The following is a 57,671-nucleotide window of genomic DNA, read 5'->3' as shown; positions in this document are numbered from 1 at the left end:
GATGCGCCAGAAGCGGGCGAAGAGATCTTCATCCAAGCGCAAGAAGATCAAACGGTTGGTGTGACGCTTCGTGAAGAACCTGCACTACGTTTAGACCAAGCGCCAGAAAACGGCATCATTGAAGCCAATCTTGATAATGAGTGGGTGGTTCTGGAAGTTGGGCAAGAAGTTCCTGCCGATACAGAAGTACGCTTTGTACCAAGTGAAGACGCTTTAGCTGAAGGCACGCATACCACACAAATTGGTACCTTCGACGATAACGCTAGCGTAGACGATTGGGGTACAGAAGTTGACCCTTACACTCGTGAGTTCTCGGATGGCGACCTAACCGTCACGGTTCAAAGTAACGACGATCCGCTTGGGGCGTGGAATGGTAATACCCACATTGGTCATGGTATCGGTGATACCGACCGTCAAGGCTTGAGTGGTGATGAAAAACTGACTATCTCGGTTGAAGGTCAAGACATCAATGAAATCAGCTTCCACCTAGATGGTTTGGGCGGTTGGTTCATGGAAGAGTCACGTCACTTTACTGAAGTCGAAATTCGCGCCTTCAATGAAGATGGCGACATGATTGACTCCATGACTTACCACAAAGAAGACCGCGGTACTTTCGAGACGGATTACACGTTAACCGTTGACCAACCAGTGTCTTACTTTGAACTCGGCACAGTTCAAGGAAATGGTACTTATGTTGTTCAAAATATGACCGTATCACAAACTTGTCATGATGAAGCCGTGTTCACATCGATTGGTGTAGACGGTTCAGAAATTACCGAAACGGTTGAGTTGAACATCCACGCGGGTGACAACGAAATTGAGCTAACGGCTGATCTTCCTAATATCACTATCGATACTGAAGGTTCTGCTCAATTTGCTTCTGTTGTGATTACAGAAGAACAGTTACTGGCACAAGCATCAGATATCGATGGCGATGATCTTGATATTCAAAATCTTGAGCTGGTGGGTGAAAACTCAGAGCATGCAACACTGACTGACAACGGTGATGGTACTTGGACGGTGACACCAGATGAAAACTTCTATGGTGAAATTGAGCTGGGTTACCAAGTTTCTGATGGTGAACTGACTGATGACAACATCATTAACATCAACTTTGAGTCGGTTAATGATGCGCCAATCGTTTCTGGTCCAATGGTTCTATCGACAGACGAAGACCAAGGTATTACGTTCGGTGCTGATGATTTACTGTCGAACACTACAGATGTAGAAGGCGATGCGCTGTCTATTTCTGACATCACTTACGGTGGTGATGACGGTGATTTAGTTGACAATGGTGATGGTACATTTACCTTCATGCCGAATGAAAACTTCAATGGTGAAATCGACATCGACTACAAGGTGTTTGATGGTACTGATGAAGTTGCAACGCATCTAGACCTAACGGTTGTACCAGTCAATGATGTGCCAGTTCCTGGCGAACCATTGCACACCCAAATGCTTGAAAATGGCTCTATGATCATCGAAGCGAAAGACCTATTGTCTGGCGCGACCGATGTTGATGGTGACATTCTTCATGTCGAAAACCTATTACTTGCAGACCAAACACAAGGTACGTTAACGGATAATGGTGATAATACCTTTACCTTCGAACCTGCAGAGGACTTCTACGGTGAAGTGAACCTGACCTTCGATATCAGTGACGGTCAAGCAAGCGCACCAAGTACTGCAAGAGTAGACGTTGAAATTGTCAACGAAGGCCCTGAAGTGAGCGGTCCAATTGAAGCCGCTGTTGATGAAGATGGTTCAATCACTATCACTCAAGAGGATCTGTTAGCGAATGCAACGGATGTTGATGGCGATAACCTTGAAGCGGTTAACTTTGCGACCAACGATCCAAATGCGGTTGTTGTAGAAAACCCAGACGGTAGCTTCACGATTACACCAAGTGCTGATTTCTTTGGTGAGATTGAATTTACTTACGATGTCACTGACGCGATCGAAACTGTTGCAGCTGACCTTAACCTAACCGTAAACCCAATCAATGATGCACCAGACGTTCCAGACATGTCTTTCACAACGGAAGATGGTCAAGCGATCACCATTACAGAAGCTGAACTATTAGCACAAGCGACAGATGTTGAAGGTGATGAGCTTTCCGTACTGAACGTGACAAGTGCGAGTGATACGGTAGATGTGACAGACAATGGTGATGGCACATACACATTAACGCCAGAGCAGGGCTTCTTCGGCAATGTTGACTTAACGTTTGATGTGAGTGACGGCACCGACGTGGTGGCTGCAAACATCGACCTAAAAGTTGAGTTCGTTAATGATGCGCCAGAAGCAACACCAATGGTTGCGGATGTCGACGAAGATGGTTCAATTCTCGTTACACAAGCGATGTTGCTGGAGAACGCGAGTGACCAAGATGGTGATGAACTGTTTGCGAGCGCGCTAGAAACCAACGATCTGAATGCAAGTATCGTAGACAATGGCGATGGTACTTACACAGTAACACCTTCGGAAAACTTCAATGGTGATATCGCATTCACGTATGAAGTAAGTGATGGTGAACTCAGTACCACCAATGACATGACATTGACCGTGAATCCGGTGAATGACATTCCAATTGTTGCTCCAGGCATGTACCACATCGAAGAGGATGGCAGCATCCTGTTCACTCAAGAAGATCTATTGAGCGGTGCGATTGATATTGATGGCGATGACCTCAGCGTTACTAGCATTAATTACTCTGGCGATGAAGGCACGGTAACCGATAACGGCGATGGCACGTTTAGCTTCGTTCCTGAAGAGCACTTTAGTGGTGACCTACAGTTCAGCTTTACGGTTACCGACGGCACTGACGAGGTAGAACAAGACCTTAACGTTCATATTGAAGCGGTCGCGGATGCGCCGGATCTTGTGATAACCGATGGCGACGGCGTTAACGTTGATGACCAAGCTATTTTGGTTGAGCCAGGCGGCATTGTTGAGCTTAATATTGCGGCGGCACTGGTAGACCAAGATCTATCAGAAACACTGACGGTAACGGTTGATGGTGTGCCAGAAGGTTCGGTTATTCAATACGATAACGAAGGCGTTCTGAATGACCAAGAGAACGGCATCACCAGTTACAACGACACAGAAATTACAGTAACGTTTGAAGGTGAAACGGCAGGTTACCAAAACGCAGCGGGTTACTACAAAGTCGATGAAGACGGTAATATCACGGGTGTTGAAGTTGTTTACGAAAACGCGTCACAAGTTGGTGGCGGCGGTGACCTTGTTCCAGGACAAGACCAGTTCAGCTTCCAAGTTGAAGAAGGTGAAAGTTTCAATCTGTTCTTGATTCCAAACGGACATCAGCACAATGACTTTGACGCGATGCAAGACGGTCAGTACGAGTTCCGTGCTGAGGATGGTTCACCTGCGAACATGGATACGGTTGATCCTCAACTTGTATTTGTTGCTGCCGATGGCACTGAAACCGTAGTTCAAGGGCAGAATGGCGATGCGATCTTCCATGGTGGTTCAAGCTCTCAGCTAAACCAAGATGGTATCGAGCATACTCGCACGACGGTTAATGAAGATGGCGAGCTCGTTTACGGATTTGAAGATTTGTATGGCGGCGGTGATGCTGACTATTCAGACTTCAATTTCACAATCGATGTGGGTGAAGTGAACAGCCAAATCTACAGTGGTGAAGTGACGGTTGGTCCTGATGGTACGGTGAACTTACCAACAACGGCTATCGAAAATGCTCTACAGATCCAGTTACCAGAAGACTTCAATGAGCAGCTTGAAGTTCATGTAACCGCAACTGCGACAGAGTTATCGAATGATGATTCTGAAACGGTTTCCCAAACCATTTACATTAACGCGACAGGCGCACACATTGAGCATGCACCTGAAGCACTTCCTGTTGCAGCAACAGTGGAAGAAGATGGTTCTATCATCATTACGCAAGAAGACTTGTTAGCTAATGCTCGTGATTTAGATGGCGACCAACTAACAGCGCTTAACTTAGCGACTGATGACGACAGCGTAACTATCACAGATAACGGGGATGGTACTTACACATTAACGCCAGATGCTGACTTCAATGGCGATGTTAGCTTTACGTTTGATGTGTCTGATGGCGATGATGTTGTCTCTACCAACCTAGAGCTAACAGTTTCACCAGTGAACGATGGTCCAGAAGCACAAGACCAAGCATTCACAGTCAATGAAGATGGTGTATTAACCTTCAATGACCAAGACCTATTAACAGGTGCGACGGACATTGAAGGGGACGACCTAAGCGTTGAAGGTGTGACTTACACTGGCGCAGATGGTGTTCTAACCGATAGTGGCGATGGTACATACAGCTTCGCGCCAAACGAAAACTTCAATGGAGATGTAAACTTCTCGTTCAATGTATCAGATGGTACCGATACGGTAACCGCTAACATTGATGTCAGCGTGACGCCAGAGAATGATCCTCCAGTGGCGGGTAGCACGTCTTACACGGTTCATGAAGACAACTCCATCACGATCAGTAACGAACAATTGCTAGCGAACTCTTCAGATATTGAAGGTGAAGTAGCGATTGATAGTGTTACCTATAGTGGCAGTGACGGTGTTCTAGAAATCAACGGTGACGGCACATATACCTTCTCTCCAAACGAGAACTTCAATGGCGAAGTTAGCCTTGATGTGGTTGTTGTGGATGAAGACGATGCAGCCGTATCGACGACTGCGGGCATTACGGTTCTAGAAGTGAACGATCCGCCAGTTGCTGGCCCAACGTCTTATACTATCGATGAAGACTCGGTACTGACCTTTAATGAGTCTCAAGTTCTGCTGAACGCCTCTGATATTGAAAGTGACGTACAACTTGTTGAGATCAACTACGACGGCCCAGACGGAATCTTCTCAATCAATGGTGACGGCACATGTAGCTTTGCACCGAATGAAAACTTCAACGGCCAAGTGCAGTTGGATGTGACCATTCAAGATGAAGACGGCGCTCAAGTTGATACTCATATTACGGTTGATGTCCTACCAATCAATGATGTTCCAGTATCAGGAGACTTGGCATACAGCGTAGAGGAAGATGGTTCGATTACCTTGAGCCAAGAGCAACTTCTTTCTCAAGCTAGCGATGTAGACGGAGACGACCTTACTGCTTCTAACTTAATTGTTGATGGAGACGCGACAGTTGTTGCTAATGATGATGGTAGCTTTACCATTACGCCAGATGCGAACTTCAATGGCGACATTGATCTCACGTTCGACATTAGCGACGGTACCGATACGCTGGTTGCGACGGCTGACCTCACCGTTAATCCAGTTAATGACCTTCCACAACCACAAGATCAAACGTTCAGCATTGGCGAAGACGGCATCTTGAACTTCACAGATGAAGACTTGCTAACAGGTGCTACCGATATCGATGGGGATGACCTATCGGTTGAAGGTGTGACTTACACTGGCGCCGACGGTGTTCTTACTGACAATGGCGACGGAAGCTACAGCTTTGCGCCAAACGAGAACTTCAATGGTGATGTGAACTTCAGTTTTGATGTGTCAGATGGCACGGATACGGTTCAAGCCAACATTGATGTCAGCGTGACACCAGAGAACGATCCGCCTGTTGCGGGGAGCACGTCTTACACAGTTCATGAAGACAACTCAATCACAATTAGCGACGAACAGTTACTCGCTAACTCTTCAGACATTGAAGGTGAAGTGGCAGTCGATAGCGTGACTTACACTGGCGCTGATGGTGTCTTTGAAGACAACGGTGACGGTACTTACACCTTCTCACCAAACGAAAACTTCAACGGTGAAGTTAGCCTGGATGTTGTCGTTACCGATGAGGAAGGGGCAACCGAAGCGACCACCGCGGGTATTACTGTTCTTGAGGTGAACGATCCACCAATCGCAGGCTCAACCAGCTACTCAGTCAACGAAGACGAAGTTATCACCATTAGTTCAGAGCAACTGTTGGCGAATGCTTCTGATATTGAAGGTGAAGTGGCGATTGATAGCGTTAACTACACAGGCTCCGACGGTATCTTTACCGACAATGGTGATGGCACATTTAGCTTCGCACCAAACGCGAACTTCGATGGTGATGTAAGCCTGGATGTTGTCGTTACTGATGAAGATGGTGCAACTGTAGCGACCAACGCAAGCATTGATGTTCTGCCTGTTAACGATGCTCCGGTATCGGGCGACTTGGCGTACAGCGTGGACGAAGATGGTTCAATTACCTTGAGCCAAGAGCAATTACTTGCTCAAGCGAGCGATGTTGACGGCGATGACTTAACAGCGGCTAACCTAACCGTTGGTGGTGATGCGACCGTCACTGCAAACGATGACGGTAGCTTTACTATCACACCAGATGCGAACTTCAATGGCGACATTGATTTGAACTTCGATATTACCGATGGTGATGCGACGCTTCAAGCAACGGCTGACCTAACGGTTAACCCAGTCAACGATCTGCCAACAGTCGGTGAGCCACAGTTTGTGACTCAAGAAGACACCAGCTTTACCTTCACTGAAGAACAGCTTCTGCAAAACGCAGGCGATATTGATGGCGACAACCTGTCGGTCGAAAATGTCGCTTCTGATAGCGGTACTTTGGTTGATAACGGCGACGGTACTTACACATTTGCTCCGAATGAAAACTTCGATGGCAATGTAAATGTGACCTTCGATGTGAATGACGGCACAGCGATAGTACCAGCAGAAGCGACGATTGATGTTCAATCTGTGGTTGATATGCCAGAGCTGTCGATTGCGTCTGACTTGGTGATTGCTTCAGACAACTTCGAGTCTGGCTCAAACGGCTGGAATACAGGCACTGAAAGCTCACAAGGCTTCGAATCAGGTGACATGCTAGGTCGTATTGGTGGTACTGGTAGCGATGAAGCAGTCAGCAAAACTTACGACATTCCAAGTGATGTGAGCGAAGTTAATATCTCGTTTAGCTTCTACGAAATCGACTCTTGGGATGGTGAGTTGTTCCAAATCTTTGTTGGTGGCGAAGAGCTAACTACATTAGATAATTCAGCGTTCCAAACTCAAGATGGCACAACAACGCTTTACGACTCAGAAGGTAATGAAGTCGGCGAAGTGATTCACGGCGCATCGCAAGGTGAGGGCTTCAGTGGTTGGAATGACCAAGCACACCAAATCAACCTAACGGTACCCGTCGAAGACGGCCAACTTGAACTTGGCTTCGGTTCAACCCTGAATCAAAGCGTCAATGACGAGTCGTTTGGTATCGACAACATCGAAATCTCAGTGTCAGACGCGGATTACCAAATCATTGGTACTGAAGACACGCCAGTACCGCTGGATATTGATGCTGCATTAACGGATACCGATGGTTCAGAAAATCTCGCTATCTTGATTGAAGATGTACCGGAAGGAAGTTCGCTTTCTGCAGGTACCGATAACGGTGATGGCACATGGTCATTGCAACCAGGCGAGCTAGAAGGGCTAGAGTTTATCCCTTCAGGTGACTTCAATGGTGATGTGGTTCTAACCGTGAATGCGACATCGACTGATGTTGATACGGGCACCACCGCAACGGCAACACAAGATGTGACGATTCACATCTCGCCAGCGAATGATGCTCCAGAAGTTGATGGTGATATCAGTGCCGTTACGGCCGAAGACAATAGTATCACGCTAACTCAAGAGCAGTTGCTAGAGCACGCTGTCGATATTGATGGTGATGACCTATCCGCAATCAATCTAACCACTAATGACGAAAATGCGACCGTTGAAATGAACGACGATGGCAGCTTCACCATTACTCCGAGTGAAAACTTCAACGGTAATATTGAATTTAGTTACGATGTCACCGATGGGGAAGAGATGGTCGCTGCTGGCCTAGACTTGACGGTAACACCAGTCAATGACGCGCCAGAGCCACAAGACCAAGCATTCACTATTGGTGAAGATGGCGTTCTTAACTTCACTGACGCTGACCTGTTAACAGGTGCAACGGATGTTGAAGGTGATGACCTGACGGTAGAAGGTGTGACATACACGGGTGCTGATGGCGTTCTTACTGATAATGGCGACGGAAGCTACAGCTTTGCGCCAAACGAGAACTTCAATGGTGATGTGAGCTTCAGCTTTGATGTGTCAGATGGCACAGATATGGTTCAAGCCAACATTGATGTGAGTGTGACGCCAGAGAACGATCCACCAGTGGCGGGTAGCACGTCTTACACCGTTCATGAAGACAACTCAATCACGATCAGTAATGAACAGCTATTAGCTAACTCTTCGGATATCGAAGGTGAGGTTGCCGTCGACAGTGTGACTTACTCTGGCACAGACGGTGTGTTTGAAGACAACGGTGACGGCACGTATACCTTCTCACCAAACGAGAACTTCAATGGCGAAGTAAGCTTAGCGGTTGTTGTGACCGATGAAGAAGGGGCAACAGAAGCGACCACAGCGGGAATCACCGTACTTGAGGTGAACGATCCGCCAATCGCAGGCTCAACCAGCTACTCAGTCAACGAAGATGAAGTTATCACTATCAGTGCCGAGCAACTGTTGGCGAACGCTTCTGATATTGAAGGCGAAGTGGCGATTGATAGCGTTAACTACACCGGTTCAGACGGTATCTTTACTGATAATGGTGACGGTACGTTCAGCTTCGCACCGAACGCTAACTTCGACGGTGATGTCAGCCTTGATGTAGTGGTGACTGATGAGGACGGTGCAACGACAGCCACAACGGCAAGCATTGATGTTCTGCCAATTAATGATCCACCAGTATCTGGCGACTTGGCGTACGGCATTGATGAAGATGGCTCGATTACTCTGACTCAAGAGCAATTGCTATCTCAAGCATCGGATGTCGATGGTGATGACCTAACGGCAAGCAACCTAAGTGCAGGTGATAACGCGACTGTTGTTGATAATGGCGACGGTACCTTTACGGTGACACCAGATGCTGACTTCAACGGCAACATCGACCTAAGCTTTGACATCTCTGATGGTACCGAATCGATTGTGGCGAACGCCGATCTAACGGTTAACCCAATCAATGACCTACCAACCAGCGATGATGTTTATGCCAACGTTGATGAAGACAACACCATCACTATCACGCAGGAGCAGTTACTTGCGAATGCCGCTGATATTGAGGGCGATGACCTTGTCGCTTCCGACTTAACCTTAGTGGGTGACGATGCATCGATTGTCGATAACGGCGATGGCACGTTCTCAATCACTCCAAGCGAGAACTTCAATGGCTACATCGATGTTGCCTACAGCATCAGCGATGGCGACACACCAATTGCCGCTAACTTAGGCTTAACCGTTGACCCAGTTAACGACGCGCCAATTGTTTCTGCCGATGTGGCGATTACCATTGAAGAAGATGGTTCATACACAATCACTCAAGAAGAGCTCCTACAATTCGCAACTGACATCGAAGACGATGACATGACTGCAATTATCGGAGAGCCGGGTGATGAAACAACCGTAACCGGTACCGTGTTGGATGCTGAAACCAGTAACCCAGTGTCTGGTGCAGAGGTCACCCTGACCGACAGCGCTGGCAATAGCTACACCACAGTAACGGATGATTCAGGAAACTACTCTGTTACAGGTTCAGTCGTTGACCAAGGCACGGTCACCATTGAACAAGAAGGCTCAATCACCAGTAGCTTCATTGTCCCTGCGGGAGAGGATGTGAATGGTGGTGTGACCGCAATATCTGAAGTGCTTGAAGAAACAGATATGCGTATCGTTGTGACCTGGGGTGAAAGCCCACGTGATATGGATAACCACCTATGGCTCTACGATACAGAGAATGGTAACGAGCTAGACCATATCTACTACCGCGACATGAGCCATGATCTTGGTGAAGGTAACGTTGTTCAACAAGATGTTGATGACACGAATGGCGGTGGTCCTGAAACCATCACTATTCCGAACTACCAAGATGCGGACATGCACTATTCAGTACACAACTACACCGACAGAAGTTGGGATGTGGATGGTGTCGAAGATGTGCAAGTTCAGGTGTTTGTAGGCGATACATTGGTGGGAACATTTACCCCAGACTTACCTGACAATCCAACGGGTGAGCACTGGCACGTATTTGATATCGTGAACGGCGTTGTGGTTCCAAGCCAAGATGTGGGCAGTGAAAATGCGTTTGATTTACCAACAGCAGAAGAAGCGCTTGCTAATGAAAACGGCATTGATATCTCTGAATTGCTAACCGGCGATGGAGGTGATGACTCTGGTGATACGGATGGTAACGAACCAAGTGTGGGTGACATTTCTATCGATAACGCGCTAATCACTGATAACGGTGATGGTACTTACACCATTACGCCGGAAGAGAACTTCAACGGTGAATTCTCCATTAGCTACAACGTGGATGATGGTAACGGTGGGGTGACTCCAGCGGAACTAGATGTGACCGTAACAGCAGTCAACGATCTTTCTGTTATTTACGATCATGACTACACCATTAATGAAGATGGCTCGTTAACCTTCACTGATGATCAGTTATTGGCTGGTGCAACGGATATCGATGGTGATGACCTTTCTGTTGAATCGGTTAACTACGAAGGCACCGACGGTGTGTTCACGGATAACGGCGATGGCACTTATACCTTCGCTCCAAACGAGAACTTCAATGGTAGCGTCGACCTTACTTACGATGTCAGCGATGGCACTGATGTGGTATCGGCAAACATTGATGTTCAGGTTGTTCCAATCAATGACGTACCTGTCGCAGGCACAACATCTTACAGCGTTGAAGAAGATGGCAGTATTACTCTAAGCGATGCACAACTTCTGGCGAACAGCTCAGACGTTGAAGGGGATGTCTTTGTTAGCGATGTTAGCTACAGCGGCACAGACGGTGTGTTCACGGATAATGGTGATGGCACTTACACCTTCTCGCCGAACGAAAACTTTAACGGCGACATCAGCCTTGATGTGTCTGTTATGGATGAGGATGGCGCAACGGCTGAAACAACGGCAGGCATCGACGTTATTGCCGTCAACGACCTACCAGTTGCAGGTTCAACGACCTACAGTGTCGATGAAGATAATGTGATTATTATCTCTGATGCTCAGCTTCTTGCGAACAGTTCAGACATTGAAGGTGATGTATCCGTTAGTGACGTTTCTTACTCGGGTGCAGACGGTATCTTTACTGATAATGGTGACGGTACTTACAGCTTCGCACCAAACGAAAACTTCAACGGAAATGTCAGCCTAAATGTGACTGTTGCCGATGAAGACGGTGCAACCGCTCAAACGACGGCGGGTATTGACGTTATCGCAGTCAACGACGCTCCAGTCTCTGGCGACTTGGCTTACTCCGTGGATGAAGATGGTTCAATCACTCTAAGCCAAGAGCAATTGCTGGCTCAAGCTTCAGATGTGGATGGCGATGACCTTACCGCAGCTAACTTAACGGCAGGTGACAACGCAACAGTAACGGCAAACGATGATGGTTCATTTACCATCACACCAGATGCTAATTTCAATGGCGACATTGACCTAAGCTTCGACTTGTCTGACGGTACTGAAACGGTTGTTGCAACGGCAGACCTTACAGTTAATCCGGTAAATGATGTTGCGGTTGTTGAGGATGTGGCTTACACCATTGAAGAAGACGGTTCACTAACCTTTACGGATGAGCAGCTGCTAGCGGGCGCTTCTGATATCGATGGTGATGAGCTTTCAGTTGCTGATGTGTCTTACACAGGCGCAGAGGGTGTGTTCACCGACAATGGTGATGGTACTTACACTTTCGCTCCAAATGAAAACTTCAACGGCGAAGTCGATTTAAGCTTCTCAGTAAGCGATGGCACGGCTACCACTGACGCCAATATCGATATCACAGTTACCGACGTTAACGATGCACCAGTAGCGGGCGCAACGTCTTACCAAATGAACGAAGATGGCACTATCACATTGAGTCCTGAGCAGTTAATTGCGAACAGCTCAGATGTAGATGGTGAAGTATCACTTGATAGTGTGAGCTATTCAGGTGCAGACGGTATCTTGGTTCAAAACGAAGATGGTTCAGTTACCTTCGCTCCAAATGAAAACTTTAACGGTGACATCAGTCTTGATGTGACGGTTATTGATGACGATGGCGCAACGGCTGAAACTACCGCTGGTATTGAAGTGATTGCTGTCAACGATGCACCAGTAGCCGGAAACGTGGCTTACTCGGTTGATGAAGATGGTTCAATTACGTTATCTCAAGAACAGTTGTTGGCGAACGCTACCGATGTTGATGGTGATGCACTGACCGCAAGCAACCTATTCGCAGGTGACAATGCAACCGTCACAGCAAACGAAGATGGTTCATTTACTATCATGCCGGATGCTGATTTCAACGGTGACATTGACTTGAGCTTCGATGTGTCAGATGGCCTTGAAACGGTACAAGCTGGCGTCGACCTAACGGTTAACCCAGTCAATGACTTACCAACAGCAGAAGACCAAAGCTTCACTGTTGAGGAAGATGGAACACTAATCTTCACGGATGCAGACCTACTGGCAGGTGCTGCAGACATTGACGGCGATGACTTGTCTATCACGGATGTGTCTTACACGGGCGCAGAAGGTGTGTTCACAGATAACGGTGATGGCACTTACAGTTTTGCTCCTAACGAGAACTTCAATGGCGATGTAAACCTTGGCTTCACAGTGTCTGATGGCACTGAGAGAGTCGATGCCAATATTGATGTGACCGTAACGGACATTAATGACGCACCAGTGGCGGGTTCAACGTCTTACCAAATGAACGAAGATGGCACGATTACCATTAGCCCTGAGCAGTTGATTGCGAACAGCTCAGATGTTGATGGTGAAGTGTCGCTTGAAAGCGTGACTTACACTGGCTCTGACGGCGAATTGGTTCAAAACGATGATGGTTCTATGACCTTCACGCCGAGTGAGAACTTTAACGGTGATATCAGCCTAGATGTGGTTGTAACCGACGATGATGGTGCAACAGCGACAACAACGGCGGGTATTGAAGTTCTGGCTGTGAATGATGGACCTGAGTCGGAGGATGTGAAACTAACCACAGCCGAAGACAGCACCATTCTTATCACACAAGACATGTTGTTAGCTCAAGCTACCGACATTGATAACACCGCAGACGAGCTGTCAGCATCTGGTCTACAAATCGACCCTAGCTTGGGCGAGTTGCTAGACAACGAAGATGGTACTTGGTCATTCACGCCAAACGAAAACTTCAATGGCGATGTGCCAATGACGTTTAACGTTAGCGATGGCCAAGAGACAATCTCAGTCGACGGCAACATCGATGTCACGCCAGTGAATGACGCCCCTGAAGCGCCGACCATTGAGATGCAAGGCGAAGAAGATGTGGTTATGGTCATTGACCCGGCTTACATTGCGGATCAAGTGACGGATCTAGATGGTGACGAGATCAGCATCGAAAGCATCACGGTTCGTGCTCCAGCCAATGCGACCTTAACTCAGCAGCCAGACGGCATGTATCACTTAGTGACTACTCAAGACTTCAATGGCTTGGTAGAGCTGGGTTATCAAGCAACTGATGGTGAAGAAGTAGTTGATGGCTCGCTGAATGTGGATGTGATTCCAGTTAACGACGCTCCATTCAATGTCGGTAACGCAATGATGACCACAGACGAAGATGGCGCGTTCACCTTTGATGCTGGCGACTTGATGAACTTGTTCGGTGACATTGATACGGCTGACCTTGTGGTTTCACGCATTATCACCGCCGACGGTGAAGATGGTGGAGAAGTCACAGACAACGGCGATGGTACTTGGACATTCACACCAACGGGCGACTTTGCAGGCGTTTCAGACCTACAAGTTGTCGTGAGTGACGGTGAGTTTGAAACAGTTCTCGATGTTCCTGTATACGTTCGTCCTGTTGCGGATGGCGCGGTGATTACCACTGACCATGACGGTCCTCTAGTTTTCGGTGAAGATGAAACGGGTCACTTAGGACTGAACGTTGGTCTAGTCGATGATTCAGAAACGCTAAGTAACCTAGTGATGACAGGTTTCCCTGTTGGATTCGAAGTAACCGATGGTGTGAATACCGTGATGATCACTGAGCCGGGTCAATACATCGACCTGTTCGACTGGGATATTTCAAATATTCAAATGACGCCTCCTGAAGACTTCCATGGTGAGTTCTTCGTAACTGTAAGTGCAACAACGGTCGATTACGGAGATGAGCCAGAAGCGTTCGAAGATGGCATCGATTCTGGTGACTTCGAAACGGTAGCGGGTGATTCCATTATCCTTACCGCGGACGACCTAATTGGTTTGGCTGAGAATGTGGATGCAGACAGCGACGATGAAGTGAAGCTGGTTCATCTAGCAGACCGCAGCCAAGGTGAGATTGTCGATAATGGCGATGGCACTTGGACGTTCACACCGGCACCGGGCTTTACTGGCGAAGCAGACATTGCTTACGTGGTCGATAAAGATGGCGTGCTTCATGATGAGCAGACTGGCGTGGTCGTGAAAGAGGGCGATTCACAAGAGAATGCAGCACCAGAAGTGAACAGCATCACAACCACAGAAATCGCAGCGGACGCAACCTTGTCGTTCACGGATCAAGATATGCTAGCGAACCTGAGCGATGCAGAAGGCGATAGCTTGAGTATTGAGTCAGTGAGCTTGATGGAAGGTCAGGGCGTGATAGAGAGCGATAACCAAGGTAACTATCAATTCACACCTGCTGAAGATTACACCGGAGATGTACAAGTTGGATTTATAGCGACCGATGGCGAAAACCGCATCGAAAGCTTCTTCAACGTGGATATCCAAGGTGGCGATGAAACAGCCGCGAGTGAAGGTTATGCCTTAGCGGATGATGGTTCACTAACTATCACAGAGTCTCAGCTGGTGGATGAGTTGGGCGTTAGCGATACTGCACAAGTTGTTGATGTTGCAGACGCGAACGATGCAGGCTTCTTCGCTGAATCTGGTGAGGGTGAATGGACATACTGGCCAAACGAAGACTTCGACGGCAACTTAGCGATGAATGTCGACGTTAACGATGGTGGTGAAGTATCAAGCCATAGCTTAAGCATCCAAGTAGCCGATGACTCAGCACAGAGTGATGAACCACAAGTACAAGCCGCTCAAGCTACTGAAGAGCAGCAAGTGGACGTCGCACAACAAGCTGATGACCAAGCTCAAGACAGTGAAACAGAAGCCGAAGACAGCGTTGCTGACGTGACAGCGGCTCCGGGCGATACCATCTCTATCTCGATTCCAGATGAGGTGAGTGGTAACGAATCGGTTGATTACGCTGAAATGTCTGGCTTACCTGAAGGCTCTATAGTGAGTAACGCACTGGACAATGGTGATGGTAGCTTCACAATCAGCGGCAACTTAGAGCAGTCGGTATCGGTTGAACTTCCTGAGGGTTACGAAGGTACTAGCGAGATCCAATTCCAAGGTTACGACGAATTGGGTAGCTCAATAGACGGTGCAAGTGGCTCTGTTGAAGTTGAGGTTGATGATCAATACACCATGCAAGGTACTACTCAAGAGCAGCAACCAGACATGGCCGGTATGGAATCTGGTGGCAGCGATTGGACAAGTGCGGGTGGTCAAGACGAAGGTGTTGACTTCACGGACGACTCTGGAAGCTTCGATTCAGACTCTCAAACTGGAACCGATCAAGGCAACGACTTCGATCAAAGCTCGATCTAACCAAAAAGGTTGGGTTCGTTTGAGCCCACACACAGATAGGGCAGCGTAATGTTTCCCTCATCAAAGCCATGCAGAGCGAGCTTTGCATGGCTTTTTTATTTGTGCGGTCTTACTCGTTACTTGCTATGACAAATTGCTGTTAAAAACTGGGCATTAAAACTTGTGAACCAATAAAAATGTCCTTAATTATTAGAAGAGTCAGTTAAAAGGAGGGACGACATGTATCGATATGTCAGTTCACCACAAGCATCCAAATACATCGTGCCACCACCTCAGCATCGAGAGTTGTCGAGTGTTGATGTACCTGAGTCTGAGTTGGAGATGCGAGAAATTCTAAACAATTGGTTTGCCGATGGTTTAGCACCGATTATCCAAAGTGAAGATGATTATATTTCTTATAGCGATCAAGTTCGATTTGAGAAACTCAGCCGCACGGTTGGGATGTTGTTGAGGAATAAAGATTATTACTTCGCAGCCAAGCGTATCTTGTCTGTGTGGGAACAAGACTGCCTTGAAACTACCTATGTCAACTACCTCATTCTACGTAGCGAACGTACTACTTCGTTGAGACAGTAAATACGCCTCTGCAACTCCCTAAGTCTGTTAACCAGTAAAATAGACTCTAGTGTGAATATTTCTTCCCGTTCTAGCCTTTCAAGAGAGCTAACAAAAAGGGCAAGCTTGAAAGCTTACCCTTATGATTGTTCTTTAAATGTCTAATCTAGCTATTCAGCGTTCTAGCCGATCAGATTTGTTTGCTTGTTTGCTGATCTTCACAGTGGCTATATTACTTAGACCCAACCATCGAATTTAAGTCGCTTTTGAATTCTCTCGACTGCTTCTTTCTGCATCTGTCTAACTCGCTCATTCGACACATTCACATCCAACATTTGTCCAACCTCGGATAACGTTTTTACTTTGTTATCGAAGAAGCCGAAACGGTGGATGAGTACTTTCTGTAATTTCGGTGGCAGTGTGTTGATGATTTGTTCAAGCGCGTGTGTGAATGATTGGTCTTCACAATCTTGTTGAGGGTCGGGGATGTATTCGCTTTCGCATTGTTCTAACACGAGCGGAGCATGGCTGATGCCTACGGTTGTTGTTACGTCAATAAAGCCGCTTAATGCGACCAGTTGATCGACACGTTCAGCTTTTACGCCTGAGCCGTTCGATAGCTCTGAGATTGAGATCTCTTTACTCATCTTTTTGCTGACATCGAGCTTCTTTGAGGCAAGGCTATTAATCTCTTTACAGACATGAGCAGGTAAGCGGACAGTACGTCCTTTGTTCATTAAAGCGGCTTCAATGTTTTCGCGAATCCACCACACGGCATAGGTTGAAAAACGATAACCTGGTTCTGGATCGTATTTATCAATAGCCTTGATCAGACCGATATTACCTTCTTCGATAAGGTCGAGCAGCGTGAAGTTGTTGCCTTTACGCTTTAGGTAACTTTTCGCGATTTTTACAACAAGTCGCAGGTTCGATTCGATCATTACGTCGCGCGCTTGTTTATCTCCCGCACGATTCAATTTCGCGTAATAAAGTTCATCTTCACGCGACAATAGATCAATGCCCACAATATCCTTTAGATAGTGAGCATAAGGTTCTGCGTTGGTAGAAAATGATTCTTTAATGGGTGTGTCATCCGTGAGCCCCTGAAACGCAGCAAAACTGTCATTGTTCATTTCCTTGTCCTTATCTAGCCGACTGAACGTTTAATTTTATTATTATGCCACCAAGTGATTAACGCTTGGTTTCATTAGAGTGTAGATGACACTTTCTCCTTTACCAATAAACAAAATGCAATTTCATATGTTTTTGTCACAAAAATATCTACAAATATTTAACTAAGTTGCATCTTATTGAGAGCAGCGTTATTTCAACTAAAACATGAAGATGCATGGTTTATAAAGCATGTGTTATACATCGGCACATGTAGATAAATTGAGTGAATTTATAGATGTGAGGCAGCTATATAATTGGTAGGGGAAATGAGCCGAAAATGGCAAGAGTCGAGGTTCCATGTTTCCAAAGTCCCTCAGCTCTCAGACCTGTTCTGTGGATATTGACCGCTGCACTAAGCCTAAAAAGCGATGAGTGAAAGCTCAATGCATAGACTAGTAAGTGGCAAGTACTTCGTCGATTTGCTGATTGATGATCTTCATCTCGCTGTAGATAACGGAAAGATCGTCGTCTTGTGGCGCAATTTTATTAAGTGTGTTTTGTTCGACTCTTTCTAAGGCCACAGTAGCAGTTTCTTCGCCAAAGCTGGCTAAGATGCCTTTCAAAGTATGCACAGTGAAATGAAGTTTGCCCCAATCTTGTTGTTTTACTAATTCTTCTATCTCTTCGAGTGAATTGCCATGGTCTTCTTGGTAAGTCGATAGCACAGCGTAAATCACTTCTCTGTCATTATCTAAGTAGGCATTTAAAGCATCAAAGTCTAGCATGTGGACTCCTGTCGGCTGTATGTTGAAAATGGGCTAGGCGGCTTAGTGGAAAAACCATACCGTGATGAATCACTAATCCATTGGTTCCATTTCGGAGGAAGTTCTAATTGTAAGATTTCTTCTAAATAGTCGTCGCTAAGTTTCTCATCTATATGAGCTTTATGGACGGCATATATATAGTCAAGTTTAGCGGCAACTGAATATGGATAACTGTGAATATAGTCCTTTAATTCCTGAATCGACCCAAAGTTTTCAATGTTTATACAAGTTGAAGGGTCGACATTTTTGGACTCAAGTTTGTGACTTACTGCCTCTCCACGAGATTTTAGACATTCCACTGCTAAGTGATAAAGAGAGTACTCACCAAAGTGAACGAGCAGTGGTATTAATTGAGCCAATAAGTAAGTGGGTTGTCTGTGGAAATTGTTTGCTAACAGTGTGGAAGCTCTAATCACTTTTTTGTGGGCAACCTGAGGGCTATTTTCGATGAGCAATACGCTGCTCTGAAATAGGGCAAGGCTAGCCAGAACTTGCTGCTGTTGTTTTACTGGAAGTTTCAGGTTCACCAACTCTGTGAATTGGTTGGCGTGCTCAAGCAAAATATGTTTGTACTTTAGTTGCGTCTCGCGCTGGTAAGTCGCTTTTAACGAATTAAAGTGCGCACCAATGGAGTGGATGACATCTATGTCAGCAGCTGAAATGTGGGTCGCATACATCTCACCTAACTTTATGATCATATGTGTGTTATCTGCGTTCTCAGCTAAGTCGATCGCCCTGATTGCACGATGGCTGATACTTGGTGTCATCTCAAATGCACGAATCGCCAATTTAAGAGCAGGCAACAGCATCTTATGCTTTTCATAGATACAGCTTAAGCAATCAATAACGTTTAATGAGAGTGGCTGCGTTATCAGAAAATTGTGAAGCTTATCTATGGCTAGATTTGGTTTACCTAAGCTGTCAAGAATCAGAGCCTCAGCCACCAATTTTGTTGGGTGCATATTGGTTTTTGAGTTATTAATGACGCTAGAGAGTAACTGCCATTTCTTACATGCAATTAAATGTTCAATCAACGTTGCTTCGAACTGAACGCTAGTGCCGTTAGGGGAGATCGCCAAAGCTTGAGCTAATCTCTCTTGACTGGTTATAGGATATAAATCATTCAGCAGGGTGAGCTTCTTCGAAACGGACACGGCACTTTGGATTTTTTTACCCAACATCTGAGTATGAATCGGTTTAGAAACGAAATGGTGAGCTTCACCTGAAAGGGCGGTTAATACCGTTTCTTGACGCATATCTCCTGAGATAAGAATAGTGGCCACTGTATGATCGATGAGCCTGTTTCGATACAGGATCCCCAACAGCTCAAACCCCGTGAAGGATTGCTCTAAGTGGTAATCAATGAGGAGTACATGAAAAGAGTGCGTCTCGACCGCTTTAATAGCTTGTCGATAATCGGTCGCAATAAAGATGCAGTCATGTGAAATACCTAAGCTCGAGAGTTGCTGCTTTATAAGTATCGTTGCACTCTTAGAGTCGTCGACAATTAAAACCCGTAGGTCTGGTGGTAAGGTCAAATCCATTTTCCTCAATACCAAATGTTATTTTTAATTTAGGTGTCAGGTTGCACATTGTCAAGGTGCCGATATCACATACAAACACTCAATAAACTATTGGTAATTAAAGATTATTCGACAAGATTTATGAAACTCATTCTACGGTCAGTGTTTTGATCGAAATTTTGTGTGGTTATGCAGGTTTTACACGTAAAAAAGAGGTAAGCCGTTAAGCTTACCTCTGTGTTTTGTTGTTCAAGTTTTCTTTGATATCCAACTATGAGAATTACTCTTTAAGTAACGCCTCGCAGCGTATCTAGCTCTAATCGCGCATATTCAGAATCAATACAGCGGCTAACGCTAAGAATACCGTCATCATCAAGAACACATCGTTATAGGCCATGATAGCGGCGTCACGTTGCATTGTTCCTAACAGGCTAGCTTGCGCTTGTTGCATCGCTGTCGCGGCATCACTGCCTGATTGGATAAAGAACGCTTGCTGATCTTTGAGTGTTTGCCAACCAAGTTGACTCACTGAAGGCAGCGACTCTTTGATATGTGCAAGATGCTCGCGGGTTTTGTTATCCAGTAGCGTAGCGATAATCGCTATGCTGAAAGCACCACCTAGGTTGCGCATTACGTTGGTTAAAGTCGAAGCATCCGGTGTGTCGATTTTGCTGATGTTCTTCATGGCAACCAAAGACAACGGAACCATAATAAACGGGCTGCCAATAGCGCGCAGAAGCATAGATAAAATCAACTGCTGACCACCAAAATCAATTGTCATGTGGGTGTTCACGTAACAGCTGAAACCAAACATCGCGAAGCCAAAGGTCACCAAGTATTTAGGCTTAATGATTTGAGTCAGTTTGGGCACGATTGGGAATATCAGAAGTTGTGGGAAACCCATCCACATCAGAACTTCACCGATCTCCATCGCGTTGTATTGCTGGATTTGCGTTAAATACAGCGGTAATACATAGATAGATCCGAGCAACGCCATACCTAAAATCAGATAGGCGATACAAGACATCGCAAACTGCGCATCCCGCAATAGCCGCAAGTTCACCAGTGGCTTCTTGTGTTGCAACTCGTTTATCACGAAGTAAACCAAACTCACCGCAGACACGATACTCAAGCCAACGATAAAGCTCGAGCTAAACCACTCCTCACGGTTGCCTTCTTCTAACACAACTTCCAAACAACCCAAACCTAACGCCATGGTCGCAATACCGAACCAGTCGGCTTTTTTCAGCGTACCAAGGTCGAACTTTTCATCGTCCAGGCCATAGCGGATCATGGTGATCACAAGCAGAGCGGGCGGAATATTGATGTAAAAGATGTAGTGCCACGAGAAGTTCTCGGTCAACCAACCACCAAATGTTGGGCCAATAGACGGAGCAAACGTCGCTGTAACACCAAACAGCGCCATGCCGACAGCGCGTTTGTTGACAGGCAATAGTTGAATGACCAAGGAGAACGCGAGTGGGATTAATGCACCACCACTAAAACCTTGCATCGCACGGAACACGATCATCGAGGTCATGTTCCACGAGAAAGAACACAGCAGAGATGAAATGGTAAAGATTGCCGTGGTCCACGTGAGAAAACGACGCTTACCGAGCGCTTTTGAAAGCCAACCACTGAGCGGAATAGCGATCATCTCCGCAACTAGGTATGACGTCGAGATCCATGAGCTTTCATCCAAGGTTGCAGACAAGGCACCTTGAATATCTTTAAGAGACGAGTTGGTGATCTGGAATGGTGATTTTCACAGGGACACGTTGAACAATTTTGGTGAAGTTACCGGTTGCATTCTCAGGTGGCAGCAGCGCGAACTTAGCGCCAGTAGCAGGGGAGAAGCTGTCTACCACGCCTTCAAGTGGCTGGCCTGGAAAGGCGTCTAACTCGACTTCGACTGTTTGACCTTTGTGAATACCGCTAAGTTGTGTCTCTTTGAAGTTTGCTTCAATCCACACTTGGTTGTTAGGCACTAGACTCATAAGCGGAGCACCAGCTTGAATCAATAAACCTTCACGCACACTGCGTTTACCAATGACGCCGTCTGTAGGTGCGTAGACTTTGGTGTAATCAAGGTTGAGCTGTGCTTGATCTTGTTGTGCCTGTGCTTCTGTTACTGAGGCTTTGGCTTGCTCAATTTCGCTCGCAATAACGATCAGTTGGTCATTGGTAGCGACAAGGTTGGCTTTCGCTTCTTCTAAGTCAGCAAGTGTCACTTTTTGTTGAGCAACCATGCTATCGACTTCATCTTGAGAAGCGTAATTGCGTTTCAACAAGCTACGAGAGCGCTGTACTTGTTGGATGGCACGTTCATATTCTGCTTCTGCGGAATCGACGCCACTTTCTGCTTGGTTAATTTTGCTACGTTGTAACGTCTGTTGAGCGATTAAGTTCTTTACGTCGGATTGTACGACGGATAAATGGGCATTAGCTTGAGCAAGGGCTGCTTGGTAATCACGGTCATCAATTTGAACCAATAAGTCGCCTTCTCTCACCGATTGGTTATCACTCACGTAAGACTTAACAATATAGCCAGACACTTTAGGGCTAATATTGGTGATGTCGCCTTGCAGGTAGGCGTTATCGGTCGATTCAAAATACTGACCATAGCCATACCAATATCCCGCGCCAGCTAAACCCAATGACAGCATGATCGCAGTAGCAATAAGCGGTGCTTTTTTACGTTTTTTTGTGCTTACTGATTGCGAAGCGTTGTTGTTTTCTGTCATTTCTATTTTCTCATTTTGCTTTTATTTAGATGTAACGAATTGTAAATGAAAGTCATTGATTGATAAGATAGGAAAAAAGGGAAACACTGTTGCAAAAATCTTACTAATAGCGAGTTTGGGGAGGTCGGATGGACTTAAATGCGGTCACTGTTTTTACACAAGTGGTTGATTGTGGGAGTTTTACACACGCAGCTGAAGCGTTGAACATGACGAAGTCGACCGTCAGCCGAAAGCTAGACGAGCTAGAACAGCACCTAGGTGTGAGGTTGATCACTCGTTCGACACGAAGTTTGGTCTTAACGCCAGAGGGGGATCGCTTTTATCAATCGAGCATGCAGATGCAAGAGATCATGAACCAAGCCGAGTTAGAGGTCTCTGCCAATCAGGATTTAATTCGAGGGCCGCTTAATGTGGTTTTTCCTGTTGAGTTAGGGCATCAAGTGTTGGCGAAATACATTCATAGCTTCCTAAAAGAGCACCCCAATGTGACGTTGAATTTGGAACTGACCAATAGAGAAGTCGATATTATTGGAGAAGGAGTCGACCTTTACGCACAGATTGGAGAGTTGGAAGACTCAAGTTTGGTCTCACGTTACCTAACAACTTCTGGACGCGTTTTAGTTGCTAGCCCTGAGTATTTAGATCAATGCGGTGAAATTAAAACGCCAAAGGATCTCAAAGCACCATTCCGAATGATTGAAACAGTGAACAAAGCAGCACGTTTACCTAAGTGGCACTTACAGTTAGAAGGTGGTGAGTCTGTTTTGATCGATCTGCCGTGTCAGTTGCGCGTGAATACCATCACAGCATGTCTAACGGCTTGTGTCGATGGGCTTGGCTTGGCGGTGCTTCCTGAGTTCATTTGTCGTGAGTACTTCAAGACAGGGAAACTGATTCGTTTGTTACCTGAATATGAGATGCCAAAAGTTTCAGTAAGTCTGGTGTATGCGGACAGGCAGCTAATGCCGAAGCGTAAGAAGGCCTTTATCAACTATTTACTGACGGCGTTCAAAAGTTGAGAGCTCTTACCGTTGACCCATTGGATAACATAAAAACAGCCTCTGCCTAAAACGTACCGATTAACCATAATCAAAGGCGGTGAGATAGTAACAATTGAAATATACCAGCAGGCACTAAAAGCTTTGCAATCACGGCTTATGACCCTGATGCTCCGACAGAAAGTGGCTTCTGGCACTGGGTCGCGTTTGATATTCCAGCAACAGTGAGCGAGCTACCTCGCGGTGTCGATATCTCTAAAGTGGGTGGCAAAGAAGGCCGAATCGATTATGGAACGGTAGGTTTCGGTGGCGCTTGTCCTCCAGAAAAAGATGGTATGCACCGTTATCAATTCACGGTTTGGGCATTACCAACGGACAAACTTAACCTAGACGAAAATACGCCGTCGGCAGTGGTTGGATTCACGTTGAACAGCATGGCTTTAGACAAAGCAAAACTGACGGCAACTTATACACGTTAATAGCTTATGTACGTTAAAAGCTTATACACGTACATAATAAGCAAATAAGCAAATAAGCAAATAAGCAAATGAGATGAATCATCAATATCAAGTGACGATCTTTCGTGCAGAGCAGTTACAAAAACTGCGTAATGTGAGGATTCTATCCCCTAGTATTATTCAGATCATTACAGGCAGCAAACGCCTGTTTTGGAAAGACTCAGCGGCAGAACTCTCGCATTCTGAGCTGCTGTTGTGTGAGGCATCAGCGTCATTGAGTTTTGAGAACATGCCCCACAAAGGACGTTTTAGTCAGCGCTTTAAAGGAAAATTTGGTTTATCGCCTAGTGAATACATCAAGACAGTGGTCAGCAATTAAGTCATAAGACGCATCGAGCAAAGTAAGCCTAGTTAATTATAGGTCATTGAATAATTAAATGAATACCGTTTTAATAGGCTCAAAACCAAATGTTTGTAAGAGCGCAGATTGCTGTGTACCAGAGATGATGGCGCTATACCAGAGAAGGTCACCCATGACTGAATTGAACCCCAAAAGTGAATTAAATATAGACAAGCTCACCAACGATTTCCCATTGTTAAAACAACTGATAGCGTTAGAAGAAGTGAGTTGGTTTAACCCAAACATCACGACGTTAGAACAGGGTTTACCTTATGTGGGCTTAAGCGAAGAGGACATTCAAGATGCAAGCCTGCGATTACAAAGGTTTGCCCCTTATCTGGCGAAGGCATTCCCTGAAACACAAGTGACCGATGGCATCATCGAGTCTGAGCTTGTTGACATTCCATCTATGAAATCAGTATTGCAAGCGCATTATCAGCAGCCAATAAAAGGGCGTTTGATGATGAAGAAAGACAGCCATTTACCGATTTCAGGTTCAATCAAAGCGCGCGGTGGTATCTATGAAGTACTAACGCATGCCGAGAAGCTTGCGATTGAAGCGGGGTTACTGTGTGAGAGCGATGACTACAGTAAGTTGCTCGAACCTGAATTTCGTGACTTCTTTAAACAATACAGTATTGCAGTAGGCTCAACGGGTAACTTAGGCATGTCGATTGGCATAATGAGTGCCAAGTTAGGCTTTACAGTGTCGGTTCACATGTCTGCTGATGCGAGAGCGTGGAAGAAAAACAAACTGCGTGAGCATGATGTCAATGTGGTCGAATATGAGCAAGATTATGGCGTTGCAGTAGAACAAGGTCGCAAAGAAGCAGAACAAGATTCACGATGCTTTTTCATTGATGATGAAAACTCGCAAACTCTATTTCTTGGTTATTCTGTAGCTGGAGAAAGGCTCAAACAGCAATTTGATCAGCAGCAGATTGTCGTCGACAAAGAGCACCCATTATTCGTTTACTTGCCATGTGGAGTCGGTGGCGGCCCCGGTGGTGTGGCATTTGGCCTAAAGATGGCTTTTGGTGACCATGTACACTGTATTTTTGCTGAACCGACCCATTCACCTTGCATGTTGCTCGGTGTCCATACGGGGTTGCATGATGACATTGCAGTTCAAGACCTAGGTATCGATAACCTCACCGCTGCAGATGGGCTTGCAGTTGGCCGTGCTTCTGGTTTTGTTGGTCGAGCTATGGAACGTTTACTTGATGGCTATTACACGTTAACCGACAAACGTATGTATCAATTGTTAGGTGAACTGAACCAAGTGGAGGGTATTCAATTGGAGCCTTCAGCACTTGCGGGTATGCCGGGCGTGATTAATGTTGAACAGAATAGAGAATACCTTGCTCGTCTAGATATTGATGAGTCGGTGCTAGCCAATGCCACACATCTTGTATGGGCGACTGGCGGAGGCATGGTGCCAGAGCAAGAAATGGCAGCCTATTTAGCAAAGTCATCGGTGTAAATTGGATAGAAAGACGGATGATTGATGAGTTGAAACGAAGCAATAAGTTACGCAGATCGTTACCCCAAATACATATTTTATAAATCAGGCTTCTTAAATATTCTAACTATCAGTTAGGTTGAGTGGCATTCAACTTGATAGGGATAGAGTGATGCAAGCGGATAAAACGATTCAACCTGATAAAGAAGTAGAAACACAACTGCCAACTACACTAAACCCAAATACACCAGAAAAACTATTACAACGCCTAGATGCGATTGGGGAATCTTTGAAAGCTTCTGGTAAGGCGCATGCCTTATTGGGACTCGGTTCTGTTAGCATTGAAACGGAGCGATTGGATCAGTATTCAGACGTTGATTTCTTCGCGATAGTACAAACGGGGCACAAGCAATACTTCTTAGACAGCTTACATTGGTTATCTGATATTCTTCCAGTCGACTATTGCCTAGCTAATAGTGATGGCTGTGATACGTCGAGCGATGGGAGTGTGAAATGACGGTCATTTTGTATCTAATAATTGGCTGATTCTTTTGTAGAGAAAGTCAATTGATTTGAATGGTGATTGTAATTGATTTATAAAATCGTTTTTATGAGTGGTGCTGAGGTTTAGTTGGCTAATCACTGGATGTCGTCAACCAATTAAATTACAATCGAACATCGTTTTATTAATTCGAGCTTTATCGTCATGGTGCGAAACCTAGTCACATTCATCGTTAGTCTGTTTTTCTTAACCGCTTGCTCTACAACGAGTAATAAGCAGATCGACGAAAAGACATTGAGCAACGAAGATACTCTGTCGAACACTATCGAAGAAGAGACGAATATAAACGTTATTGCTGAGTCTGCTGATGAGACAAGTGCTGATTTAGTTAAAGATACTAGTGCCAACGCTAAAGCTGAATCTGTATCAGAAGCTTCTGAAGGCTCTGAAGTACATTCATCTCAAGTAACCGCTAAACAAGTGACTGCAGATATAGTCGAGACCGATAATGAGAAAGGACTTGGAAGTTACCTATTGCTCAACAACGAGCCGACTAAGAAAGTCATAAAATCGCTCAAGGGAGTAACAGATACTTTGAACGTTTTGACCTTTGGAATATTTGCCACAGGCCATGGTTGAGCGAATAGCTCGAACGAAGAACATCGAATCAGTAAACAAGGCGAGCCAAACGGTTCGTCTTTTTTATATCTGAAACTTACTATTAGTTCTGGTTGTAGTTCTGGTTATAGCTGTTGTTCGCTTGTTTGTCGGCTTGAGTCAAGAGACAGTCAGCAAAGTAGGTATTTGTTCGTTCTGGAATGGACTCGCCGTATTTACCGTGTTTGACTTGTTATATGCATCGAGTGTTTTAATGATCCTCCCAAAGTAAGCAACGAAATCTAATCTTACAAAGACAGTGTCTGATATTCACTTAAGGGCATAGTAGTATGTTTGCGATGAAATCCGGTATTTAGTTTTGTTATCAATATTCTAGGGAAGAGATATGAAGAATAAGAGTGTATTTTTAAGCGTCGCGATGGCCATGTTTGCGGCTCAAGCGAACGCATCTGACGCGAACCATGAATCTGTAGCAGACAGTGTTATCGCCGAACAAAGAGCGAACCTGTCTGAAAACACACAAGGCAAAGGTTTCGGCCCGCAAGCCCCACGTGATTTGGGTTCTTTGCAGGGAACTAACGCTCGTCTGTTTTCTGATGCACCAGATTCAACAGCCATGAACTTATGTAATATTCACTTCCATAAGAACGCTGAGCACAAAGGTGGTGAGTTTACCCAATACGCTGGTAATGGTGATGGAAAGGGCTTCCAAAGTGGCTTTAAGTACACTGGTAAGTTGAGTACGGCTGAGCTGATACCATTTGAGGGCAAGGTTTGTCCAAGCGATCATGGCTCTTTGCATTCGGGCGACACCATCGAAGTGCATTACGTGTACTCAACCGCTCAAGTTGAACCGGGTGAAACACTGGGCGCTTGTTTTAACGATGCGATTACCAACCCACAATTACGTGTAGAAACCCAAGTTTATGTATTAGTAAATGATGACAAAGCACTCGATTTCGAAGCATTGGCTAAGCACTCTAAAGTGGATGGTTTGCACCAAGCAACCAATATTCCACAAGATACTGGCTCAGCGATTCAATACGCAGGTTCTACAACAGGCCCTGGTTATAATGAACAAGGTTCGCCCTTCCAAGTAACATGGAACGTTCGTCCACAAGTGGCGAAAGTGGATATCGCTACGGTTGGTAACTGGTGTGAAGGAAACGATTTTAACGAAGACCATGCACATGGTGTAAGAAATATAGTCGTAAACCCAGAGTTGTTGTCACCAATAGCGAACTAATCTTGTTACGTTGATTGGTAGTCAATATTTTCAAAGGCGAGCCATTAGGTTCGCCTTTTGGTTTCTTAATGAAAAAGACGTTGGGCTTAGAACTAGGACTAGGCGAAGGTCTTGTGGGGAAATTACGTGTGACACTTATTCAAAACATGAGTTGTGTGAATCGTTCTTAGTTAAAAATGACTGTCAGTCAAACACGCTCTTAGACAAAAACGTTCTTTACCCGAATCGGAGCTCCGTGATACGTTCGAAACTTATAATGTTGAATGATATTTGAGGGACGGCAGATGTCACTAGAAGGCGCACTAACATTTTTTATTGCCATGTTTATATTTGGTATTACTCCGGGACCTGGCGTATTTGCGATTTTAGCTCGTGCTATGGTACATGGATGGCGCAAGTGCATCACGCTTTCGTTAGGTATGATTTGCAGTGACCTTATCTATCTTACGCTTGCCTGTTTTGGCCTAGCGACGATTGCTGAGAACTGGTCATTGGCTTTTGAGGTGATTCGCTACCTTGGTGCGGCGTATTTAATTTATCTTGGGTACAAGATGTTTAAGAGCCTACCTGAAGTGCAAGGCTCAGCGGAACTCGCTGCGAAGCAAAGTCAGAAATCAGAACTCGCAAGTTTCGCACAAGGCTTTTTGATTTCAGCATCAAACCCTAAAGTGATTCTATTTTATATTTCGTTCTTGCCGACTTTCATTGACCTGACGGTTTTACGCTCACAAGATATCGTCTTGGTTTCCGTTTTAGCATTTGTTGCTTTGATGTCCGGTGTCATGCTGATTGCGATGGGGGCTGGCAGAATGCCAAGTTTACTTAAAACGCCACGCGCACATAAAAGACTAAATCAAAGTGCTGGTGGAATAATGATTGCGGCTGGATCATATTTGGCGATAAACAGATAAATACAGTTCAATTTAAATAGAAAAAGCGCCTTATTGCCTTGTGGCAGTAACGCGCTTTTTTGTATTTACTTTCCGGTGCGGTATTCGCTTACTAGAGCAGTATTAGCGAATTACTGCGCTAATTGAAGGCAGTAAATCGCGCTTCTTAATCACGTATCGTAAGCGAATTAACATCAGCGTCGCTGAAACGCTCAAGCCCGTTAGAATACCAATCCAAAAGCCTTCTTCACCCATTGCAGGAACAATGTGGCCCGTTAAGCCCAACACCATGCCCAGTGGTAATGCTAAGCCCCAGTATGAAGCTATGGCTAAGATCATTGGGATCTTGGTATCTTTATAACCACGTAATGCACCGTTAGCAGACGTTTGTAATGCATCGCTGAACTGGTACATCGCAGTAAAGGTCAACAATACTGCTGCCGTTGCACTTATCGCAGGATCGGTGGTGTAAAGCCTGATGATCCACTCTGGGAACAACAGGAACATCGCAACCGAAAGCAAGGAAATTAACGCTGCAACTAAAATACCGACTTTACTGCGCTCAATTGCGCCTAGTTCGTCTTTCTCACCCAAAGCGTGACCAACACGAATCGTAATACCAAACGAAATACTCATCGGAATCACGTAAGTCAGGCTCGAAATGTTAAGTGCAATTTGCGCGGCTGCCACGTTCTCTGCACCAATACGACCAATCATCAACGCGATAACCGCAAAGATACTGCCGCACACCGCGATGTTCATGCCGATAGGTAAACCTAATCTTAGAAGGTGAAGCATCTCTTTTGCTTTTGGCTTTGCATCTGAAAAGTTGATGATGGTTTTGTAGTGGTGATGACCTTTAATGTAGGAATACAGCATTCCTGACATTAACCAATACACCAAGCTAGTCGCCCAGCCACAACCCACAGCCCCCATTTCAGGGAAGCCAAACTTGCCGTAGATAAGCACGTAGTTGACCGGAATATTCACCAACAAACCAACCACCGAAATGATCATCGGTACTTTGGTGTTGTTCATACCCTCACAAAAGCCATTCAAGGTGTAAAACAGGGCAATACCCGGCACACCGAAGGCTAGGGCAAACGCATAGTCGCTACCAATTGGAATGATCTCAGAGGCAACCCCAATCCACTCTAAGATCGGTTTCGCACTCACCAAATAAGCGATAAGCAGCACACTCGCGATTAATGCCAACCAAACCATCTGGAAAAATTCAACAGAGATACTTTGGAAGTCCCGTGCGCCGCGGTGGTAAGCAACGATAGGCGTTAACGCCATAATCACACCACGCAGTAGCAGTAACACAGGAATCCAAAGGCTAGTACCCAGTGCAATAGCGGCGAGATCGGCAGGGCTTACTTGGCCAGCCATTGTCGTATCGACAAATCCCATCGCTTGGGTCGCTATTTGAGTCAAAATGATAGGAACCGAAAGATGCATAAGCGCACCCGATTCACGAGTAAAAGGACGAAGTTTCGTTAGCATGGAAGTTCACAACATCAATATAAATACACGAATGATGGCAGGATGGCCGGTGTGCATTTTAGGATGTGCCCCGTTGGGCGGGCGACAATATAAACACCTTACCGTATAGGGTCAAGCATTGGATTTATAGGGGCTAATTTGCTCTGGAAGAACGCTAGATTTGCATGGTGTTAGATACTGTTTCTATGTACATAACCTGATGATTTTAATGTGAATCATGCTAGATAGAAAGTTTCTATATTTGCTTGTTGAATTTCAATGCGCACATCATAAGTCACTGTTATAGATGAACTAAATTTAGTACAATTGATGGCATAAGAAACTGATAGAAAAATTCTATATTTAAATGCAGAATTTTTCTGTCTAAGAACTGTTAGGGCTCTAAGGAGTAATATTTATGTTTGGAAAGATCTTCATCGACTCTTCAGGTTATGAGTACGGAGTAATTCGGAAAACGATATCGACTACGCCCAAAGAATTATCAGATGTAACTGCAATTGCGGAGGATGAATGCGGTAACTACTTCATACTTAATACTCAGGGGATCTTTTTTTGGGATCATGAAACATCGGCTAGAACCTTTCTTAGCGCCTCTCTACAGGAGTTTGAGGAGAATTGTGTTGAACCCAGATGTATTGATTTATCCGAAGGTCAGGTGATTTCTAGCTGGATAGATCCAGATTTTGCAAAATTACATGGCGTGAACCTCAAGCCCTAACAAGCGCTTCAAGTTGATTCGCAACGCATGGCATTTTTGGTTTAAATCAGTTTTGTGTTTACGGTGCAATGCAGACAGTTCGGCTTCATTGCTCACAACTTAAGCGAGCGTTAGCTGTTTTCTGAGGAGTTGAATATCTATGACAAAATTTGAAATAGCAATTTCTACATTGCTAATTGGTTTCATGCTTGGTCAAGCGGTAGATTTCATAAAGTATCGCTGGGGTATCTATCGTAAGAAAAAGGGTATCTCAGATGAAGTTCTGGATATTCATGATGAGTTAAAATTCAAGGCTAAGAGAATTGAAGAAATTCTCAATGATCTAAATAGCGTAGCTTTAAGCGGCACAGTTACACCATCTTCTATATCGCACGTTATTTTTGACCATCACTATGCTGATGTTGCGCCATTTTACACCCGCAAAGAAAGAGCTGAACTCGCATCGATTTATAAATGTGTCGAGAATTTCAACAAAGAATTAGCAAGTGGTGAGCGTAAAGATATCTCAAGTAGTAATAACTCGTTTATCTCCCTGTATGCTCAGTGCCGTATGGGAATTGGCTCTATTGAACATTATCAGCGCTATAAAGGTGAAAAAAGCTTAAACGATAACAAAGAAGAGTTGGACAGAATTCGGTTATCTATACAGGCACTTGCAGATAAGTACCATATTTAAAAACACAGCTAACAAATAAGGATTAAGGTGTTGCGTAGCCAACACTAAATCCCGAGTGTTGAACAAGCCCGAAGCCACTTTATTAAGTAAATTGTACGATTGTATTTGAAGGGCACATCGCTTTGAGGATTTTCTCAAGGCGAGCGAGGTCAAGATAAGGTTGCGATAGCAATCTTATCAACCAGTTAGCTATTTTCGTTTCTTTCTTCGTCACATCCCCTCTGTTTTTGTCAATGCCTTCTCCTTATTATCAAATGCCTTTCGGCTAGGTGTTTTAACTGTCAATTCAGTGAGATAGTCACCTTGTTCCAATGATATAATTAGCATCAGTCTTTTATATAGGTAAGCACTGCGATGACAACGAAAAATAGTATATTTCCACCTAACTCTATGGCGCATGACTCCCCAAATAGAACGCAACCGTTAGGTATAGAAGATGCTCGTTATCAAGAGGCTACCAAAGACAGTTTCTTTCCTAAGTGGTCGATAGCCTATGATGCAGAAGCAAGAAGTGGTAAAGGCGTGACGCCAGCAATTACAGATGCGGCAGTGACTCGTCAAAATGCGATAGCAGCGGAAACTGAAGCGGCCAACCCTCAAACGGCGAATACTAATTCATTAGCATCTAGTGATGCGACCTCTAATGTAATGAAAACGGTATCTGAGTTGTTTAGCTCAAGCTCTAAAAAATGCTTCGCCTCAAGTATTATGCCTGATGTTGATAAAACGCAACCTATCCCATTAAGAGAATACGGTGAAGTTGCGGTGTTAACATCAGGGAAAAGCACGGACTTTAAGAAGCGATTTTCCAAAATGACACCAGAGCAAGAGTTGAAAATTTTGTCTGGTACTAGCTTGGTGGATATGGCATTAAGCGACTTAGGTGCTTGGCGAATAACTCATAATAATGATGAGGTTCTTCCTGCCTGGTGTTTATTATTTTGTGCATCAGGCATGAAAGCCGAGCATTTGATTAACCGTGAAGAATTTAACCAATTATCGGATGTAAATACAGAGCTTAAATTACGACTTCAAAATGATGAAAGTGGTAAAGAAGATTTAATCGCTTTTCACCGTGACGGTGAAAAGCTTCCTGTTATTCAAGCAGAGCCAAATCCAGAGGGTGGAAGCAAGGCTTTTAAAGCAACGCTCCCAAGTGGTGTTGTCATTGAATGGAATGGTGTAAGTAAACAAGGCCCACTATTCCATAATGGGGCAGAGCGTAGATTTGGAAGTCTTCGACAAGAAAAAGTACTCCCAATTGACGGTAAGACTCAAGATATCGAGGGTGTTTCGGATGATGCTGTTGAAGAGGTTATAATTGCCTTTCCAAAGCAAAAGTTCCTTGAGCCTTTGTATTTAGTGCTACCTAAATTCAAAGAAGAATCAAAAGTTACAATCAACCCTAAAAATATGTACTGGCCTCCGTATAACCCGTTAGCAAAAGAAGGGGAGAAAGAGCTGAATGTTGAGTATGTTGAACCAATTAATAGTTTTGGGTTAATGTCACCAGAGGAAGGGCATGAACTCCTACAAAATTTGTATGATGATATGGGCGGTAGAGATACCGTTGGTGATTTTAAGGATTATTATGGTTTAGGTAATGGTGTTTATGATTCGTATAAAGTTGCATCAGGACTTGGTAGTTTAGGTGTTGTAGCGTATACAAAAAATATTAACGGTAAAGATTGGGTCATCATTAAAAATTTCCGCCGTTACGAACAAACCTTAATGAAAGGTAATAAATGGGGAGCGAATAACCCAAGGGTTATTCAGGTAGGGTTAGGTTTAAATGATTTAAAAGGTGCTGTTAGGTATATTAGATTTAATATTGGAGTTGAAATTATTGTTTCTGTAGGAATAAATGCTGCGGATTATATATTGAATGACGAGGCTACATTAGCTGAGTTTGTTGGTAACTCATCTGGAGATATGGTTAAAGGACTTGTATCTATGGGGGGGGGAGCAATAGCTGTTACTATGTTGCCAGCAACAGCGACCGTTTTATTATCGGGAACAATATTTGCGGCAGTATCATTCTTAGTTGGTCAAGGGCTTAATGTTGTTGATGAAAATAATGGTTATTCAAAAGATATAAGTAAAGCTGTTGATAGGTTAATGAAATGATTATATTTAAAATTATATTTTGGATATCGTTCTCAGTTGTAGGCGCATGGTTTTCATCAGATGCTTTTTTTGTTGCTTTTGGCGAGCCAGAAAAAGTGGTTACAATTGTAGGTATTTTGAATTTGTGGGGAAGTGTTACTTGTGCATTTTTAGGCGTTTATGTTGCATATTATTTTATAATGGAGCTACTAAAATCCCCAGTGTCACATAAACGGTTTAATATAATAGGCGGGAGTTTAGCTATAATCATTGCTCCATTATTAACCCTTGGTGTGTATTCAAAAAGTTTATCTAATGTTTCTAGTTATGTAGAATGTGATAGTTTACGAGAAGTATCAAGTCGTTACTCTAGTCGAACATATGCAGTATCTGATGAAGTATGCTTGAAAGTGGTTGTTGATGAAAAACAATAAATTTTAGGCGCATATAACAGATAAGGATTAAGGTGTTGCGCAGCCAACACTAAATCCCAAGTGTTGAACAAGCCCGAAGCCACTTTATTAAGTAAATTGTACGATTGTATTTGAAGGGCACATCGCTTTGAGGCTTTTCTCAAGGCGAGCGAGGTCAAGATAAGGTTGCGATAGCAATCTTATCAACCAGTTAGCTATTTTCTCTTTCTTTCGTCGTCACATCTCCTCTGTTTTCGTTGATGCCATTCTCCTTATTATCAATGCCTTTCGGCTACATGGGTCGGCTCACTCCAACGCACGCACAGCTAGCATTCATAGTTCGTGCGTGAGTGTTCTTGCCCAATAATGTGCACCACCACACGCTTCAGCGCCTATACGCATGAGTAGCATATTTGCTATGTAGTCAGCAATTTAGAGCGGGTTACTGACTTATGAAGTTAGACTTTACCATTTTGGTCTACGGCATGAAGGCTAAAGTGGTTTTTAGCTAGGTCGATACCGCAGAAATAAGAATAATCAGACATGGTGCCTCCGGTGCAATTAAGTATCACATAAGGGGGCAGAACCTCGGGAGGGGGGAATTCATGTCATTCATTATTTGCTTGGAGGCTAGCAGTTAACTAGCCTAAATTCGCTCTTACATCAGAAATGGTAATAAAGAGTTTATTTTCTGCATCCTGAAACGCTTGGAATCCATATCGCTCGTAGAAGTCTTTTGCACCATCTTTGGCGTCAACAATAACCACAGGGAATGCGACGCTATCACTGGCTGCTAGTAGCTTTCTGAGTGCATCAATAAGCAGCCACTCGCCAAAGCCTTTACCTTTGTAGCGCTCATCAACAGCTAGTCGAGCAATTAGACCACCAGAGGTAGATGATTGGTGTTTTTTCTGTAGCTTGTCGGGTAAGGCCTTCAAATCGATTGGTGTCATTGTTAGTGTATAAAAGCCAATGATATGCGAGCTATCGTTATCATCTTCTAAAACGAAAGTTCTTGTGTTGTCTTTCTTTGCTTGTTGACTCGCCATTACTTTCAGATAGTTATTAAGAGCTTCAATACCGCAGTTGAACCGATTTCTATCATGTTTTGCTTTTTCTAGAAGTACCGTGTTCATCATTGAGTTTTGTTCTCGTAACGTTCAGAAGCCGTTTTCAATTTTGAGTTGATTATTGCAGGGCGGTCTAAAGCGTCCATAAGTAAGCTGGCATCAGCTTGGCTAAGTTTAAGTGTTTGCTCACGTTCAATCACTTGTTTGGCTTTTTCGATAGCAGCACTTAGAACAAATGAGTTAATACTAGACATGCCAGCAATTGCTGCCGCTTTTGTCAGTAAATGTTGTGTATCGACATCAACTCTAGCAGTGATACGGGGTAAATTAGTCGCCATAATGTAATTTCCTTTTGTGTCAAAATGTCACATGTATATTATGGTCTTCAAATGAGTAGTAATCAATAATTGTGTCACTTTGGCACGCAAACTAACAAACAAGGATTGAGGTGTTGCGCAGCCAACACTAAATCCCGAGTGTTGAACAAGTCCGAAGCCACTTTATTAAGTAAATTGTACAGTTGGGTTTGAAGGGCACATCGCTTTGAGGCTTTTCTCAAAGCGAGCGAAGCCAAGATAAGGTTGCGATAGCAATCTTATCAACCAGTTAGCTGTTTTTGCTACACGCTTCAACGCCTATACGCATGAGTAGCATATTTGCTATTTTGGTCAGCAGTTTAGAGTGGGTTACTGACTTATGAAGTAAGACTTTACCATTTTGGTCTACGGCATGAAGACTAAAGTGGTTTTTAGCTAGGTCGATACCGCAGAAATAAGAATAATCAGACATGGTGCCTCCGATGCATTTAAGTACCACGTAAGTGTGGGACATCCTCAGGAGGGGGGGAGTTCATGTCATTCATTATGTGAATACATGGAGTAAAGTTCAATTAATAATCTAGAATCAAGGGCGGCCAACTATCGCGTAGTACTCGTTTAATGCCTTTAGGTAAGCTCTTAACTCTTCAGGGGAATTGAAGGTTTCTGGTCGCTCCGGTGGGGCCAGGTATGTAGAGAACGAGCTTGATTGAACTTCGCTTTTACTTGAGCTTAGTTCATAAATATTAGCCTTAAATAGCTCTAGGCTTAGAGAGTTGGGGTTCACTATAGCAATCGTTGGTATCTTAAGTGCCGAATGAGCTGCTTCTGTATAGTCCTGTTGTGAGTAGCAGTCATTACAGTAAATGACTTTTATGTTGTTAGTCGATTTGGCTAATGAGTTTGTGGTAAATAAAGATAAAGCTATTAAGCCTAAAATAGGGAAAGAGAGTTTCATATCAGTTCCTTTGTTAATGAATATTAGTTTCTCCATGTATTCAAAGTTACCCTAACACAGATATGAAACGGAGTGTAGTGTTTTAAGTTGGTGGGATTCATAAGTTACTCCTGTGAACGACCATCAGGGTGATGGTGTTACAAGAGTATGGCTTGCACTCGTTTTACTCTGCCGCGCAGCGGCTTCGTTCAACAAATTGCTCAAATGGACTTCTAACGCTCGGCAGTTTTGGTTCCAAATGGTTTTGTGTTTTAAGGTGCGTTGCTTTAAGTTAAGTGTTCGTTATCAGCCATTTAGCAAGGCGTTAGCTGTGTCTCACGTTAAGTAATCAGGATAAATATGAATAATCTTCTTATAGATGAACTGCTTCGTTCATATGGAATCTACTGCTCTAATAAAGAAGCTGATGATTTTGAAGAATATCAGCTTCTTGGAGCGGTAAAGTACGCCAAATCTGTAGCTTACAAGTTAAAAGACCTAGATTTATTAGGTCTTGCCTCAAAAATTGAAATAGAGTTGCAAGAGCGAATTAAAACTGAAAATGAATACTACCTATCTTTTGATGAGGCTCCGAGTGAGTTTCCGCATCTGGAAGATGGGCGAGAGTTTTGTAAGGACCTGTTCTATGTACAAAATCGCTATAGAGTTGATATGAAACCGTACCGAAGATTACTCATTGTTCACGAGGAAATATTTATGTCTACGGGGCTATATGACTCTTTAGTTAAGTACCTCGATGAAGACACAGTTCTTCACAAGATCTACAATCAGGTAAAACACAAAGTCATGTATTACCAAGGAGTCACACTGCCTGAAATTAGTAAGGTTGATGCACTATTTAATGAAGCTTTCGAGGATATTTGTCGAAAGGCTGATAAACACCTTGAACGCCAATTGAATAAAGCTGTCGCTGCAAACAGCTAACAAATAAGGATTAAGGTGTTGCGCAGCCAACACTAAATCCCAAGTGTTGAACAGGCCCGAAGCCACTTTATTAAGTAAATTGTACAGTTGGGTTTGAAGGGCACATCGCTTTGAGGCTTTTCTCAAAGCGAGCGAGGCCAAGATAAGGTTGCGATAGCAATCTTATCAACCAGTTAGCTGTTTTTCGTTTCTTTCGTCGTCATATCTCCTCCGTTTTCGTCAATGCCATTCTCCTTATTATCAAATGCCTTTCGGCTAGGTGGGTCGGCTCACTCCAACGCACGCCATCTCATGTGCACAGCAAGGGCAGATTCGTATCGCTTTGGTTCTTATCGGTGCTGGTACTGGCGGCATCCTATAGACCAAGTTCAACAGTAACAGTTGAATGCGGGCTCTTAAGGCGTGTGCTTGACCACGTAAAAACCCGTAGTCTCGTACTCGCTGCAACCCTTTGGGGAGCACGTGCTGCAAAATGAGCAGCAAGAACTTGAGAGTCGGTAAAGTGCGCGTTCGCCATGCGTTGGTCTGGCTCTCTTTATAGCGGAACGTGACCGTATCATCGGTGATATAGATGATGTCTTCATCAGGTAACACACCATTTAAGCAACACATAAGTGTGGCAGAACCTCGGTAGGCGGGGTCCATGTCATTCGCTATATTTTTCATTGAAAGTTGCGTCATAGTGCGCAACACGCTACACTTTTCTTATGATTAAATCATTTAAGCACAAAGGTCTCAAAAAGTTTTTTGAGACTGGCAGTAAAGCGGGCATTCAAGCGAAACATGATCGCAAGTTGAGAATGCAATTAGCCGCGATAGATACTGCAACCATTATTGATGATGTTGATTTGCCGGGCTTCAAACTTCATCCTCTGAAAGGGGATAGAGATGGAATTTGGTCAATTACAGTAAATGGTAACTGGCGTGTTACTTTCGAATTTATCGATGGTAATGCTTACATTTTAAATTACGAGGATGACCATTAATGGCTATGTACAATCCCCCACATCCAGGTGAGTTTATCTATGACGTTTATATGGAACCATTCGGCTATAGTTGTCGTTTTGTGGCTAAACAACTTGATGTTGCTGCTTCAACTCTGAATCGAGTGATAAAAGGGAAGAGTTCAATTTCACCCGAAATGGCATTACGTCTTTCAAAATCACTAGGTCGTACGCCTGAAAGTTGGCTAACAATGCAAGATAATTACGATCTATGGCAAGCAAAACAAAACGTGAATTTAACTAAGGTGCACACGATCAATTTTGCTATGACGTAGTAAAATATAACAAACAAGGATTAAGGTGTTGCTCAGCCAACATTAAATCCCGAGTGTTGAACAAGCCCGAAGCCACTTTATTAAGTAAATTGTACGATCGGATTTGAAGGGCACATCGCCTTGAGGTTTTATCAAGGTGAACTGCTAAGGTTTGGCATTTAAAGTTCCTATTGGGTTTTGTGTCTAAAGTGTGTGGCTTTAGGGTGAGTGTGCGTTATCCGCCACTTAGTCAGGTTTTATAGCTCATGAACTCCCTCGAAACTCTAGCTAGAAGATTTGATGTTTCTTTAATCAGCTTGTTTTATATCGGCTTAGTTTAATTTTACGAGGCAATTATGAAGTCTAGACAATGTCCCAAGTGTCGGAAAAATGTGGCATGTAGCTGGTTTTTCTTTAGTTCTCATTGGACTAAGTACCGTTGTATTGGATGTGGTTCGCTGATGAAATGGAGTCGGAGGCGAACTTATCTAGGAGCTGTTTCCGGTGGTTTCGCTGGTCCGTTTGTCATTTCTACACAATCTATTATCCCATCTACTTTTCTTAGAATCTCAATCGCGATTGTTTTTGCAATAGTTTTAGCCATTTTTGTGAATAAGCAGATTGAGTACGTCGACGAAACTGAGTCATAACAAACGACTATGGCGTCAATGGCTATTTAGGCGCTATTCCTTTTTTATAGACCATCACTTTTTAGCTTTAAAGCTAAAGCCCTATAAGTTTCCTACTGCCACAACGCCAGCAGAAACACAAAAAGACCAATCCCAAGCGTTACCTTTAGAAGCAAGCCCAAAGGGGCACCACCTTTTGGCGCTTTGTTGCAACATCCCATAATTGTTTCCTCATTCATCGTTGGATTCATTTCACCTTAAACCTTTCCCTTACGGTAAGGTCAATGTTTTATTAGTCATATAATCTGGAATCCGAAAAACAAAAAGCGAACCGTTTGGTTCGCCTTTTGTTATGTTTTTCTGCTTAGCGCCGCGAGGAATTAATCTTCGTAGTTATCGATGCTTGGGCAAGAACAGATTAGGTTACGGTCACCGTATACGTTGTCTACACGGTTAATTGTTGGCCAGTACTTCGAGTTCTTCGTTGCTTTCGATGGGAAGCAAGCCAGTTCGCGAGAGTAAGGGCGATCCCATTCTGCGCCTGAAAGGTCGACTTGTGTGTGCGGTGCGTTCACTAGAGGGTTGTTGTCTAGTGGCCATTCACCCGCTTTCACTGCTGCAATTTCGTGACGGATTGCGATCATCGCTTCACAGAAACGGTCTAGCTCTTCTAAATCTTCAGATTCAGTTGGCTCTACCATGAGTGTGCCAGCAACTGGGAAAGACATAGTAGGCGCGTGGAAACCGAAGTCCATTAGACGCTTAGCAATATCTTCTTCGCTGATACCTGTGTCTTCTTTAAGTGGACGAATATCGATAATACATTCGTGCGCTACGCGGCCGTTAGTGCCACGGTAAAGAACAGGGTAGTGAGGGCGTAGTTTTTCCATCACGTAGTTTGCGTTCAGAATTGCTACTTTCGTTGCGTCTGTTAGGCCAGGTTCGCCCATCATTGCAATGTAAGCCCAAGAGATAGGTAGAATTGAAGCACTACCTAAATCTGCCGCTGATACCGCGTAGTCAGAACCTTGTACACCGTTTTCGATGTGACCTGGTAGGAAAGGTGCTAGGTGCGATTTAACGCCGATAGGACCCATACCCGGACCGCCACCACCGTGTGGGATACAGAATGTTTTGTGTAGGTTTAAGTGAGATACGTCTGAACCGATGAAGCCAGGTGAAGTTAGACCTACTTGAGCGTTCATGTTCGCGCCGTCTAGGTAAACCTGACCGCCCGCTGCGTGTACTTGTTCACACACTTCTTTCACTTGCTCTTCGTATACGCCGTGCGTAGAAGGGTAAGTGATCATGATGCTTGATAGGTTGTCTTTGTGCTTCTCGATTTTCGCTGCTAGGTCTGCCATGTCGATGTTGCCATCTTCATCACACTTAACAACTACTACCTTCATTGACACCATTGATGCTGTTGCAGGGTTAGTACCGTGCGCAGAGCTTGGAATCAGACAAACATTACGGTGAGCTTCACCGCGGCTTGCGTGGTAGCGTTGAATCGCGATTAAACCCGCGTATTCGCCAGATGCACCAGAGTTAGGCTGTAGTGAGAAATCGTCGTAACCGGTAATTTCACAAAGCTTCTCTTTAAGATCTTTCGCTAGCGCTGTGTAACCCGCCGCTTGCTCTAGAGGTGCGAATGGGTGAATAGAACCAAACTCAGGCCATGTTACTGGAATCATCTCAGCAGCAGCGTTCAGCTTCATTGTACAGCTGCCCAGTGGGATCATGCCGTGCGTTAGTGAGAAGTCTTTGTTCTCAAGCTGTTTTAGGTAACGCATCATTTGCGTTTCGCTGTGGTGCGTATTGAATACTGGGTGAGTTAGGAACTCTGATTCACGACGGCAGTTTTCTGGAATTGCTGCAAACTCATTTGATGCAATGTCAGAAGAGAGTGCTTGAACGTCTTCTTTCACGTCGAAGATTGCGAACAGTGCGTTCACGTCGTCGATCGTTGTTGTTTCATCTAAGCTGATACCGATCTTACCATTACCTTCTTTACCTTGAAGTAAGCGAAGGTTGATGTCTGCTGCTTGCGCTTTCGCGTACAGTGCATCTGTCTTGTCTTCTGTGTTCAGCGTGATGGTATCGAAGAAGCTGTTGTTCGTTAGCTCGTAACCCGCTTTAGTCAGGCCGGCTGCTAGGATAGCTGTCATGTGGTGTGTACGACGAGCAATAGTACGTAGGCCTTCTGCACCGTGGTAAACCGCGTAGAAAGACGCCATGTTTGCTAGTAGTGCTTGAGCTGTACAGATATTCGATGTCGCTTTCTCGCGGCGGATGTGTTGCTCACGAGTTTGCATTGCCATACGTAGTGCTTGGTTACCGTGAGTATCGATAGATACACCGATTACACGACCTGGCATTGTACGCTTATGCTTTTCACGTGTTGCCATGAATGCAGCGTGTGGACCGCCGTATCCCATAGGAACGCCGAAACGTTGCGCTGAACCAATTGCTACGTCTGCGCCCATTTCGCCAACAGGCTTAAGTAGTGCAGAAGCAAGAAGGTCTGTTGCAACGGTTACAAGAGTCTTGTTAGCTTGAGCTTTTGCAATGATGTCTGTTAGGTCACGAACTTCGCCTGTTGTACCAGGGTATTGGAGAAGCGCACCAAATACGTCTTGCTCTGGAAGTGTTTCAAGAGCACCAACCATGACTTCAAAGCCGATGTACTCAGCACGAGTCTTAACAACTTCTAGTGTTTGAGGGTGAACATCGTTAGCAACGAAGAATACTTTGCTCTTGCTTTTACCAGCACGCTTACACAGTGTCATAGCTTCGCCAGCCGCTGTCGCTTCATCAAGAAGGGATGCGTTCGCGATTTCCATACCTGTTAGGTCCATTACCATTTGTTGGTAATTGAGCAGAGCTTCAAGACGGCCTTGAGAAATCTCTGGTTGGTATGGTGTGTAAGCTGTGTACCAGCCTGGGTTCTCTAAAACGTTACGTAGAATAACGTTTGGAGTAAATGTGTTGTAGTAGCCTTGGCCAATGAAGGTACGTTTCACTTGGTTTAGGTTAGCGATCTCTTTAAGAGAGGTCAGCATGTCCATTTCGCTCAGTGGCGCGGCAAGTGTCATTGGTTTTTCAAGTCGGATTTGTGCAGGAACCGTTTCGTCGATCAGTGCGTCTAGGCTAGTCGCGTTGATCGCTTCAAGCATTTTTTGCTGGTCTGCTTTATTAGGGCCGTTATGACGAGCAACAAACTCGTTTTGCGTACCCAAGTCTTTCAGTAATTGGCTTTGAAGTAATTCAGTCATGATATGTTCTACTTTCTCTCTGGAGCCGTGAGCTAGCCCCTAAAATTAAGCTGCTCTAAAGAGCAGCTTTATCGTAATGAGGTTACCTATTAGTCTTCTTCTACAGAGCTTAGGTATTCTTCCGCATCTTTAAGGTTGTTTAGTTCAGACGCATCAGACATCTTCACTTTAACAATCCAACCACCTTCATAAGGTTCTTCGTTGATTAGCTCTGGGCTATCTTCTAATTCTTCGTTGATTTCTACAATTTCGCCAGAGATTGGTGCGTAGATATCAGAAGCTGCTTTTACTGATTCAACCAGAGAGAAGCTTTCGCCAGCTTCAATTTCGTCTTCAGTGTCTGGCAGGTCAACAAACACAACGTCACCTAGTAGCTCTTGAGCGTGCTCAGAAATACCAATAGTTACAGTACCGTCACCGTTGTCTTTTACCCACTCGTGGCTGTCTGCAAACTTTAGTGTATTGTCCATTGCTTATTCTCCAAAAATTTATGAGGTTTTAATTTAAATCTTAAAATTGGTTTAACGGTAAAGAGGGAAGCGTTTGCAAAGCTCTTTAACTTGCTTGCGAACACGTTGCTCAACTTCAGCATTGCCTTCAGGACTTTCAACTAAGCCATCAAGTACATCGCCGATCCATTCACCGATAAGTTTGAATTCTTCAGTGCCAAAACCACGACTGGTTCCAGCTGGCGTGCCTAAACGGATACCAGAAGTAATCATAGGCTTCTCTGTATCGAATGGTATGCCATTTTTGTTACATGTGATCCCTGCACGCTCTAATGCTTCTTCAGTTACGTTACCTTTCAAGCCTTTAGGGCGAAGGTCAACCAGCATTAGATGTGTGTCTGTACCGCCAGTCACAATGTCACAACCGCGAGTTTGCAACACTTCAGCAAGAACTTTTGCGTTGTCGATCACTGAATCAATATAAGTATTAAATTCTGGGCCAAGTGCTTCGCCAAACGCCACTGCTTTAGCCGCGATAACGTGCATTAGTGGGCCGCCTTGAAGGCCAGGGAACACTGCAGAGTTGATCTTTTTGTTGATGTCTTCGTGGTTCGTCAGAATCATACCGCCGCGTGGGCCACGAAGTGTTTTGTGCGTTGTTGTGGTAACAACGTGTGCATGTGGTAGTGGGCTAGGGTGAGCACCTGTCGCGATAAGACCTGCGATGTGTGCCATATCGACCATTAGGATAGCGCCAACTTCGTCAGCAATTTCGCGGAACTTAGCGAAATCAATAACGCGTGGGATAGCACTACCACCAGCAATAATCATTTTAGGTTGGCTTTCGATTGCTAAAGCGCGAACCGCTTCGTAATCGATTTCAAGAGTGTCACGGTCTACGCCATATTGAACTGCGTTGAACCACTTACCAGACATTGCAGGACGTGCACCGTGGGTGAGGTGGCCACCAGCATCTAAAGACATACCAAGGATTGTGTCGCCAGGTTGAAGTAGGGCAAGTTTTACTGCACCGTTTGCTTGAGCGCCAGAGTGAGGCTGTACGTTTACGTATTCACATTTGAACAGCTGTTTAGCACGTTCAATTGCAATAGCTTCAACGGTATCTACGTGCTCACAACCACCGTAGTAGCGACGGCCTGGGTAGCCTTCTGCGTATTTGTTGGTTAGGCAAGTGCCTTGAGCTTGCATTACTGCTTTAGAAACGATGTTCTCAGAAGCAATAAGTTCGATTTGTTCGTTTTGACGAGTGTTCTCTGCTTGGATTCCAGCAAATACGGCGTCGTCAGTACCTGATAGGTTCGTAGAGAAAAAACTGTCTAAGCTGTGGTTTTGGTAAGCGTTCATTGTCGAGACCTTTCATTAAGCTAATGGTGATTGTTTTTATAGTCCATTAGGTCTTACGTTGATTTCTGCATCGGTATCGTTTGCGCTATATAGGTACAGATATACGTTGATTGCGTATTAAATATACTCTTACAGCATCTAAGCGATCGTTGTAGGGTCAATGCAGCACGAATTGGTTCCCAAAAGTTCGGGTAAAAAACAGCTCTTACAAATGTTAAATTTATCATTTGCGACAAGCCGAAGTAGCATCTCTTCATCTAACAAGTCGATAACATAGCTCCGTTAAAATCAATTTTCAACAAAAATTTCCAATAGGAAACAGATTTTCTTGTTTTGCTACGGAGAGCACGCTTTATTTCTCTGTGTGCTCTTTAATCAACAAAGCGCTTTATGCAACAATGAAATTAATAGACAGGAAGTAAAAAATTAATGAGGGACCTATGTCAGAAGACATTTATGATGAGTACCCATCTCTAACGTTGGCGAAGGAAACGTTAGACCAGAATATTGAACCACTTAGGCTTGGTCAGCGCATTAAAGACATCCGCGGTAAACTTGGGATCACACTAGAAGAGGCAAGCCAAAGAACAGGCTTGGCGCGTTCTACGCTCAGTAAAATAGAGAACGAACAGATATCTCCGACCTTTCAAGCGATGCAGAAATTGGCGATGGGGTTGCAGATAGATATGCCGCAACTCTTTGAGCCACCAAGAAAAAAAGTCGCTACAGGACGTCGTGACTTAACCAAGGTAGGCCAAGGCAAACCACACCCAACACCCACTTATGAACACGAATTGCTTGCCACAGAACTCTCTAATAAGAAGATGATGCCGTTTAAGAGTCGAGTGAGAGCTCGTACTTTTGAAGAGTATAATGATTGGGTGCGCCACGATGGCGAAGAGTTCTTAATGATCATCTCGGGTGATGTGATGTTCTACTCAGAATTCTACGAACCCGTGCCAATGAGTGAAGGCGATAGCATGTATTACGATGCGAATATGGGGCACATGCTGATTTCAACGAGTGCTGAAGACGCACTTATTCTGTGGGTGACTGCAAAATAACTGTAGGTCACTGCAAAATAAGCTGACAAACTTTGAATTTCTTATAGTGAATGCAAACGTTTGCTTTTGTGTTGAACGTTAGTTAATAGACGCGATATTGATGCGAAAATCATCAATATCGCGTTTTTGTATGTACCGAACAATTGTTTTTAAATTGTTAAATGTCACATTTTGAGCTGTTTGACTATTGTTAAGGGTGTAAAACTGACGCAGGCTTGTTTATTATAGTGAACATGGTTTACTCATGTTGATTGAAGTTTACTGAAGTGAATTCTTAGAAAGTGAGTTGTATGGGTTTTGTACAGTTATTCATAATTTATAGAGCCAACGATATAAGCCTATATAAAGGACATCACTTTTTACTATCTACTGTTTCTAACGTTAACCAGTATCGTTAGAGGCGACTCTAAATAGAGATATAAGCAGCAGACTCGATTTTGGACAGCCTGCAACGCTTCATGGAGAATAAAATGACTCAAGAACACGCTAATCAAGACCTACTAACAACATCACTGCATGCGCTTCACGTTGATGAGGGTGCAAAGATGGTTCCTTTCGCTGGCTACGATATGCCAGTCCAGTACCCACTTGGTGTAAAGAAAGAGCATTTACATACTCGTGATGCCGCTGGTCTTTTTGATGTTTCTCACATGGGGCAACTTCGTCTACATGGTGCAAACGCAGCTGCTGTCTTAGAATCTTTGGTTCCTGTAGATATTATTGACCTTCCTTCTGGTAAGCAGCGCTATGCGTTCTTTACTAATGAGCAGGGCGGCATTATGGATGACCTGATGGTTGCTAATTTAGGCGACCACCTATTCGTTGTTGTGAATGCAGCTTGTAAGACACAAGATATCGACCATCTAACGGCGCACCTTCCAGCTGACGTCGAAATGGAAGTGATTGATGACCGCGCTCTATTAGCCCTTCAAGGCCCTAAAGCGTCTGAAGTTCTTGCTCGTTTCCAACCTAGCGTTGCAGACATGTTGTTCATGGACGTTCAAAAAGTCGATATCGATGGCGTTGAATGCATCGTGAGCCGCAGTGGTTACACGGGGGAAGATGGCTACGAGATCTCTGTTCCTAACGATCACGCTGAAGCATTGGCACGCAAGCTAACTTCAGAAGCGGAAGTTGAGTGGATTGGCCTTGGTGCTCGTGACTCACTTCGTCTTGAGTGTGGTCTATGTCTATATGGTCATGATCTAGACACAACGACAACGCCAGTAGAAGCTAGCCTTCTATGGGGTATTCAAAAAGTACGTCGTACAGACGGTGAACGTGCAGGCGGCTTCCCTGGCGCTGATATCATTCTTGAGCAAATCGCAACGAAAGATGTTCAACGTAAGCGTGTTGGTCTTGTTGGTCAAACTAAAGCACCAGTACGTGAAGGTGCTGAATTGTTCGATGCTGAAGACAACAAGATTGGCGTTGTAACAAGCGGTACTGCTGGCCCTAACGCAGGCAAGCCTGTTTCTATGGCTTATGTTCGTACTGACTTAGCGGTAATTGGCACTGAAGTATTCGCTGAAGTTCGTGGTAAGAAATTACCTATGACAGTAGAAAAAATGCCATTCGTACCTCAACGTTACTACCGTGGCTAGTGTCTTTTAAGAGAAACTATTAAGCTAAACAAAGCCTACTGTTTGCTTCTCTGTGTAGAGAAGTTCAACGGTAGGCTTTTTTGTTTTAAGCCCATCTCCCTTTTTATGAACGTATCTATTTTTAAGAGCGTATAACTTTCTATATCGCTACAAGCGCGGCGACCTGAAAGTTCGTTTTTTTAAAACGAGACATATGGCTATATCATTAAAATTGCTTACTATAATATTAGTCGTAACGTGTTATGGTGACGATTCATCATTTTTGTAAATAAGTAGTAAGGGTTACAAGGAGTTATCTATGAATGTTAACCATACAATGAGTCCGGTTCGTAAAGCCGTTTTAGGGCTGTTAGCTCCATTGATTTACACATCAAGTGTTATGGCGACGGAAAACTCGGTCGAAAGTGCTCCAAATGTTGGTGTTTCACCTTATATTATCAATGGCAGTCCCACAACAGATGCAGAGCTAACTAACACTTATCCAACGTTTACTAGCCTGTACTTTCATGATGGTTCCAAATTTTCTAACTACTGTGGTGGAACCATTATAGATGCACAATTCGTGCTTACCGCTGCCCATTGTGTGTATGAAAGTTACGTGTGGATGCTTAATACTTGGGTTGTTCCAGGAATGGCGGACCAAACAAAATATAACAACGGTGGATACCAATCAGCACGAGTTGAAAAGATATATTATCCAAGTGACTATAGTAATAATCTTGATCCCATCAACGGGAAAGTATTACCAAACGATATTGCTATCTTGAAACTCAAAACAGCCTTAAATGTACGAGACTACTCTTCTTCAATTAACTCTACATTCGACAATGTCTATGCATTGAATCGTGGTCAAGATACGTTTAAAGCAGTTGGCCGAGGCTTGACGAGTCATATAACTGATGACCAAGGCAAAACTGTTTCTAGAACTGCTACCAATGTAGTCAATCAAGCCAATTTAACCTTCGATGCTACAAATAGCTGTAATTCAACGGACAAACAGCTTTGTTTTGATGGAGCGCAGTTCAATGGATACAAAAACTCGACCTGTAATGGTGATTCAGGCGGTCCTGTCTATTGGTGGGATGGGAGTAGCTATCAGCAAATAGGCATTACGAGTTACGGGCCAGCTACATGTGGAAGCCTTACTGAAAAATACACGTCCGTTTTTACGGAGGTTTATGATTATGCAGGATGGATTCAGCGAGTTGTTTCAGGCACTGAAAACGCAACTTTTGAAGTTAGAAGTACACCGAGCTCTCGTGTTCTCGTACGTGTGAGCGATGGTCAAACCCTTGATTCATCTACTGCTTTGCTAAATGAAACATCAATGCCTAAGATAAGCCTATCGGGCGGGTCTAATTCAGGCTCCAACTCAGGCTCTAGTAGCGGCGGTTCTTTGGGATTCTTGTCAATATTCGCGCTTGGTTTACTTATTTTAAGAAGACAATCTATTTAAAATTAACTAGACGCTCACCAGTACAGTAGAGGTTATACCTCGACAGGTTGTTCATTTAAGCATTAATGAAAGAAGCCTTAGATTAAGTCGACGCTAAAAAGCATCAGCGTCGACTTAGTTATTTCTGTGTACTATCGATTCAAATTGGTTGATAAGCCTGTTTATTGATTTTCGCCTTCCTGCTATACCTTTCGATAATTTCATCCATTTGCTTTATGGCATCGTTGATATTTTGAATACCACCTTGCACAACACCTTTTTCACTTTGGTTCAATGCAGAAAAAGCCTGTTTTAATTCTTTATCTTCCAGCATATTTCCGTGTAACAGCACTTCTTTGTAAGTCAGTAATCTCTGCTGTACCGCAACAATTTCATTACGGGTATCTTCTGATTCTAAAGCCTGTTGTATGCAAGGAAATGCCAATTTATAGAGATTCGCAATTTCCAATTTCACGCTATCATTATTCGCAATTTGCAATTTTTCTTATTTCCTAGCTCTGATAATTCAAACTTATCTACCCGCGACTTAACGCCGTTGTAAGTGTGAAAGTCCATGAAACGTAACGTTTTTATCGGCCGAATAATATGCCTTTAATCGCTTATGTAAACTGTTCTAAGTCAATATGGTCTGCTTCTTGCTGAATTTAGGTCATAACTGTCTATTCTGGAGTTGCTTATGTCACAAGAACCTATAGTCATTGCGCTGATTGAGCGCAGGAAGCAAGGCAATTGGTCTCAAGAAAAATTGGCGGCTAGCGCAGGGATGAGCCTAAAAACTTATCAACGAATTGAGCGGGGAGAGGCGGATATCAAAATGTCTCAGTATCGTTCGATCACGAGAACCTTGAAAGTGACGGACTTGGATGTCGTACTCGACGTTGTAGGAGCGTCTGAAGCAGCAGCGGAAGATGTAGCTGCTGCTAGTCGTTTGTTAACCAGTGAAGAGCGAATGCTGTTGATTAAACTGATTTTGTCGGTCAAAAAACAGAAGTAGCCTTTTGTTCTAATAGATACTTTCTAATCAATAGTATTGCGAATATGTAGCGTCAAAGAACCAGTCTTCGAATAAATTGTATACGAATAAATAATGTCAGGTATCGTCTTTTGTCCAGCTAGTTAGATCTAGAGTGATTGTTTCATGGTGAGGTGCTCACTACGGACATGAAACAATTAGTCTACTCTTCCGCGAAGTTGTTTGGTGGTGCTTCTTTGCTTTTTACTTTCTAACCGTCTTTTTTGAGAGCCGCGTGTTGGCTTGGTTGCACGTCTCACTTTTTGAACTTTTGTTGCTTCTAAGATTAACTCTTTCAAACGTACCAAAGCATCGTCTCGGTTTTGTTCCTGAGTTCTATACTGTTGAGCTTTAATGATAATCACGCCATCTTTAGTGATACGCCCATCTTTATGTGCAAGGAGTTTTTCTTTATAGAAATCGGGTAGGGTTGAGTGCTTGATGTCAAAACGTAAATGTATCGCACTCGATACTTTATTGACGTTTTGACCTCCGGCTCCTTGAGCTCTTATCGCGGTTAGCTGGAGTTCCCAGTCTTGAATTGAAACAGAGTTAGATATTTGTAACATAAACATCCATTTTAAACGGTAATATGAGCTCATGATACTGAATATTGGTTATGGTATCAGCAACTATCTTAAAGAGTGGTAATCGTGATGAAAATTGATTTAACGACGTATGAAGGATTAATCTTTGATATGGACGGTACGTTGATCGATACAATGCCTGCTCATGTGAAAGCATGGCAGCAAACAGCAGAAGAGTTTGGCTTTCACTTTGAAGCGTCTTGGTTGCACAGTTTAGGCGGAATGCCGAGTCATAAGATAGCGGGTGAAGTGAACAGCAAATACGGTTTGTCACTTGACCCACAAGCGGTTTCTACATTTAAGATGGCATCGTTTTCTGCCATTGAAGACAAAGGTGACCTTATCCCTTGTACGCATTCTTTGTTGTTAGAACATCTTGGGAATAAGAAGATCGCAGTTGGGACTGGTAGCCAGCGTAAAAGCGCAGAACAACTATTAGATAAAACGGACATTCTGAACAAGCTTGATATCTTAGTGACGGCGACCGATGTTAAGAATCACAAGCCTAATCCAGACACTTTCTTAGACGCGTGTTTTGGTATGGGGTTACAACCCAAACAATGTGTTGTGTTCGAAGACACTAATTTAGGTAAGCAGGCTGCACATGCGGCAAATATGGATTGTATTCTAGTAGTTGAAGGTAATAAGTTGGAGTTCCACCCTGCACCTAACTGATTGAAAGTAAGTGGAATGCTCGTTTAGTAATTACACTCGCCTAGTAGTCACACTTGTTCAGCTGTCACATTCTAACTAGGCGATTTCGCTCATTTCACTGTCTAAGAACAGACACACGCTGTTGCGGCCTGCGGCTTTCGCTTCGTACAGCGCAAGATCGGCACACTTGTAGTTAAGGGCAGGATCACCTGTTAGGTTGGTTATTCCGCCACTTATTGTAACGACGTTGTCGAACTCGATACTGATCGCTATTCTCAGCCTATTAAGCACATAGTCGGCTTCTTGTGGTGTCGTGTGAGGCAAGATAACCCCAAACTCTTCTCCACCAATACGAGCCACGAAATCGGTATCTCGGCATTCTCGTTGCAGTACCTGGGCGACGGTTTGAATAACGCGATCACCATAGTCGTGACCAAATCTGTCGTTAATGCGTTTGAAATGGTCAATATCCAATATGGCTAAGCAAGATTGCTCGCGAGTAGGGTAACGACTAACGCGAGAACATTCGTCACGAAGCTCCAGGTCGAACTTTCGTCTATTCCAACAGCCGGCTAATGCGTCTTTTTCACTGAGGTTTCTCAGCTTGTTTTCGAGTTCTTTGTGCTTACTGATATCGACAAATGACGCGACATAAAATTGAATCACATCTTTTGAGTCTTTGATGGTTTGGATTCGAAGAATTTCCGTGATCAAGGTGCCATCTTTTCGTCGGTTCACCACTTCGCCTTCCCACATCCCTGTCTCTTTAATGACGCTCCACATTTTAATGTAGAACTCTTGATTGTAGCGACCAGAGGCAAACATAGAAGGTTGCCGACCTTTTACATCTTCCAAGCTGTAACCACTTACGCGGGTAAATTCTTGGTTTACCTTGATGATGCGGTTGTTTCTATCGGTGATGACCAAAGCTGACATACCATTCATCGCGGCTTTAGCCAGTTGACTATCGATGCTGTTCTTCTTGTGGTTTTGATTCCACAGTACAAAGCCTGCCGAAATCATCGAGATTAAAATCGTTAGGGTAACTATCTGTACAAAGATCGAATGGTTTTCGCGCTGGTATTGGCTATTGAACTGTTGATTTTCAATATGAAGAACCATGTAGATAGGGCCTTCGAACTGTTTTATCTTCGGGCTGATATCAGAATGGAAATACCAGTTCTTGCCATCAAAATAGCTCGAAGATGTCTTGTCTTGAATCGCTGTCCAAAGCTCTGGGTATAACTTTGCATAAGTTTGCTCTGAACGTGACTCAATCACATGCCCGAAAGATTCCGTAGGATCCGGCCCCATAATGATGTGTCCGGTTTTGTTAAGAATAATCGGAACAGCAGACGATGCGCCAATTTGATAATGAAGGCGCTTATAGATCTCAAGCATGTTTAGGTTTGCGATGAAGTAACCAATGATGCGGTTGTTTTCAGCGACTGGCGTCATAATGCGAAGCGCTGGAATTAAAGGGTGAACGATCTCTCCGTTTTCAACTTCAAGGTCAATGCCGCGAGAGCTCACCTCACCAATCTGTAATTCTTGTAGCGCCTTGTAATAATCACGAGAGGATTTGTCCTGCAGCTCGTTGTCGGGAGCCACGATTGCTTGTCCGTCCTTGTAGTTAACACGGAATACTTCGTTACCTTCAAGATCTAAGTAGCGTAGCTGAGAATAGTATTTTTGACCACGCACCAACATAACCCAGAGATCTTGCAGTGTTTCTTTATGAATGGTTGACGGATCGTTGACTGCGCGGAGTAAGGTTTGCGAATCTGCAATAGCAGGAACTGAGTTTGAGATTTGCTCAACGATCACAGAGAGCTCGTGAAAGCTGTATTCGATTTGGTTTTGGCTCGACTGTTTGATATTGAGTGTGTGCTGAGCTTCAACTCTGTCAAATTCAGAGTTGATATAGAGGGCAGGGACTAATCCTAGGGCAAGAATGGTGCACAGAAATTGGCCGATTAGTTTTTTTATACTCGTATTCATCACTGTCCTCGAAAAATCAGCGCAATACTATATATTTTGTGGATCTATTAATGTGATCTTGACCCAAAACTTATAATAAGGATTGCATATTATTTTGATTTCAATGAAATTTATTGCATTTTGAGGTGTAAATTGAGCCGTTAATTACTGAAAGTAGGAAACCTGTCCATAAATATAATGGAAACATAATACGGACAGGATATTCTAAATCAGGCCTACTTTAGCTAAGTTCTTGCCATGATTAACTTAAGCCAAGGATATTCCCTTTGCTGTCAATGTCCAATTGCATAAAAGCCGGTTTGTCAGGTAGGCCTGGCATTGTCATTACATTGCCGCATAAAGCGTAGATGAAGCCGGCCCCCGCACACAGTTTTAGCTCCCTAACGGGTACGTCAAACTGAGATGGTGCACCTTTTATGTTCGCTTCAGTGGAGATTGACAGTGGCGTTTTTGCTAAACACACAGATAGGTCGCTATAACCGTGTTGGCTAAACTCCGCCAACTGTTTTTTAGCCAGTGGTGATAGCGAGATACTTGCTGCGCCATAGCCAACTTCAGCGACGGCCATCAGCTTTTCTTCTAGGCTTTGCTTTGAGTGATACAAAGGCTTAAATTTACTTTCAACTTGGCAAGCCTTTACTACTGCATTCGCTAACTTAGTCGCGCCTTCGCCACCTTGACCGAACGCTTCACTTACTTCAACACTCACGCTTGAATCGAAAGCGGTGATCATCTGCTTTAATGCGTCGAGTTCTTGGTCAGAATCTTGTGGGAATCGGTTGATAGCAACGACGGTTGGTACTTGGTATTGCTTAACGTTGTTGATGTGCCATTTGAGGTTCTCGAAACCGACAATAAGTGCATCTTGGTCATCACTAAATATAGAATCTGGCAGCGGGGCACCCGGTCTTAAATCGTATAAACCTGAGTTCGCTTTCAATCCGCGTAGCGTTGCAACAACAACGGCACAGTCAGGCTGCTTGTTAGATGCCTTAACCTTAATGTTACACGCTTTTTCAAAACCCATGTCTGAGCCGAAACCACCTTCGGTCACCACAAAATCACTCAGTTTTAAGGCAATTTTGTCGGCAATAATTGAAGAATTACCGTGTGCAATGTTAGCGAATGGCCCCGCATGGATAAGTGTCGGAACACCTTCAAGGGTTTGCATTAAAGTAGGCTCAATAGAGTCTTTCATTGTAACGGTCATCGCGCCAGCAACGTTGAAGTCATCTGCAGTCAGTGGTAACCCTTGATGATTATAGGCGAGCACGACACGGCCAATGCGTTTACGTAAATCTTGTAAGTCGTCAGCCAGTGCTAGAATCGCCATGAGCTCTGAAGCGGCTGAGATATCAAATCCGTCTTCGCGCTCAAAACCATTAATTGTTTTGCTTGCTTCGTTCTTGCCTACAGTGATCATGCGTAGTGCGCGATCATTGTGGTCGAGTACACGTCGCCACACGATTCTGCTTGGGTCAATATCCAAGGCTTTTAAGCCAGAACGCGCTTCAAACGCCTCTAAGCCTTCACGCTGTTCATGATACAAGCGTGCATCAATCGCTGCAGAGGCAAGGTTATGAGCGGCTGTTACGGCATGAATATCACCAGTCAGGTGCAGGTTCAATTGATCCATAGGAGCGACTTGAGAGTAGCCACCTCCAGCTGCGCCACCTTTAACACCAAACACAGGGCCCATTGAAGGCTGACGAATACACGCCATCGCTGATTGGTTAATTTTAGCAAGACCTTGCGCGAGCCCAATGGTGGTTACTGTTTTTCCTTCACCGAGTGGTGTGGGTGTAATCGCCGTGACTACGACCAATTTACCATCTTGTTGGTTAGCGAGGCGTTCAAGTGACGTGAGAGAAACTTTAGATTTGAATTCGCCTAATGGCTGATGTTCGTTATGTTGAAGGCCGGCTTGCTTGGCAACCTCGCTGATGTTTTTAAGGGGAGTAGAGCGACAAATATCAATATCAGACAGCATATTTGATCCTTATATCAGAACCGAAAGGCGGTACGTAAACGTTTGCGTGGCGATACTACTGCATAAATTTGCCAAGTAAAGGCAAACCACACGAATTATGTGCTGGAAGATAACAGATCTAAAGAGTCATTGCGCGAGATCAAATCTTAAACGGGCAACCTATTCGATTTAATTACTGTTATCGGGGATTTGATAGAAAAAGGGCTGCATACTAGCAGCCCTTCGTAGAATAGATAATTTTATTTAGGGATTGCCTAAAAAGATTAACGATCCCAGTATGTTTCTTCTAAGCTATCTTCGCGTTCAGGTAGTGCACGAGAAAGGCGAGGAGAGTGCTGAGTTAATACTTCGTAACTTACACGGTTTGCGTACTTACAAATTTGAGACAAAGACGAGTAAGTAAGGCAAGTGTGTTCGTGCTTTTCTGAATTTGGCACGTTCACATGATGGTAACTGTTTGCTGCCATGTCGTGGAGTAGTGCAGAAAGCGCACCATCACCAGCACCATTGGTGTTTTTAATCTCGCGCGGGCCACCTAGGTAAGGGCCAATGTGAGAGTACACTTTCACTGGGTTTTGACAGTCTTGCTTGCGCATTGCACGGCTGAACTCATACTTGTTGAATTCTGGGATGTTACCCGGCAATAGTGGCAGCGTTGTTTCACGCTTCGCTAGCTCGTCTGTGTAACCTGCCATGTAAAGGCCAATTGGACCTGCAGTACATAGTACTAGGTCAACCCAATCAAGCGCTTTGTTCGCTGCTAGTAATGGATCTTTCTCACCCGTTAGTGCTTCACCTTCGTCTTCGTTCATCGCAACGATGGTTACGTTTTCTTTCAGGTATTCTTGCCACCATTCAGCGTTACCTTCGATCACGTATTTTGTACCAAGCGTCAGTACAACTGGCACATTGTGCGCTTTCGCGTATTCAATCGCTTTTTGTACCGCTTTTGGCATCGGATCTTCAGGCTTGCCACGCATTAGGTAAGACGAAACAACCAATGCTGATGCTTTCTCGAATACTTTTTCAGGAACGCTTTCAGGAAGCAGTTGGTTCATGTGGCCTTCGTTGATTGCAAACGTACGTTCACCATCTTCAGAAATAAGCGTGTAGCAACGACCAATAGGACCATCAACCGTTTGGAGGTGATTTAGATTCATACGAGAAGAAGTGCGGCAAAGGTAACGATAACCAAATGAGCCAACTTCAATCTTCTTAGACATAACGCCGAGCAATACAGATTTACTGTCTGCAAGTACGGAATAGTTGTGCAGTGTGTTGCCGATAGTATCGCCAGGGTATTGATGCGTGATCAAACCGCGCTCAACTAACTCTTCATATAACGCATCTGCTTTACTCTCTTCCAATACCAGTGAGTGACCTTTACTCAGCTCGTATTTCTCAAGGAACGCGTTATCAACACGGGCTTCGATATCAACAATCGTTTGACCTACACCGACAATTGTTGCGCGGTGAAGCTTAGGCGTTTGTTGCATTTGGTTAACCAACGGATCACGTGCGTGAGTTGGAAAGTAGTGTTTAGATTTACGCTGTCCAGGAAACTTCATATGAAAAATACAGTGAAAAAATTTTGCCGCATGATATCACATTTTGTTTCTGATTCTTTCATTTTTATTACATTTAGAATCACCTGTACGATGTCTGTACAGGTGACTCGGCTTACTTTTCGCTTGAGGCCATTTACGTGATGCTATTCCACTGGGACGAGTGTTGCTGGATCAACGTAAGCCTCAGTACCCCATAGGGGAACGGTTGAAAGGCTATGCTTGAAACTGCCTTCCGTTTCTTTTGTGGTGTATGACAAGTAAAGCAAGGATTGATTCTCTGCGTCGTAAATTCGACGAACCTTCATTGTTTTAAAGAAGATGCTTTTTGATTGTTTGAATACCACTTCACCAGATTTGCTTTTGTCTATTTTAGCAATCATTTCTGGTGTGATTTCTCCAGTTTGACGACAAGAGATAGAGCTATCGCTTGGATCGGAAAGGCTAAGGTTTGCTTCGATTGAAGCGATATGACAAGTCACACCTGCGATTTTATCATCATCTAAAGAAGACATCTTGATATCTTTCATTGTGAAGAATCCAAGAGAGACGTCGCCAACCTCGTTGTCCGAGCAACCAAAAAGTGCGAAAGACAAAGTTAAAATTGCTACAGCTTTTTTCATGAAAACCCTTAATTATTAACTGGTTAGTCAATTATTCATGTAATTGTTATATCTTAATATAGCAGTTTGATAATAAAAGCTAACTAAATTTTTAATGAATTTGTTAATGGTTTCGTAATACGTCCATATCTTTCTCGTTAACAATCCCAAGAAAATTAAATAAATCTAACCTGTTGATTTTTATATTTTTACTTAATTTTAATGAGATGGTTAGTGTAGGTGAGCAATAAAATTAGTTTATAGGTCTCCGATAAGGTGGAATTGCAACCGAGGTATCCGTGGCATACGAAAGACATTTAGATACCTTAAGCCCTTATACTAGCTTCACTATCAAGTGCAAAGGCGTTCACTTTAGCTTGATATACAATGTCGAATATTGTCAATTGATCCCTATTGCAAACTAAAAAGGTTCATCGCGGATT

General features: G+C 44.1%; 36 protein-coding genes and 7 pseudogenes (1 of these 43 running past the window's edge). 22 read left to right on the top strand and 21 right to left on the bottom strand.

The window, feature by feature from the left end; translation table 11 throughout:
- Both AB4407_RS15595 and AB4407_RS15590 read left to right on the top strand, forming a co-directional pair.
- Window positions 1-15,696 carry the 3' portion of a tandem-95 repeat protein gene (locus AB4407_RS15595; protein WP_372121198.1) on the top strand. It extends 6,975 nt beyond the left edge of the window, so 15,696 of the gene's 22,671 nt are visible here — the last part of the coding sequence; its start codon lies off the left edge, out of view; it ends in the stop codon at window positions 15,694-15,696.
- 219 nt (window positions 15,697-15,915) lie between these two features.
- The gene (locus tag AB4407_RS15590; RefSeq protein ID WP_372121197.1) at window positions 15,916-16,272 is read left to right on the top strand and encodes a hypothetical protein; all 357 of its coding nucleotides are present in this window, start codon (window positions 15,916-15,918) and stop codon (window positions 16,270-16,272) included.
- Between the two features lie 215 nt (window positions 16,273-16,487).
- On the opposite strand, the gene AB4407_RS15585 is transcribed toward AB4407_RS15590, so the two are convergent.
- The 5 genes and pseudogenes from AB4407_RS15585 to AB4407_RS15565 form a co-directional block, all read right to left on the bottom strand.
- On the bottom strand, window positions 16,488-17,384 hold the full coding sequence (locus tag AB4407_RS15585) for an RNA polymerase sigma factor RpoD/SigA (protein WP_372121196.1): 897 nt from the start codon (window positions 17,382-17,384) through the stop codon (window positions 16,488-16,490).
- 432 nt (window positions 17,385-17,816) lie between these two features.
- Window positions 17,817-18,149, bottom strand: coding sequence for an Hpt domain-containing protein (locus AB4407_RS15580; protein WP_372121195.1), 333 nt, complete (start codon window positions 18,147-18,149; stop codon window positions 17,817-17,819).
- Window positions 18,143-19,732 carry a response regulator gene (locus AB4407_RS15575; protein ID WP_210472826.1) on the bottom strand — a complete coding sequence of 530 codons (1,590 nt, stop codon included), beginning with the start codon at window positions 19,730-19,732 and terminating at the stop codon, window positions 18,143-18,145. Before AB4407_RS15575 ends, AB4407_RS15580 begins: the two co-directional genes overlap by 7 nt.
- Before the next feature lie 295 nt (window positions 19,733-20,027).
- Window positions 20,028-21,464, bottom strand: a pseudogene (locus AB4407_RS15570) (DHA2 family efflux MFS transporter permease subunit); the annotation flags it as partial.
- Window positions 21,442-22,455 carry an HlyD family secretion protein gene (locus tag AB4407_RS15565; RefSeq protein WP_372121194.1) on the bottom strand — a complete coding sequence of 338 codons (1,014 nt, stop codon included), beginning with the start codon at window positions 22,453-22,455 and terminating at the stop codon, window positions 21,442-21,444. The gene AB4407_RS15565 and the pseudogene AB4407_RS15570, both read right to left, overlap by 23 nt.
- A gap of 128 nt (window positions 22,456-22,583) precedes the next feature.
- On the opposite strand from AB4407_RS15565, the gene AB4407_RS15560 reads away from it, so the two are divergent.
- From AB4407_RS15560 to AB4407_RS15525, 8 genes and pseudogenes are all read left to right on the top strand, one after another.
- Window positions 22,584-23,474 carry a LysR family transcriptional regulator gene (locus tag AB4407_RS15560; RefSeq protein WP_372121193.1) on the top strand — a complete coding sequence of 297 codons (891 nt, stop codon included), beginning with the start codon at window positions 22,584-22,586 and terminating at the stop codon, window positions 23,472-23,474.
- Window positions 23,475-23,578: 104 nt separating this feature from the next.
- Window positions 23,579-23,932 (top strand): annotated as a pseudogene (locus AB4407_RS15555) (YbhB/YbcL family Raf kinase inhibitor-like protein); the annotation flags it as partial.
- Between the two features lie 73 nt (window positions 23,933-24,005).
- Window positions 24,006-24,263, top strand: a pseudogene (locus AB4407_RS15550) (AraC family transcriptional regulator); the annotation flags it as partial.
- 181 nt (window positions 24,264-24,444) lie between these two features.
- Window positions 24,445-25,794 (top strand): D-serine ammonia-lyase, encoded by a 1,350-nt coding sequence (locus tag AB4407_RS15545; RefSeq protein WP_372121192.1) that lies wholly within the window; start codon window positions 24,445-24,447, stop codon window positions 25,792-25,794.
- A 169-nt stretch (window positions 25,795-25,963) separates the two neighbouring features.
- Window positions 25,964-26,251, top strand: a pseudogene (locus AB4407_RS15540) (hypothetical protein); the annotation flags it as partial.
- 228 nt (window positions 26,252-26,479) lie between these two features.
- A complete protein-coding gene (locus tag AB4407_RS15535) occupies window positions 26,480-26,914 on the top strand; it encodes a hypothetical protein (protein ID WP_372121191.1) in 435 nt (144 codons plus the stop codon).
- Between the two features lie 364 nt (window positions 26,915-27,278).
- Complete coding sequence (locus AB4407_RS15530) at window positions 27,279-28,139, top strand: delta-class carbonic anhydrase (RefSeq protein ID WP_372121189.1); 861 nt, start codon at window positions 27,279-27,281, stop codon at window positions 28,137-28,139.
- 284 nt (window positions 28,140-28,423) lie between these two features.
- Window positions 28,424-29,050 carry a LysE family translocator gene (locus AB4407_RS15525; protein WP_372121188.1) on the top strand — a complete coding sequence of 209 codons (627 nt, stop codon included), beginning with the start codon at window positions 28,424-28,426 and terminating at the stop codon, window positions 29,048-29,050.
- Between the two features lie 102 nt (window positions 29,051-29,152).
- Here AB4407_RS15525 and AB4407_RS15520 read toward each other — a convergent pair whose 3' ends face one another.
- Complete coding sequence (locus tag AB4407_RS15520; RefSeq protein ID WP_372121187.1) at window positions 29,153-30,535, bottom strand: MATE family efflux transporter; 1,383 nt, start codon at window positions 30,533-30,535, stop codon at window positions 29,153-29,155.
- Window positions 30,536-30,932: 397 nt separating this feature from the next.
- Here AB4407_RS15520 and AB4407_RS15515 point away from each other — a divergent pair, with 397 nt between their 5' ends.
- The 4 genes from AB4407_RS15515 (at window position 30,933) to AB4407_RS15500 (ending at window position 34,469) form a co-directional block, all read left to right on the top strand.
- A complete protein-coding gene (locus AB4407_RS15515) occupies window positions 30,933-31,253 on the top strand; it encodes an SMI1/KNR4 family protein (protein ID WP_372121186.1) in 321 nt (106 codons plus the stop codon).
- Between the two features lie 139 nt (window positions 31,254-31,392).
- Entirely contained in the window at window positions 31,393-31,929 is a 537-nt protein-coding gene (locus AB4407_RS15510; protein ID WP_025572900.1) for a hypothetical protein, read from the top strand.
- Window positions 31,930-32,283: 354 nt separating this feature from the next.
- Window positions 32,284-34,056, top strand: a complete 1,773-nt coding sequence (locus AB4407_RS15505; protein ID WP_372121185.1) for an S-type pyocin domain-containing protein — start codon at window positions 32,284-32,286, stop codon at window positions 34,054-34,056.
- Window positions 34,053-34,469, top strand: coding sequence for a hypothetical protein (locus tag AB4407_RS15500; protein ID WP_372121184.1), 417 nt, complete (start codon window positions 34,053-34,055; stop codon window positions 34,467-34,469). Before AB4407_RS15505 ends, AB4407_RS15500 begins: the two co-directional genes overlap by 4 nt.
- Before the next feature lie 327 nt (window positions 34,470-34,796).
- Here AB4407_RS15500 and AB4407_RS15495 read toward each other — a convergent pair.
- The 5 genes and pseudogenes from AB4407_RS15495 to AB4407_RS15475 all read right to left on the bottom strand — a co-directional run.
- Window positions 34,797-34,993, bottom strand: a pseudogene (locus tag AB4407_RS15495) (IS110 family transposase); the annotation flags it as partial.
- A gap of 96 nt (window positions 34,994-35,089) precedes the next feature.
- Complete coding sequence (locus AB4407_RS15490; protein ID WP_372121183.1) at window positions 35,090-35,587, bottom strand: GNAT family N-acetyltransferase; 498 nt, start codon at window positions 35,585-35,587, stop codon at window positions 35,090-35,092.
- The gene (locus tag AB4407_RS15485) at window positions 35,584-35,856 is read right to left on the bottom strand and encodes a DUF1778 domain-containing protein (protein ID WP_372121182.1); all 273 of its coding nucleotides are present in this window, start codon (window positions 35,854-35,856) and stop codon (window positions 35,584-35,586) included. Before AB4407_RS15485 ends, AB4407_RS15490 begins: the two co-directional genes overlap by 4 nt.
- A gap of 283 nt (window positions 35,857-36,139) precedes the next feature.
- A pseudogene (locus tag AB4407_RS15480) lies at window positions 36,140-36,307 on the bottom strand (IS110 family transposase); the annotation flags it as partial.
- A 114-nt stretch (window positions 36,308-36,421) separates the two neighbouring features.
- A complete protein-coding gene (locus AB4407_RS15475) occupies window positions 36,422-36,793 on the bottom strand; it encodes a hypothetical protein (protein WP_372121181.1) in 372 nt (123 codons plus the stop codon).
- 339 nt (window positions 36,794-37,132) lie between these two features.
- On the opposite strand from AB4407_RS15475, the gene AB4407_RS15470 reads away from it, so the two are divergent.
- A complete protein-coding gene (locus AB4407_RS15470) occupies window positions 37,133-37,717 on the top strand; it encodes a hypothetical protein (protein ID WP_372121180.1) in 585 nt (194 codons plus the stop codon).
- Window positions 37,718-37,972: 255 nt separating this feature from the next.
- On the opposite strand, the pseudogene AB4407_RS15465 reads toward AB4407_RS15470, so the two are convergent.
- Window positions 37,973-38,314 (bottom strand): annotated as a pseudogene (locus AB4407_RS15465) (transposase); the annotation flags it as partial.
- 110 nt (window positions 38,315-38,424) lie between these two features.
- Between AB4407_RS15465 and AB4407_RS15460 the strand changes: the two are divergent.
- Both AB4407_RS15460 and AB4407_RS15455 read left to right on the top strand, forming a co-directional pair.
- A complete protein-coding gene (locus tag AB4407_RS15460) occupies window positions 38,425-38,703 on the top strand; it encodes a type II toxin-antitoxin system RelE/ParE family toxin (protein WP_372121179.1) in 279 nt (92 codons plus the stop codon).
- Entirely contained in the window at window positions 38,703-38,996 is a 294-nt protein-coding gene (locus AB4407_RS15455) for a HigA family addiction module antitoxin (RefSeq protein ID WP_372121178.1), read from the top strand. The genes AB4407_RS15460 and AB4407_RS15455 overlap by 1 nt, the downstream gene beginning before the upstream one ends.
- A 988-nt stretch (window positions 38,997-39,984) precedes the next feature.
- On the opposite strand, the gene gcvP is transcribed toward AB4407_RS15455, so the two are convergent.
- The 3 genes from gcvP to AB4407_RS15440 all read right to left on the bottom strand — a co-directional run bounded on the left by gcvP (window position 39,985) and on the right by AB4407_RS15440 (window position 44,693).
- Window positions 39,985-42,879: an aminomethyl-transferring glycine dehydrogenase gene (gene gcvP / locus AB4407_RS15450; protein ID WP_372121177.1), complete on the bottom strand. Its 2,895-nt coding sequence runs from the start codon at window positions 42,877-42,879 to the stop codon at window positions 39,985-39,987.
- An 89-nt stretch (window positions 42,880-42,968) separates the two neighbouring features.
- Window positions 42,969-43,349 (bottom strand): glycine cleavage system protein GcvH, encoded by a 381-nt coding sequence (gene gcvH, locus AB4407_RS15445; protein ID WP_009845137.1) that lies wholly within the window; start codon window positions 43,347-43,349, stop codon window positions 42,969-42,971.
- A gap of 51 nt (window positions 43,350-43,400) precedes the next feature.
- Window positions 43,401-44,693: a serine hydroxymethyltransferase gene (locus AB4407_RS15440; protein ID WP_060981380.1), complete on the bottom strand. Its 1,293-nt coding sequence runs from the start codon at window positions 44,691-44,693 to the stop codon at window positions 43,401-43,403.
- Between the two features lie 440 nt (window positions 44,694-45,133).
- Between AB4407_RS15440 and AB4407_RS15435 the strand changes: the two genes are divergently transcribed.
- The 3 genes from AB4407_RS15435 to AB4407_RS15425 all read left to right on the top strand — a co-directional run bounded on the left by AB4407_RS15435 (window position 45,134) and on the right by AB4407_RS15425 (window position 48,817).
- Window positions 45,134-45,757: a helix-turn-helix domain-containing protein gene (locus tag AB4407_RS15435; protein ID WP_012600696.1), complete on the top strand. Its 624-nt coding sequence runs from the start codon at window positions 45,134-45,136 to the stop codon at window positions 45,755-45,757.
- 470 nt (window positions 45,758-46,227) lie between these two features.
- Complete coding sequence (gene gcvT, locus AB4407_RS15430) at window positions 46,228-47,361, top strand: glycine cleavage system aminomethyltransferase GcvT (RefSeq protein WP_372121176.1); 1,134 nt, start codon at window positions 46,228-46,230, stop codon at window positions 47,359-47,361.
- Window positions 47,362-47,659: 298 nt separating this feature from the next.
- Window positions 47,660-48,817, top strand: coding sequence for a trypsin-like serine protease (locus AB4407_RS15425; RefSeq protein ID WP_372121175.1), 1,158 nt, complete (start codon window positions 47,660-47,662; stop codon window positions 48,815-48,817).
- A 139-nt stretch (window positions 48,818-48,956) separates the two neighbouring features.
- On the opposite strand, the gene AB4407_RS15420 is transcribed toward AB4407_RS15425, so the two are convergent.
- The gene (locus AB4407_RS15420; protein ID WP_372121174.1) at window positions 48,957-49,295 is read right to left on the bottom strand and encodes a hypothetical protein; all 339 of its coding nucleotides are present in this window, start codon (window positions 49,293-49,295) and stop codon (window positions 48,957-48,959) included.
- Between the two features lie 198 nt (window positions 49,296-49,493).
- On the opposite strand from AB4407_RS15420, the gene AB4407_RS15415 reads away from it, so the two are divergent.
- Window positions 49,494-49,811, top strand: coding sequence for a helix-turn-helix domain-containing protein (locus AB4407_RS15415; RefSeq protein WP_372121173.1), 318 nt, complete (start codon window positions 49,494-49,496; stop codon window positions 49,809-49,811).
- A 176-nt stretch (window positions 49,812-49,987) separates the two neighbouring features.
- Here the strand turns inward: AB4407_RS15415 and arfB are convergent, their stop codons facing one another.
- Window positions 49,988-50,398: an alternative ribosome rescue aminoacyl-tRNA hydrolase ArfB gene (gene arfB / locus AB4407_RS15410; protein ID WP_012600691.1), complete on the bottom strand. Its 411-nt coding sequence runs from the start codon at window positions 50,396-50,398 to the stop codon at window positions 49,988-49,990.
- An 87-nt stretch (window positions 50,399-50,485) separates the two neighbouring features.
- On the opposite strand from arfB, the gene AB4407_RS15405 reads away from it, so the two are divergent.
- Window positions 50,486-51,091, top strand: a complete 606-nt coding sequence (locus tag AB4407_RS15405; protein WP_372121207.1) for a beta-phosphoglucomutase family hydrolase — start codon at window positions 50,486-50,488, stop codon at window positions 51,089-51,091.
- A gap of 75 nt (window positions 51,092-51,166) precedes the next feature.
- On the opposite strand, the gene AB4407_RS15400 is transcribed toward AB4407_RS15405, so the two are convergent.
- The 4 genes from AB4407_RS15400 to AB4407_RS15385 all read right to left on the bottom strand — a co-directional run bounded on the left by AB4407_RS15400 (window position 51,167) and on the right by AB4407_RS15385 (window position 57,249).
- The gene (locus AB4407_RS15400; RefSeq protein WP_372121172.1) at window positions 51,167-53,071 is read right to left on the bottom strand and encodes a diguanylate cyclase; all 1,905 of its coding nucleotides are present in this window, start codon (window positions 53,069-53,071) and stop codon (window positions 51,167-51,169) included.
- Between the two features lie 241 nt (window positions 53,072-53,312).
- The gene (locus AB4407_RS15395) at window positions 53,313-55,061 is read right to left on the bottom strand and encodes a formate--tetrahydrofolate ligase (protein WP_372121171.1); all 1,749 of its coding nucleotides are present in this window, start codon (window positions 55,059-55,061) and stop codon (window positions 53,313-53,315) included.
- A gap of 263 nt (window positions 55,062-55,324) precedes the next feature.
- A complete protein-coding gene (locus AB4407_RS15390; RefSeq protein ID WP_372121170.1) occupies window positions 55,325-56,629 on the bottom strand; it encodes an inosine/guanosine kinase in 1,305 nt (434 codons plus the stop codon).
- Window positions 56,630-56,772: 143 nt separating this feature from the next.
- The gene (locus AB4407_RS15385) at window positions 56,773-57,249 is read right to left on the bottom strand and encodes a CreA family protein (protein WP_372121169.1); all 477 of its coding nucleotides are present in this window, start codon (window positions 57,247-57,249) and stop codon (window positions 56,773-56,775) included.
- Between the last annotated feature and the right edge of the window lie 422 nt (window positions 57,250-57,671).

The sequence above is a fragment of the Vibrio sp. 10N.261.46.E11 genome (assembly GCF_041472735.1).
Lineage (GTDB): Bacteria > Pseudomonadota > Gammaproteobacteria > Enterobacterales > Vibrionaceae > Vibrio.
Note: the sequence above shows the minus strand (reverse complement) of the source record. Positions and strands in the feature narration are given on the sequence as shown.

Bases quoted from the DNA above. Each gene is read 5' to 3' on its own strand.
- AB4407_RS15565 (WP_372121194.1), bottom strand. From the start codon at position 22,455: ATGACAGAAAACAACAACGCTTCGCAATCAGTAAGCACAAAAAAACGT.
- AB4407_RS15590 (WP_372121197.1), top strand. From the start codon at position 15,916: ATGTATCGATATGTCAGTTCACCACAAGCATCCAAATACATCGTGCCA.
- AB4407_RS15390 (WP_372121170.1), bottom strand. From the start codon at position 56,629: ATGAAGTTTCCTGGACAGCGTAAATCTAAACACTACTTTCCAACTCAC.
- AB4407_RS15510 (WP_025572900.1), top strand. From the start codon at position 31,393: ATGACAAAATTTGAAATAGCAATTTCTACATTGCTAATTGGTTTCATG.
- AB4407_RS15580 (WP_372121195.1), bottom strand. From the start codon at position 18,149: ATGCTAGACTTTGATGCTTTAAATGCCTACTTAGATAATGACAGAGAA.
- AB4407_RS15460 (WP_372121179.1), top strand. From the start codon at position 38,425: ATGATTAAATCATTTAAGCACAAAGGTCTCAAAAAGTTTTTTGAGACT.
- AB4407_RS15405 (WP_372121207.1), top strand. From the start codon at position 50,486: ATGAAAATTGATTTAACGACGTATGAAGGATTAATCTTTGATATGGAC.
- AB4407_RS15435 (WP_012600696.1), top strand. From the start codon at position 45,134: ATGTCAGAAGACATTTATGATGAGTACCCATCTCTAACGTTGGCGAAG.
- AB4407_RS15520 (WP_372121187.1), bottom strand. From the start codon at position 30,535: ATGCTAACGAAACTTCGTCCTTTTACTCGTGAATCGGGTGCGCTTATG.
- AB4407_RS15585 (WP_372121196.1), bottom strand. From the start codon at position 17,384: ATGAACAATGACAGTTTTGCTGCGTTTCAGGGGCTCACGGATGACACA.
- AB4407_RS15385 (WP_372121169.1), bottom strand. From the start codon at position 57,249: ATGAAAAAAGCTGTAGCAATTTTAACTTTGTCTTTCGCACTTTTTGGT.
- AB4407_RS15455 (WP_372121178.1), top strand. From the start codon at position 38,703: ATGGCTATGTACAATCCCCCACATCCAGGTGAGTTTATCTATGACGTT.
- AB4407_RS15440 (WP_060981380.1), bottom strand. From the start codon at position 44,693: ATGAACGCTTACCAAAACCACAGCTTAGACAGTTTTTTCTCTACGAAC.
- AB4407_RS15475 (WP_372121181.1), bottom strand. From the start codon at position 36,793: ATGAAACTCTCTTTCCCTATTTTAGGCTTAATAGCTTTATCTTTATTT.
- AB4407_RS15490 (WP_372121183.1), bottom strand. From the start codon at position 35,587: ATGATGAACACGGTACTTCTAGAAAAAGCAAAACATGATAGAAATCGG.
- AB4407_RS15395 (WP_372121171.1), bottom strand. From the start codon at position 55,061: ATGCTGTCTGATATTGATATTTGTCGCTCTACTCCCCTTAAAAACATC.
- AB4407_RS15560 (WP_372121193.1), top strand. From the start codon at position 22,584: ATGGACTTAAATGCGGTCACTGTTTTTACACAAGTGGTTGATTGTGGG.
- AB4407_RS15535 (WP_372121191.1), top strand. From the start codon at position 26,480: ATGGTGCGAAACCTAGTCACATTCATCGTTAGTCTGTTTTTCTTAACC.
- AB4407_RS15575 (WP_210472826.1), bottom strand. From the start codon at position 19,732: ATGGATTTGACCTTACCACCAGACCTACGGGTTTTAATTGTCGACGAC.
- AB4407_RS15545 (WP_372121192.1), top strand. From the start codon at position 24,445: ATGACTGAATTGAACCCCAAAAGTGAATTAAATATAGACAAGCTCACC.
- AB4407_RS15470 (WP_372121180.1), top strand. From the start codon at position 37,133: ATGAATAATCTTCTTATAGATGAACTGCTTCGTTCATATGGAATCTAC.
- AB4407_RS15485 (WP_372121182.1), bottom strand. From the start codon at position 35,856: ATGGCGACTAATTTACCCCGTATCACTGCTAGAGTTGATGTCGATACA.
- arfB (WP_012600691.1), bottom strand. From the start codon at position 50,398: ATGTTACAAATATCTAACTCTGTTTCAATTCAAGACTGGGAACTCCAG.
- gcvP (WP_372121177.1), bottom strand. From the start codon at position 42,879: ATGACTGAATTACTTCAAAGCCAATTACTGAAAGACTTGGGTACGCAA.
- gcvH (WP_009845137.1), bottom strand. From the start codon at position 43,349: ATGGACAATACACTAAAGTTTGCAGACAGCCACGAGTGGGTAAAAGAC.
- AB4407_RS15400 (WP_372121172.1), bottom strand. From the start codon at position 53,071: ATGAATACGAGTATAAAAAAACTAATCGGCCAATTTCTGTGCACCATT.
- AB4407_RS15530 (WP_372121189.1), top strand. From the start codon at position 27,279: ATGAAGAATAAGAGTGTATTTTTAAGCGTCGCGATGGCCATGTTTGCG.
- AB4407_RS15415 (WP_372121173.1), top strand. From the start codon at position 49,494: ATGTCACAAGAACCTATAGTCATTGCGCTGATTGAGCGCAGGAAGCAA.
- AB4407_RS15505 (WP_372121185.1), top strand. From the start codon at position 32,284: ATGACAACGAAAAATAGTATATTTCCACCTAACTCTATGGCGCATGAC.
- AB4407_RS15425 (WP_372121175.1), top strand. From the start codon at position 47,660: ATGAATGTTAACCATACAATGAGTCCGGTTCGTAAAGCCGTTTTAGGG.
- AB4407_RS15525 (WP_372121188.1), top strand. From the start codon at position 28,424: ATGTCACTAGAAGGCGCACTAACATTTTTTATTGCCATGTTTATATTT.
- gcvT (WP_372121176.1), top strand. From the start codon at position 46,228: ATGACTCAAGAACACGCTAATCAAGACCTACTAACAACATCACTGCAT.
- AB4407_RS15515 (WP_372121186.1), top strand. From the start codon at position 30,933: ATGTTTGGAAAGATCTTCATCGACTCTTCAGGTTATGAGTACGGAGTA.
- AB4407_RS15500 (WP_372121184.1), top strand. From the start codon at position 34,053: ATGATTATATTTAAAATTATATTTTGGATATCGTTCTCAGTTGTAGGC.